This is a genomic window from Pseudomonas sp. 10C3 (assembly GCF_036346185.1).
GTDB lineage: Bacteria > Pseudomonadota > Gammaproteobacteria > Pseudomonadales > Pseudomonadaceae > Aquipseudomonas.
On the sequence record NZ_JASJVE010000004.1, the window covers coordinates 170,499 to 227,600 of the forward strand.

Annotated in this window: 51 protein-coding genes (1 of these 51 cut by a window edge); 31 read left to right on the top strand and 20 right to left on the bottom strand. The window is 59.1% G+C overall.

All coding sequences use genetic code 11. The features are described 5' to 3' along the window. Together QN399_RS05615 and QN399_RS05620 are read left to right on the top strand one after the other, a co-directional pair. Nucleotides 1–2,057, top strand: the 3' portion of a protein-coding gene (locus QN399_RS05615) for a transporter substrate-binding domain-containing protein (protein WP_330200686.1). 1,492 nt of this gene lie to the left of the window's left edge; 2,057 of the gene's 3,549 nt are visible here — the last part of the coding sequence; its start codon lies beyond the left edge, outside the window; it ends in the stop codon at nt 2,055–2,057. 86 nt (nt 2,058–2,143) lie between these two features. Then, nucleotides 2,144–3,403: an EAL domain-containing response regulator gene (locus QN399_RS05620; RefSeq protein WP_322183059.1), complete on the top strand. Its 1,260-nt coding sequence runs from the start codon at nt 2,144–2,146 to the stop codon at nt 3,401–3,403. Here the strand turns inward: QN399_RS05620 and QN399_RS05625 are convergent. Continuing rightward, nucleotides 3,368–4,030: a response regulator transcription factor gene (locus QN399_RS05625; RefSeq protein ID WP_322178162.1), complete on the bottom strand. Its 663-nt coding sequence runs from the start codon at nt 4,028–4,030 to the stop codon at nt 3,368–3,370. The two genes, QN399_RS05620 and QN399_RS05625, sit on opposite strands and share 36 nt — an antisense overlap. A 265-nt stretch (nt 4,031–4,295) precedes the next feature. Here QN399_RS05625 and QN399_RS05630 point away from each other — a divergent pair, with 265 nt between their 5' ends. Further along, nucleotides 4,296–4,589 carry a DUF3509 domain-containing protein gene (locus QN399_RS05630; RefSeq protein ID WP_322178163.1) on the top strand — a complete coding sequence of 98 codons (294 nt, stop codon included), beginning with the start codon at nt 4,296–4,298 and terminating at the stop codon, nt 4,587–4,589. Nucleotides 4,590–4,774: 185 nt separating this feature from the next. On the opposite strand, the gene QN399_RS05635 is transcribed toward QN399_RS05630, so the two are convergent. Next, nucleotides 4,775–5,614, bottom strand: a complete 840-nt coding sequence (locus tag QN399_RS05635) for a TIGR02285 family protein (RefSeq protein ID WP_322178164.1) — start codon at nt 5,612–5,614, stop codon at nt 4,775–4,777. 87 nt (nt 5,615–5,701) lie between these two features. Further along, entirely contained in the window at nt 5,702–6,901 is a 1,200-nt protein-coding gene (locus QN399_RS05640; protein WP_322215229.1) for a CaiB/BaiF CoA-transferase family protein, read from the bottom strand. 190 nt (nt 6,902–7,091) lie between these two features. Here QN399_RS05640 and QN399_RS05645 point away from each other — a divergent pair, with 190 nt between their 5' ends. From QN399_RS05645 to QN399_RS05655, 3 genes are all read left to right on the top strand, one after another. After that, nucleotides 7,092–7,634 (top strand): YaeQ family protein, encoded by a 543-nt coding sequence (locus QN399_RS05645; protein WP_322178166.1) that lies wholly within the window; start codon nt 7,092–7,094, stop codon nt 7,632–7,634. Nucleotides 7,635–7,694: 60 nt separating this feature from the next. Continuing rightward, nucleotides 7,695–9,410 carry a single-stranded-DNA-specific exonuclease RecJ gene (recJ, locus tag QN399_RS05650; protein WP_322178167.1) on the top strand — a complete coding sequence of 572 codons (1,716 nt, stop codon included), beginning with the start codon at nt 7,695–7,697 and terminating at the stop codon, nt 9,408–9,410. 112 nt (nt 9,411–9,522) lie between these two features. Then, nucleotides 9,523–10,629, top strand: a complete 1,107-nt coding sequence (locus tag QN399_RS05655) for an NADH:flavin oxidoreductase/NADH oxidase (protein ID WP_322215232.1) — start codon at nt 9,523–9,525, stop codon at nt 10,627–10,629. Nucleotides 10,630–10,724: 95 nt separating this feature from the next. Here the strand turns inward: QN399_RS05655 and QN399_RS05660 are convergent, their stop codons facing one another. The 8 genes from QN399_RS05660 to QN399_RS05695 all read right to left on the bottom strand — a co-directional run bounded on the left by QN399_RS05660 (nt 10,725) and on the right by QN399_RS05695 (nt 20,631). Then, the gene (locus QN399_RS05660) at nt 10,725–12,203 is read right to left on the bottom strand and encodes an amino acid permease (RefSeq protein ID WP_330200672.1); all 1,479 of its coding nucleotides are present in this window, start codon (nt 12,201–12,203) and stop codon (nt 10,725–10,727) included. A gap of 147 nt (nt 12,204–12,350) precedes the next feature. Then, a complete protein-coding gene (locus QN399_RS05665; RefSeq protein ID WP_323566377.1) occupies nt 12,351–13,775 on the bottom strand; it encodes a gamma-aminobutyraldehyde dehydrogenase in 1,425 nt (474 codons plus the stop codon). Nucleotides 13,776–13,893: 118 nt separating this feature from the next. Beyond that, nucleotides 13,894–14,721, bottom strand: a complete 828-nt coding sequence (locus tag QN399_RS05670; RefSeq protein WP_219061174.1) for an ABC transporter permease — start codon at nt 14,719–14,721, stop codon at nt 13,894–13,896. Then, nucleotides 14,711–15,661: an ABC transporter permease gene (locus QN399_RS05675; protein WP_330200673.1), complete on the bottom strand. Its 951-nt coding sequence runs from the start codon at nt 15,659–15,661 to the stop codon at nt 14,711–14,713. The genes QN399_RS05670 and QN399_RS05675 overlap by 11 nt, the downstream gene beginning before the upstream one ends. A gap of 2 nt (nt 15,662–15,663) precedes the next feature. Then, nucleotides 15,664–16,704, bottom strand: a complete 1,041-nt coding sequence (locus QN399_RS05680; protein ID WP_322178172.1) for an ABC transporter ATP-binding protein — start codon at nt 16,702–16,704, stop codon at nt 15,664–15,666. Nucleotides 16,705–16,847: 143 nt separating this feature from the next. Further along, on the bottom strand, nt 16,848–17,999 hold the full coding sequence (ydcS, locus tag QN399_RS05685) for a putative ABC transporter substrate-binding protein YdcS (protein ID WP_322178173.1): 1,152 nt from the start codon (nt 17,997–17,999) through the stop codon (nt 16,848–16,850). A gap of 118 nt (nt 18,000–18,117) precedes the next feature. Next, complete coding sequence (locus tag QN399_RS05690; protein ID WP_322217724.1) at nt 18,118–19,581, bottom strand: gamma-aminobutyraldehyde dehydrogenase; 1,464 nt, start codon at nt 19,579–19,581, stop codon at nt 18,118–18,120. A gap of 135 nt (nt 19,582–19,716) precedes the next feature. Next, entirely contained in the window at nt 19,717–20,631 is a 915-nt protein-coding gene (locus tag QN399_RS05695; RefSeq protein WP_322178175.1) for a LysR family transcriptional regulator, read from the bottom strand. A 196-nt stretch (nt 20,632–20,827) separates the two neighbouring features. Here QN399_RS05695 and QN399_RS05700 point away from each other — a divergent pair, with 196 nt between their 5' ends. The 15 genes from QN399_RS05700 to QN399_RS05770 all read left to right on the top strand — a co-directional run bounded on the left by QN399_RS05700 (nt 20,828) and on the right by QN399_RS05770 (nt 37,197). After that, nucleotides 20,828–21,577 carry a tellurite resistance TerB family protein gene (locus QN399_RS05700; RefSeq protein WP_322178176.1) on the top strand — a complete coding sequence of 250 codons (750 nt, stop codon included), beginning with the start codon at nt 20,828–20,830 and terminating at the stop codon, nt 21,575–21,577. 140 nt (nt 21,578–21,717) lie between these two features. Beyond that, the gene (locus QN399_RS05705) at nt 21,718–23,340 is read left to right on the top strand and encodes a methyl-accepting chemotaxis protein (RefSeq protein WP_322178177.1); all 1,623 of its coding nucleotides are present in this window, start codon (nt 21,718–21,720) and stop codon (nt 23,338–23,340) included. Between the two features lie 9 nt (nt 23,341–23,349). Beyond that, on the top strand, nt 23,350–23,886 hold the full coding sequence (locus tag QN399_RS05710; RefSeq protein ID WP_330200674.1) for a chemotaxis protein CheW: 537 nt from the start codon (nt 23,350–23,352) through the stop codon (nt 23,884–23,886). Next, nucleotides 23,883–25,184, top strand: a complete 1,302-nt coding sequence (locus QN399_RS05715; protein WP_330200675.1) for a protein-glutamate O-methyltransferase CheR — start codon at nt 23,883–23,885, stop codon at nt 25,182–25,184. Before QN399_RS05710 ends, QN399_RS05715 begins: the two co-directional genes overlap by 4 nt. Next, a complete protein-coding gene (locus QN399_RS05720; RefSeq protein ID WP_323566022.1) occupies nt 25,181–25,870 on the top strand; it encodes a chemotaxis protein CheW in 690 nt (229 codons plus the stop codon). The genes QN399_RS05715 and QN399_RS05720 overlap by 4 nt, the downstream gene beginning before the upstream one ends. Next, nucleotides 25,867–28,215, top strand: a complete 2,349-nt coding sequence (locus QN399_RS05725) for a hybrid sensor histidine kinase/response regulator (protein WP_330200676.1) — start codon at nt 25,867–25,869, stop codon at nt 28,213–28,215. Before QN399_RS05720 ends, QN399_RS05725 begins: the two co-directional genes overlap by 4 nt. After that, nucleotides 28,212–29,219 (top strand): chemotaxis response regulator protein-glutamate methylesterase, encoded by a 1,008-nt coding sequence (locus QN399_RS05730; RefSeq protein WP_330200677.1) that lies wholly within the window; start codon nt 28,212–28,214, stop codon nt 29,217–29,219. The genes QN399_RS05725 and QN399_RS05730 overlap by 4 nt, the downstream gene beginning before the upstream one ends. 48 nt (nt 29,220–29,267) lie before the next feature. Then, complete coding sequence (locus QN399_RS05735; RefSeq protein ID WP_323566021.1) at nt 29,268–30,278, top strand: PleD family two-component system response regulator; 1,011 nt, start codon at nt 29,268–29,270, stop codon at nt 30,276–30,278. A 133-nt stretch (nt 30,279–30,411) separates the two neighbouring features. Beyond that, nucleotides 30,412–31,507 (top strand): peptide chain release factor 2 gene (gene prfB, locus QN399_RS05740; RefSeq protein ID WP_322178184.1). Its coding sequence is split into 2 segments (ribosomal slippage): nt 30,412–30,483 and nt 30,485–31,507, totalling 1,095 coding nucleotides; the frame shifts between segments, so codons are not numbered across the junction. Between the two features lie 84 nt (nt 31,508–31,591). Continuing rightward, nucleotides 31,592–33,094 carry a lysine--tRNA ligase gene (gene lysS, locus QN399_RS05745; protein WP_219061188.1) on the top strand — a complete coding sequence of 501 codons (1,503 nt, stop codon included), beginning with the start codon at nt 31,592–31,594 and terminating at the stop codon, nt 33,092–33,094. A gap of 184 nt (nt 33,095–33,278) precedes the next feature. Then, the gene (locus tag QN399_RS05750; RefSeq protein ID WP_322178185.1) at nt 33,279–34,010 is read left to right on the top strand and encodes a TetR family transcriptional regulator; all 732 of its coding nucleotides are present in this window, start codon (nt 33,279–33,281) and stop codon (nt 34,008–34,010) included. A gap of 25 nt (nt 34,011–34,035) precedes the next feature. Beyond that, nucleotides 34,036–34,581 carry a hypothetical protein gene (locus QN399_RS05755; protein ID WP_322178186.1) on the top strand — a complete coding sequence of 182 codons (546 nt, stop codon included), beginning with the start codon at nt 34,036–34,038 and terminating at the stop codon, nt 34,579–34,581. Between the two features lie 32 nt (nt 34,582–34,613). Continuing rightward, nucleotides 34,614–35,891, top strand: a complete 1,278-nt coding sequence (locus tag QN399_RS05760; RefSeq protein ID WP_322178187.1) for a flavohemoglobin expression-modulating QEGLA motif protein — start codon at nt 34,614–34,616, stop codon at nt 35,889–35,891. 44 nt (nt 35,892–35,935) lie between these two features. Next, the gene (locus QN399_RS05765) at nt 35,936–36,871 is read left to right on the top strand and encodes an alpha/beta hydrolase (protein ID WP_322178188.1); all 936 of its coding nucleotides are present in this window, start codon (nt 35,936–35,938) and stop codon (nt 36,869–36,871) included. Beyond that, nucleotides 36,868–37,197: a hypothetical protein gene (locus QN399_RS05770; protein ID WP_322178189.1), complete on the top strand. Its 330-nt coding sequence runs from the start codon at nt 36,868–36,870 to the stop codon at nt 37,195–37,197. The genes QN399_RS05765 and QN399_RS05770 overlap by 4 nt, the downstream gene beginning before the upstream one ends. A 116-nt stretch (nt 37,198–37,313) precedes the next feature. Here QN399_RS05770 and QN399_RS05775 read toward each other — a convergent pair whose 3' ends face one another. From QN399_RS05775 to QN399_RS05785, 3 genes are all read right to left on the bottom strand, one after another. After that, a complete protein-coding gene (locus QN399_RS05775) occupies nt 37,314–38,099 on the bottom strand; it encodes an OmpA family protein (protein ID WP_322178190.1) in 786 nt (261 codons plus the stop codon). A gap of 70 nt (nt 38,100–38,169) precedes the next feature. Further along, nucleotides 38,170–38,583, bottom strand: coding sequence for a DUF4398 domain-containing protein (locus QN399_RS05780; protein WP_322215252.1), 414 nt, complete (start codon nt 38,581–38,583; stop codon nt 38,170–38,172). Nucleotides 38,584–38,867: 284 nt separating this feature from the next. Further along, nucleotides 38,868–39,212 carry a pilin assembly protein gene (locus QN399_RS05785; RefSeq protein WP_322178192.1) on the bottom strand — a complete coding sequence of 115 codons (345 nt, stop codon included), beginning with the start codon at nt 39,210–39,212 and terminating at the stop codon, nt 38,868–38,870. A gap of 249 nt (nt 39,213–39,461) precedes the next feature. Here QN399_RS05785 and ppc point away from each other — a divergent pair, with 249 nt between their 5' ends. From ppc to QN399_RS05815, 6 genes are all read left to right on the top strand, one after another. After that, a complete protein-coding gene (gene ppc, locus QN399_RS05790; RefSeq protein ID WP_322215255.1) occupies nt 39,462–42,098 on the top strand; it encodes a phosphoenolpyruvate carboxylase in 2,637 nt (878 codons plus the stop codon). Between the two features lie 285 nt (nt 42,099–42,383). Then, the gene (gene adk, locus QN399_RS05795; protein ID WP_322178194.1) at nt 42,384–43,031 is read left to right on the top strand and encodes an adenylate kinase; all 648 of its coding nucleotides are present in this window, start codon (nt 42,384–42,386) and stop codon (nt 43,029–43,031) included. A gap of 86 nt (nt 43,032–43,117) precedes the next feature. Then, nucleotides 43,118–43,798: a tRNA (adenosine(37)-N6)-threonylcarbamoyltransferase complex dimerization subunit type 1 TsaB gene (tsaB, locus tag QN399_RS05800; RefSeq protein ID WP_322215257.1), complete on the top strand. Its 681-nt coding sequence runs from the start codon at nt 43,118–43,120 to the stop codon at nt 43,796–43,798. 151 nt (nt 43,799–43,949) lie between these two features. Next, nucleotides 43,950–44,252, top strand: coding sequence for a hypothetical protein (locus tag QN399_RS05805; RefSeq protein WP_219061199.1), 303 nt, complete (start codon nt 43,950–43,952; stop codon nt 44,250–44,252). Further along, nucleotides 44,249–45,118 (top strand): DUF72 domain-containing protein, encoded by an 870-nt coding sequence (locus tag QN399_RS05810; RefSeq protein WP_322178196.1) that lies wholly within the window; start codon nt 44,249–44,251, stop codon nt 45,116–45,118. Before QN399_RS05805 ends, QN399_RS05810 begins: the two co-directional genes overlap by 4 nt. 47 nt (nt 45,119–45,165) lie before the next feature. Next, the gene (locus tag QN399_RS05815) at nt 45,166–45,996 is read left to right on the top strand and encodes an isocitrate lyase/phosphoenolpyruvate mutase family protein (protein WP_322178197.1); all 831 of its coding nucleotides are present in this window, start codon (nt 45,166–45,168) and stop codon (nt 45,994–45,996) included. Between the two features lie 15 nt (nt 45,997–46,011). On the opposite strand, the gene QN399_RS05820 is transcribed toward QN399_RS05815, so the two are convergent. After that, nucleotides 46,012–46,632, bottom strand: a complete 621-nt coding sequence (locus QN399_RS05820) for an energy transducer TonB (RefSeq protein ID WP_322178198.1) — start codon at nt 46,630–46,632, stop codon at nt 46,012–46,014. A gap of 98 nt (nt 46,633–46,730) precedes the next feature. Between QN399_RS05820 and QN399_RS05825 the strand changes: the two genes are divergently transcribed. After that, nucleotides 46,731–47,513 (top strand): class I SAM-dependent methyltransferase, encoded by a 783-nt coding sequence (locus QN399_RS05825; RefSeq protein ID WP_322178199.1) that lies wholly within the window; start codon nt 46,731–46,733, stop codon nt 47,511–47,513. Nucleotides 47,514–47,570: 57 nt separating this feature from the next. On the opposite strand, the gene QN399_RS05830 is transcribed toward QN399_RS05825, so the two are convergent. After that, nucleotides 47,571–48,221, bottom strand: coding sequence for a TetR/AcrR family transcriptional regulator (locus tag QN399_RS05830; RefSeq protein ID WP_322178200.1), 651 nt, complete (start codon nt 48,219–48,221; stop codon nt 47,571–47,573). 92 nt (nt 48,222–48,313) lie between these two features. Here QN399_RS05830 and QN399_RS05835 point away from each other — a divergent pair, with 92 nt between their 5' ends. After that, nucleotides 48,314–49,414, top strand: coding sequence for an efflux RND transporter periplasmic adaptor subunit (locus QN399_RS05835; protein WP_322215262.1), 1,101 nt, complete (start codon nt 48,314–48,316; stop codon nt 49,412–49,414). Nucleotides 49,415–49,420: 6 nt separating this feature from the next. Then, nucleotides 49,421–52,495 carry an efflux RND transporter permease subunit gene (locus tag QN399_RS05840; RefSeq protein ID WP_330200678.1) on the top strand — a complete coding sequence of 1,025 codons (3,075 nt, stop codon included), beginning with the start codon at nt 49,421–49,423 and terminating at the stop codon, nt 52,493–52,495. Here QN399_RS05840 and QN399_RS05845 read toward each other — a convergent pair whose 3' ends face one another. From QN399_RS05845 to plsB, 3 genes are all read right to left on the bottom strand, one after another. Then, nucleotides 52,496–53,185, bottom strand: coding sequence for a DUF4197 domain-containing protein (locus QN399_RS05845; protein ID WP_330200679.1), 690 nt, complete (start codon nt 53,183–53,185; stop codon nt 52,496–52,498). A gap of 70 nt (nt 53,186–53,255) precedes the next feature. Next, nucleotides 53,256–53,654: a YbaY family lipoprotein gene (locus QN399_RS05850; RefSeq protein WP_322178204.1), complete on the bottom strand. Its 399-nt coding sequence runs from the start codon at nt 53,652–53,654 to the stop codon at nt 53,256–53,258. Nucleotides 53,655–53,716: 62 nt separating this feature from the next. Beyond that, nucleotides 53,717–56,209, bottom strand: coding sequence for a glycerol-3-phosphate 1-O-acyltransferase PlsB (gene plsB / locus QN399_RS05855; protein WP_322178205.1), 2,493 nt, complete (start codon nt 56,207–56,209; stop codon nt 53,717–53,719). A gap of 165 nt (nt 56,210–56,374) precedes the next feature. Here plsB and QN399_RS05860 point away from each other — a divergent pair, with 165 nt between their 5' ends. Further along, a complete protein-coding gene (locus QN399_RS05860; protein ID WP_322215268.1) occupies nt 56,375–56,584 on the top strand; it encodes a cold shock domain-containing protein in 210 nt (69 codons plus the stop codon). 140 nt (nt 56,585–56,724) lie between these two features. On the opposite strand, the gene QN399_RS05865 is transcribed toward QN399_RS05860, so the two are convergent. Next, nucleotides 56,725–57,102, bottom strand: a complete 378-nt coding sequence (locus QN399_RS05865) for a hypothetical protein (RefSeq protein WP_322178207.1) — start codon at nt 57,100–57,102, stop codon at nt 56,725–56,727.

The window sequence follows — 57,102 nt, forward strand, 5'->3', positions numbered from 1 at the left end:
CTATCCGCCTGAAGTGGCTGGGTGCGGTCATCCCTCAACCCACGCTCTGGCAACGCATCCCGCCGTGGGTTTATTGGACACTTGCAGTCGCACTGATGCTGGGCCTGGTCTCGCTGGTCTGGAGCAGTCGCCTGAAGGTGCAGATTCGCCAGCGGCTCAGGGCAGAGGAACAGCTCAGTGATCAGTTGGCGTTCAAGCATGCCTTGCTCGACGGTATCCCCAACCCGATTTATGTGCGGGACCTCAATGGCCGGTTGATTTCGTGCAACCGCAGTTATGAGGAAAGCTTCGGGATCAGTTTTGAACAGATGAGTGGCCGGCGCTTGATCGATGTGGATTTGATCCCTCGTCCGAGCGCCGAACAGATGCATGCCGATTACCTGAAACTCCTGGAAACCCGGCAGCCGGTGTTCGCTGACCGGCAGATGGAGCTCTTTGGCCGGTTGATTGAGGCCTATCAGTGGACCGTGCCCTTTTACCGGGCCGATGGCCAGTTGCAGGGCTTGCTGGGTGGCTGGATAGACATCACCGAACGCAAGCAACTGGAAGCCCAGCTCGACCAGGCGCGGCAGGAGGCCGAGCTGGCCAATGTCGCCAAAAGCGCTTTCCTGGCAACCATGAGCCATGAAATCCGCACGCCGATGGGCGCCATCATCGGTCTGCTTGAACTTGAGCGCGAACAGGCTTTACGTCAGGGCACGCTGCCGTCCGAGGGGCTAAACGTTGCGTACCAGTCCGCACAGGAATTGATCGCCCTGATCGGCGACAGCCTGGACCTGGCCAAGATCGAATCCGGGAGTATGCAATTGACGCTGGTCACAACCCCGTTGCGACCGTTCTTTGAAGGTATTTGCAAACTGTTCGAGGCCAAGGCGTCGGAGAAGGGCCTAGACCTGCGGCTGGAGTTCGCCGAACAGGCCGAGGGTGACTACTGGCTTGATCCGTTGCGCCTGCGTCAGGTATTGCACAACCTGCTCGGCAACGCCTTGAAATTCACCCGCGAAGGCGCGGTGCTTATGCGCGTCAGCGTGACCGGGGCGGATCAGCACCGGCCCTGCTTGCAGATCAGCGTCAAGGACAGCGGCGTCGGCATCAGTGCGCAGCAGCAGAGCCTGTTGTTCCAGCCGTTTTCTCAGGCCAGCGGCGATACTGCAGCCGAATATGGCGGCACCGGCCTGGGGTTGAGTATTTGCAGGCAACTGGTGGAATTGATGGGCGGGCAGATCGGCCTTGAGAGCGAGCCGGGGGCCGGAACACTGGTCACCGTTGAGCTGGAGCTGGCCCGCGCCCAAGCGTCGAGCAAAGGCCCAGAGCCCCTTCAGCAGCGAGCTGTCAGCCGTTCGTTGCAGTTGCTGATCGTCGATGATCTGTCGGCCAACCGTCTAGTACTGACTCAACAGCTTGAGTTTCTCGGGCATGAAGTGGTGTCCACCCACAGCGCGGAGTCGGCCTTGGCGCTCTGGCGTGAGGGTGACTTCGACGGGGTTATCACTGACTGCAATATGCCAGGCATGAGCGGTTATACCCTGACCGAAAACATTCGACGGATCGAAGCTCTGGAGCAACTGCGGCCTTGTCCGGTCATCGGTTGCACCGCCAATGCCATGAGTGATGAACGCCAGCGCTGTGAGCAGGCAGGCATGGACCGGCTTCTGATCAAGCCAGTGCCTCTGGAGCAACTGGCACAATTGCTCGCCGATATTGCGCCCGCACAATCGTTTGATATCCAGTCCTTGCGGCAAATGACCCGGGCCAACGATGAGCAGATGCAGCTGTTGCTTTTGGAACTGTGGAAAAACCTGGAACAGGAATGGGGTGTTTTGCAGCCAGCGGTGAGCGCACAGGACTGGAAGGCCCTGAGCGCTTCACTGCACCGTTTGAAGGGCGCCGCGTGTCTGATCGACGCGGTGCCGCTGGCGAAGGCCTGTGCCAGCCTCGACGCTAGCGTGCGCGTGCAATCCAGCGTAACGCTGGTCGAGGAGTGGCAGAAGCTGGACGACGCTATCGGGCAGCTTCGCGTCGACATTCAGCAGCACTTGCCGGTACCGCCTGTTTAGGACTTGTCCTATGGGGTACAGATGCGGGGGCCTTTAAAGTACAGATCACTTTTGGCTAAAACCGCTCCGGCCCGCGAGGCATGACTGTGAACTCTCTTAACGTTCTGATCCTTGAAGACAATCCGTTTCAACTGATGGCGCTGCACCAGATGCTCAATGCCAATCAAGTCTTCAACGTCCTGGCGGCTGACGGCGTCGCAGCGGCGCAACAATCGTTGGCCAATCGGGGCAGCGTCGATATCGCCATCTGCGACTTGCAGATGGACGGCCCGGACGGGCTCGAAATGATCCGGTATCTGGCCGAAACCCGGCAGGCCCGAGCGGTGATCATTCTCAGCAGCACCGACACCAGCGTGCGTGACGGCGCAGCATATCTGGCACGACAGCAGGGGCTCTGGGTGCTGGGTAGCCTGCCAAAGCCCGCGTCGGCAACGGCGCTATGCAAATTGCTGGAGGTTTACAGCGAGGGCATCGAGCACGATACCGCGCCCTTACCGTTGTTGCAGGTGTCGGAGTCATTGTCACTGGAAGCGCTGTATCCGATAGCCCCGGGTCAACACATCGGCGATACCCGAGTATCCGAACAGTGGATCGCCCACTACCAGCCCAAGGTCAGCCTGGAGGGGAAGTTGCTGGGCGTTGAGGCGCTGGTCCGTTGGCAGCACCCGCAGTACGGCCTGTTGGTGCCCGGCCAGTTCATGGCCGCACTGGAACATGCGGGCCTGATTGCGCCGCTGACCTGGCGCATGCTGGAGCTGGCGTTGAAATTGTCCTCCGAGGTATTACAGGCGCGTGGGGAAGCCTTGCCCGTGGCCGTGAATATCGCGCCGGTGATGCTCGAACACGTCGATTTTGCCCAGGAAATCCTGGCGCTGCTGGCGCGTTTCGGCCTGCCACCAGAGGTGCTGACTCTGGAAGTCGTCGAGAGCTCGGTACTGAATACGCCGTCCTGGCAACTGGAAAGCTTGATGCGTTTGCGCCTGCAAGGGTGCAAATTATCCATCGACGACTTTGGTACGGGCGCTTCAAATATTGAGCGTTTGCTGCAATTGCCCTTCTCTGAACTGAAGATCCCTTCCGAATTCGTACGGGGCATGGCCGAAGACGCACGCAAGTCGGCGGTGGTCGCCGGTGCTTTGACTATGGCGAGACAGATGGCGATGAACGTGGTGGTCGAAGGTGTTGAAACCGCCGATGACTATCGAGCCCTGCAGGCGTTGGGCAAGCCCGCAGTGCAGGGTTATTTCATTGCACGTCCCATGAGCGAGGCCGCTCTACTGAGCTGGATGGCGGAGCGTACGGGTCCGACTTCAGGTCAGCCCATGCTCTTGCAGATAAATGAATAACGACGCGTCGTTGGCCAGGCCCAGCTTGCGCATGGCGCTGACTTTTTGAGTGCTGACCGTTTTTTTGCTTCGGTTAATTTGCGCAGCGATTTCCCCAACCGAGCGCCCGGCCGCCAGTAAACGCAGGACTTCCTGTTCCTTGGGTGAGAGCTGCCCGTGGGATACCAGGGCGTCAGAACCGTAATCACCGGCTTCGAGCAGAGCCTGTTTTACCGAGTCCGCAATGTAGTGTTTGTTCTGCCGGATACTCAGGATTGCGGCAGGCAACTCGCCCGCCAGGCTGGCTTTGCTCAACAGCGCATTGACCCCCAATGCAAGGATCGAGCTAAACAGTCCTGCATTATTGAGCATGGTGACCACCACAATGGGCAACTGTGGATGATCACGTCGAATCCGTTCCAGTAACCGCAGCCCATCGTTCTGTTGATCGACAGGCATCATGAAATCGGTCACCAGCACATCACACGCGTGGCTTTTCAGCGCTTCATTGAGTTCTACCGGGCTGCCAGCCTCGGCCACTACCTGAGCGTCGCCGCCCTGTTCGAGCACAACCCGCAGCCCTATCAGGAAAATAGGGTGATCGTCCGCCAGGATGATGCGCAGTGTTCGATCAGAGGGCTTACTCACGGTCAGGCTCCGTTTGCATGGGCAAGATGGGATTGACCTGCCTTGAAGGTTATCGGCAGCTCTTTGTGCGTATTGATAGGGTATTGCAGGTTGACCTCTCCGTCGCGAGGGGGGTAGCCGTTTGTTTTTTATCTGTCATGTTCAGCAGGCATGCTCAAGGTTCCTGATTGCAGGCAATCCCCAGCTCACGGCGCACGAACTTTTTCCTCAAGCCGGGGGTCATTGATAAGCACCTTTGCATTCAAACTGTTGAGTGGTGATCTAGATGGAAAATATCAGCTTACTGCTAAGTGAAGCCCTGACGCCGTACCAGGCAACGCTGGGCCCTGCAGGTGCTCGGGGTGAGCGTCTGGTGACCCTGAAAAATCCGGCGGGTGCGATTGTGATCGAGCGCACGCTGTGTGTAGCGCAGTTTTGCGACAAGCGCCAACTGACAGATGTGGTCGACGGTTTTCACCGGGACCTGTTGGTGGCCGAGGGGCGCATCGAGCCCTGCGTGATTGCGGCCATGCGCCACGTTCAAACGCAGGCATTTAGACCGGTTCTGGATTTTATTTGACTGATCGGGGAACCTTAGTCGTATTCAGGCCTCATATTAAGTACGGCAGGTTCAGGCATTGTGCTCCGGTGATTGTTGCCTGTCGTACTGGTCCCGAGGGACCACGGTTTGACCCCGAGTTAGTTACCCCGCTGCTCGGGGTTTCTTTTGTCTATAGTTTGGCACGCGTCAGTATTTCCGTGGGCTCAGGGCTTATCGAAAAACGCCTTGGCATCCTTCAGATATTCCACGCGGGACGACGGGTCGAGCCACTCGGCGTAGAGATCGACAAGTGTGCTCTCGCGCAACACGCGCATTTCGCGGTTGATGATCTCCATGGCCTCCCGGCCTCGCTCGGTATTCGAACAACCGACATGGGCGAACTGATATTTGGCGGTGCCTTTGACCGGGTAAAACGCCAGTTCTTCAGGGTCGATGCTTTGGTGCTGTGCCTGGTAACGGGCTTCTGGCCAGTAACTGATAAAGGCTTGCAAGCGGCCCAGGCGCTCCATCTGTAACAGGCTGCCGACCGCATCGTTGCCGTAATGCTCGCTGACGTCAGCGCCTGACGCGCTATGAACAATTTGATCGATCACCGGGCCGTAACTGCGTTCGGCCACTACCCCGAGCTTTATCGTCTGGCTCGCCAGTAACGCCACCAGGTCGATCTGGCCGTTTTCGATGAAGGGGCTGAAGCGACTCGCGTCTTCACGACGAATGACGATGCCGTTGCTGGCCACTGCATACGTAGGGATCGAGAAAATGATGGTTTTCGCTCGCTCTGGAGTCCAGAGCAGCGTCGGGTCGCAAGTGAGGGAAGGCTCATGAAGCATTTGCATGCCTCGGGCGCGATTGACCCGCAACAGCTGGTGTTCGAACTCGGGCATGCGGGCGATCAATAGGGGCATCAGCCGATCAATCGAACCTTGGCCCTGCTGCGGGCCTGAGGCAATCGTCAAGGGCGGTAGATCGCGCAGTAACCAGATCAATGTGTCTTTTGCCATGCTGGTGCGCGGCACGCCAATGAGCGATACCAAGACTAGCATGAGCTTTAAACAGGGCTTGGCGGCCCGCAAGGAGCGATAGAACATTCGCTGATGAATCCTCGGGAAGTGCCTGAATTATAGCGTCATTTAGATGACGCCTTGTTCGCGCAAACGAACAATCTGTTCAGCGTCATAACCCAGAGCTTTCAGTAGCTCGGCATTATGGGCCCCCAGCTCGGGTCCGACCCAGTCTGCAGACCCCGGTGTTTCCGAGAGTTTGGGGACGATGCCGGGCATTTTGAACAATTTTCCATCGGGTAATTTGGCCTGGAGAAACATTTCCCGGGCGAGAAATTGCGGGTCACTGAACATGTCTTCAGCTGAGTAAATACGACTGGCAGGCACCTGAGCTTCGGTCAGTGCACTCAACAGTGTTTCCAGCGGCAGCGAACCGACCCAGCGATCAATCACGCCGTACAGTTCATCACGGCGGCTGTCCCGCCCGTCATTGCTGGCCAGCGCGGGATCATTGGCCAGGTCCTCACGCCCGATGACCTGCATGAACCGTTTGAAGATCGCATCGCCATTGGCGCCAATCTGTATGTGCTTGCCGTCGGCGCTGGTGTGAATCGAAGAGGGCGTAATGCCGGGCATGATGTTGCCGGTGCGCTCACGGATGAACCCGAACACATCGAACTCCGGGACCATGCTTTCCATCATCGCGAAAATTGCTTCGTACAGCGCCACATCCACTACTTGGCCCTGGCCGCCGTTGACTTCGCGGTGACGCAACGCCATCAGCGCTCCGATCACACCCCACAGCGCGGCAATCGAGTCACCGATTGAAATCCCGGTGCGTACCGGTGGCCGATCCTCGAAACCGGTGATATAGCGCAACCCGCCCATGGATTCCCCGACTGCGCCGAACCCTGGCTGATCTTTCATCGGTCCGGTCTGGCCGAAACCGGACAGGCGCACCATCACCAGTTTCGGGTTCAGTGCGTGCAAGGTTTCCCACCCCAGACCCAGCTTTTCCAGGACGCCGGGTCGAAAGTTTTCGATGAGGATGTCGGCCTCGCCCAGCAACTGCTTGAGGATGGCCAAACCCTCGGGATGCTTGAGGTTGAGCGTCAGCGACTTTTTATTGCGCGACTGAACAAACCACCACAGCGAAGTCCCCTCGTACAGCTTGCGCCACTTGCGCAGGGGATCGCCGCCGTCCGGCGATTCGATTTTGATCACCTCGGCACCGAACTCGGCGCAGATGCGCGAGGCGAAAGGGCCAGCAATCAACGTTCCCAGTTCAATGACTTTTAGACCGGCAAGGGGTTTGGCAGTGAGTGGCATGGGGCATCCTGTGGGCAGCGAATGGCCTTAGCCTATTCGATTCTGGCGACAGATTCTGCCCCGGCGGCACCTTGGTCTGGCATCAGGCGCTTATTTGTCCCGACCGCCGGGCAGATCAGGCCGGTTCGGTCGTTCAATGGGTCAGCATCGGTTAGACTTGGCGCCTTTCTCCGCATCTAGAAGCCCGTTCATGGCCCAGCCGTCCACGACCTACAAATTCGAACTCAATCTCACCGACCTCGACCGTAGCGTCTATGAAAGTGTCAAACAGACGATCGCCCGCCACCCCTCTGAAACTGAAGAGCGCATGACCGTGCGTTTGCTGGCTTATGCCTTCTGGTATAGCGAGCACCTGGCGTTTGGCCGTGGCTTGTCGGACGTGGACGAGCCCGCGCTCTGGGAAAAGAGCCTGGATGGTCGCGTGTTGCACTGGATCGAAGTGGGCCAGCCCGACGCTGATCGCATCACATGGTGCTCGCGTCGTACCGAGCGCACCAGTCTGTTGGCCTACGGCAGCTTGCGTGTCTGGGAAACCAAGGTCATCCCGGTCGCGAAAAACCTGAAAAACGTTAACATCGCCGCCGTGCCGCAAGACATTCTGGAAGTCCTGGCCAAGGACATGCCACGCGTTATCAAGTGGGACGTGATGATCAGCGAAGGAACGATTTTCGTAACCGACGACCGTGGTCAGCACGAAGTTCAGCTGCAATGGCTCACCGGCGAGCGCGGCTGATACGCCTCGCCACTGATTGCTCTGCCAGCTCGCCAATCAAAGAAATCCAGCGGAAACCGAATGCGCATCGAACCTCGCCTGTTGCCTGACACTTTGCCGTTTCTCGGCGACCTGCCGCCTTTGCTGACGCGTCTGTATGCCGCGCGCGGCGTGCTGTCCGAGGTCGAGCTGGACAAAAGTCTGACCCGCCTGATTCCTTATCAGCAGCTCAAAGGGATCGATGCGGCGGTGGACCTGTTGGTCACGGCGTTGAACGAGCGTCAGCGCATCCTGATCGTCGGCGACTTCGATGCGGACGGTGCGACCGCCAGCACTGTGGGCGTGCTGGGGTTGCGACTGCTCGGTGCCGCGCATGTCGATTATCTGGTGCCGAACCGTTTCGAATATGGTTATGGCCTGACCCCGGAAATTGTCGCCGTCGCCTTGCAGCGAGAGCCGCAATTGCTGATCACTGTGGATAACGGTATTTCCAGCGTCGACGGTGTGGCGGCGGCCAAGGCTGCGGGCTTGCAGGTACTGGTCACTGACCACCACTTGCCCGGCCATGAACTGCCGGCAGCCGATGCCATCGTCAACCCGAATCAGCCCGGTTGCGAATTCCCCAGCAAGGCCCTGGCCGGCGTCGGGGTGATTTTCTACGTGTTGATGGCATTGCGCGCACGGTTGCGTGATACCGGTTGGTTCGAGGCCAACCAGCGGGTGCAACCGAACCTCGGTGAGCTGCTCGATCTGGTTGCACTGGGCAGCGTCGCCGATGTGGTGCCGCTGGACGCCAACAATCGCATCCTGGTCCATCAAGGCCTGCTGCGCATCCGTGCAGGTCGGGCGCGACCGGGGCTCAAGGCGATTCTCGATGTCGCGCGCCGTGAACCTGCGCGCATTACCTCGACCGACCTCGGGTTTATCATTGGGCCACGTTTGAATGCTGCCGGTCGTCTGGATGACATGAGCCTTGGCATCGAATGCCTGCTGTGTGAAGACGAAACCCTGGCCCGTGAAATGGCGGTGCAACTCGACGAGTTGAACCAGGACCGCAAATCCATCGAGCAGGGCATGCAGCGTGAAGCACTGGCCCAGCTCAAGGACTTGCCACTGGAATCGATGCCGTTCGGCTTGTGCCTGTTCGAGGCGGATTGGCACCAAGGGGTGATCGGGATTCTCGCTTCACGCCTGAAAGAGCGTTATCACCGTCCGACCATCGCCTTCGCCAGCGCCGGGGAGGGCGTACTCAAAGGTTCGGCGCGTTCAGTGCCGGGGTTTCATATCCGCGATGCGCTGGATGCCGTGGCGGCCAAACATCCGGAACTGATCAGCAAGTTTGGTGGGCATGCGATGGCCGCTGGCCTGTCGTTGCCTGAAGCGAACTTCCCGGCGTTTGCCGAAGCCTTTGACGCGGAAGTGCGTCGCCAACTGTGTGAAGACGACCTGACCGGGCGCCTGCTGTCGGATGGCACGCTGGCCGTGGAAGAGTTTCATCTGGAACTGGCCCGGGCGCTGCGCAACGCGGGTCCCTGGGGGCAACATTTCCCTGAACCGTTGTTCCATGGCGTGTTTCAGTTGGTAGAACAACGCATCGTTGGCGAGCGTCATCTGAAGATGGTACTGAAAAGCGAATGCGGCTCGCTGAAACTCGATGGCATCGCCTTCAGCGTCGACCGCGAGATCTGGCCGAACCCGACCATTCGCTGGGTCGAACTGGCGTACAAACTGGACCTCAACGAATTTCGTGGCAACGAAACCGTACAGTTGATGGTGGCGCATATCGCTGCGCGTTGATTTGCTGCAGGAACCCTGATCTCTCTTGAGTTGTCGACTAGGCTCTAGGCATTGTTGTACAGAAACATGCCACACAGAATCTGGAACCCGATTGTCAATTTGAGAGGTCCCCATGAGCCTGCTGCTTGAACCCTTTACCCTGCGTCAACTGACCCTGCTCAATCGCATCGCGGTGTCGCCGATGTGTCAGTACTCCTGTGTCGATGGCCTGGCCAACGACTGGCATCTGGTTCATCTCGGTAGCCGCGCCGTCGGCGGTGCCGGGCTGGTATTCACCGAGGCCACCGCCGTCACCAAAGACGGGCGCATCACTCCCGAAGATTTGGGGTTGTGGAACGACGAACAGATCGAGCCTTTGCAACGCATCACCCGTTTCATCACGGCTCAAGGTGCGGTTGCCGGTATCCAGCTGGCGCATGCCGGTCGGAAGGCCAGCACTTGGCGACCCTGGTTGGGCAAGCAGGGCAGCGTGCCATTAAGTGAGGGTGGCTGGACACCAGTCGGGCCTTCGCCTATCGCATTCGACCCCAAACACACGGCGCCAGTACAACTGGATGAGCACCAGATCCAGGAGGTGATTCAGGCGTTCGTCGACGCGGCGCAGCGCGCGCTGACGGCGGGTTTCAAAGTGGTCGAGATTCACGCCGCTCACGGCTATCTGTTGCATCAGTTCCTGTCGCCGTTGAGCAATCAGCGTCGCGATCAATATGGCGGCACGTTTGAAAATCGCATTCGCCTGACCCTGCAAGTCACCGAGGCGGTACGCGCCATTTGGCCCGAAGAACTGCCATTGTTCGTACGTGTCTCTGCCACTGACTGGGTCGAAGACGGCTGGAATCCGGACGAAACCGTTGAGCTGGCGCGACGCTTGAAAAACATAGGCGTGGACTTGATCGACGTGTCGTCGGGCGGCACGTCTGCCAATGCAGAAATTCCAGTCGGCCCCGGTTACCAGACTCGGTTCGCCGAGCGGGTGCGCAAGGAGTCGGGGATTGCTACCGGCACCGTCGGCATGATCACAGAACCGGCCCAGGCCGAGCACATCCTGCGTACCGGGCAAGCTGACTTGATCCTGCTCGCCCGCGAACTGCTGCGTGATCCGTACTGGCCCCTGCACGCTGACGATGACTTGGGCGGACGCAAAGCCACCTGGCCCGCGCAATATCAACGCGCGACTCATCGTGATCAACCGATCCATGAGTCCGATTTGCGCGAGTGAGGTCGAGCACTCCGCCCACCGGGGGCGAACCTATTCGCGAAGACGCCCAGACGAAATGCCCACGCAGAGCGTGGGCATTCTCAGATCAAAGGCTTTTACTTGCTGACTTTCCAGGCATCCCCAGCGGGCGCCGTACCGTGGTCGTACGGTTTACCCAGCCACATGTAGATCAAGCCCAGGCCAATGACAATGGCGGTGGTCAGGACCATGGCGTAGTTGATGTACCAGGCGGCATCCGGGGTACGAGGCCAGGCCATGTTGATGATGGCCAACACCCCGTAGATCAACGCGCCAAGGTTAATGGGCAGGCCCCATTTACCGAGGCTGAATTGACCGCTTGGCTTCCAGCCGCGTGCGCGGGCGAAGAGGGCGGCCATGACAATCATCTGGAACGCCAGGTAGATACCGATGGCGGCGAAGCTGACGATGGTGGCGACCGCATCCTGCAACACAAAGCCCAGGCAGATGATCAAAGCGGGCAGTACGCCAGCAACGAACAACGCTGCAACTGGCACCTGAGTGTTGGGTGACAAGCGTTTCAGCACAGTGCTGCCGATGATCATTTCATCCCGTGCGTAGGCATAAAGCAGGCGGCTGGCGGCGGCTTGCAAGCTGATGACGCAGGAGACGAAGGACACCATCACCACGGCCATCACCACTTTCGAGCCATTGACGCCAAAGGCGTTGCTGAGGATGGTGGTCACCGGATCCTTGTCGGTGCCGTTGATCACTGCGGCCATGTCCGGTACGGAGAGGATCAGCGCCAGGCAGGCGAACATCGCTGCTGCGCCACCGATATAGATGGTCATGCGCATGGCGCGCGGGATCATCTTGCTCGGGTTAGGCGTTTCTTCGGCAACATCACCGCAGGCCTCGAAGCCGTAGTACAGGAACATCCCCGCCAGCGACGCGGTCAGGAACGCCGGCATGTAAGAGCCATCAATGCGGATGTCGAAGGTATTGAACAGCACACTCAACGGTTGGTGACGCTCGAAGATCAGCAGATACAGACCGACGATTACCGCACCGATCAGTTCGCAGAGAAAACCAAACATGGCGATGCGCGCGAGCACTTTGGTGCCGCTGAGATTGACCAGCGTGGCAAACAGGGTCAGCACCAGCGCGATGACAATGTTGGTGTTGGCGCTAGGCTCGAAACCGAGCATGGCGGCCAGATACGGTCCGGCACCCACAGCAACGGCGGCGATGGTCACGCACAGGGCGATTGCATAGATCCAGCCAACCATCCATGCCCAGCGCTTGCCCACCAAGCGACGAGCCCATGGGTACACACCGCCGGAAATCGGGAACTGCGAAACCACTTCACCGAAAATCAGGCACACCAACAACTGACCCATGCCCACTAACAGGTAAGCCCAGAACATCGGTGGACCGCCTGCTGCCAGGCACAGGCCAAACAAGGTGTAGACGCCCACCACGGGCGACAGGTAAGTGAAGCCGAGGGCGAAGTTCTCCCACAGGCTCATGGTGCGGTTGAAGTTGGAGGTGTACCCCAACTTGAGGAGTTGTTCTGCATCGCTGTCCAGCGCGGCGGCTAGCGGGGTTGCGCTCATATGTTTCTCCAGAAAATCGGCAGATTTGGTGTGTCCGAAACTGTGGTTGTGCACTCACTGCACAACCCGATTCGGTCGTTATTGTTTTGATCTGGATTGCGGGTGAAACGGAAATCGTCGAAGGCTGCGATAGCGCGTGAAACGCCCTCAGTGTTTGAACATCACATGGCGCACGGTGGTGTAATCCTCCAGTCCGTACATGGACATGTCTTTGCCATACCCGGAGAGCTTCTGCCCGCCATGGGGCATTTCGCTGACCAGCATGAAGTGGGTGTTGACCCAGGTGCAGCCATACTGCAAGCGCGCCGCCATCCTGTGGGCGCGTCCGACGTCTTGGGTCCAGACCGATGAGGCTAAACCGTAGTCCGAGTCGTTGGCCCAACCCAATACTTGCGCCTCATCGTCGAACTGGGTGACCGAGACCACCGGGCCGAACACTTCGCGGCGGACGATTTCATCATCCTGTTTCGCACCGGCAATCACGGTGGGTTCGAAGAAGAAGCCGTTGCCCTCAACCACTTTGCCGCCAGTGATCAGGCGCATGTGCGATTTAGCGAGTGCGCGTTCGACGAAGCCCACCACGCGGTCGCGATGCTGTGCAGTGATCAGTGGACCGAGCTCGGTTTCCGGGTCGTCTTGCAAACCGTACTTGATGGTGCTGACAGCTTCGCCCAGCCGGGTAACGAATTTTTCGTAGATGCCTTTTTGTGCATAGATCCGGCACGCGGCGGTGCAATCCTGGCCGGCGTTGTAGAAGCCGAACGTGCGAATGCCCTCGACCGCAGCGTCGATATCAGCATCATCGAAAATGATTACCGGTGCCTTGCCGCCCAGCTCCATGTGCATGCGTTTGACGCTGTCGGCGGTGCTGGAAATGATGTGCGAGCCCGTGGCGATAGAGCCGGTCAACGAGACCATGCGCACTTTTGGATGGGTCACCAGCGGATTGCCGACGGTTTGCCCTCGACCGAACACCAGATTGAGTACACCGGCCGGGAAGATATCGGCCGCCAGCTCCACCAGACGCAACGCGGTCAGTGGTGTTTGCTCGGACGGTTTGAGCACCACGGTATTGCCAGCGGCCAGCGCCGGGGCGATTTTCCAGGCGACCATCATCAGCGGGTAGTTCCAGGGCGCAATCGACGCCACGACACCGATAGGATCACGACGGATCATCGAGGTGTGGCCCGGCAGGTATTCACCGGCCGCTGAACCACTCATGCAGCGACTGGCGCCCGCGAAGAAGCGAAATACGTCAGCAATCGCCGGGATTTCATCGTTCAGTGCGGCGCTGTAAGGCTTGCCGCAGTTGTCCGACTCCAGTTTGGCCAGCTCTTCGCCATGGGCTTCAATGGCGTCGGCCAGTTTGAGCAACAGCAGCGAGCGATCTTTGGGCGAGGTCTGTGACCAGCTTTCAAAGGCCGCATCGGCAGCCCGCACGGCGGCGTCAACCTGGGCTTCACTGGCTTCGTTGATTTCGACCAACACCCGACCCAAGGCTGGGTTGAAGACAGACTGGCTGGGACCTTCGCCAGCGACGAGATGGCCATTGATCAACAGTTTTGTTTGCATGGTTGATTCCTCTTCAGGCAATTATTGTCGTCGAGCAAAAAAACGGTAGAAGCCGCCGAAGGCCGTTCCGGCCTTATCGCAGCCTTCGGCAGCTCCTACAGGGGATTGTTGGTGTTCTTTATTTACCGCCACTGCCGGCCACGCTCTCGCCGCCGCGTGTCAGGTAATAGGCGCCGAGGATCGGCAGCATGGTCACCAGCATCACCAGCATGGCGACCACGTTGGTCACCGGTACGTCGCGTGGGCGACTGAGTTGGTTGAGCAGCCAGATCGGCAACGTGCGTTCATGGCCGGCGGTAAAGGTGGTCACGATGATTTCGTCGAACGACAGGGCGAACGCCAGCATCCCTCCGGCCAGCAATGCCGAACCGAGGTTGGGCATGATGATGTAGCGGAAGGTCTGCCAGCCGTCTGCACCCAGGTCCATCGACGCTTCGATCAGGCTGTGGGACGTGCGGCGCAAGCGGGCGATGACGTTGTTGTAGACAATCACCACGCAGAAGGTTGCGTGGCCGACGATGATGGTGAACATCCCCGGTTCGATTCCCAGGGTCTTGAAGGCCGAGAGCAGGGCGATACCGGTGATGATCCCCGGCAGGGCGATGGGCAGAATCAGCATCAGCGAAATGCCGTCCTTGCCGAAAAAATCCCGTCGGTACAGCGCAGCGGATGCCAGCGTGCCGAGGACCATGGCGATCAACGTGGCGATGCAGGCGATCTCCAGCGAGAGCTTGATGGACTCCAGCACATCGGGGCGCGAGAACGCCACGCTGAACCACTTCAGGGTGAAACCCTGGGGTGGGAAGCTGAAGGCGGCATCTTCGGTGTTGAAGGCGTACATGAAGATGATGAAAATCGGGAAGTGCAGGAACACCAGCCCACCCCATGCGGCCAGCTTCAGGCCAAGGGAGGCTTTTTCCCCCTGCAACGAAGGTTTAGAGCGCATCGAAGGCCCCCAGTCGTTTGACAATGGACAGATAAACAGCGATCAGCACGATGGGCACCAGAGTGAAGGCTGCGGCCATGGGCATGTTGCCGATAGCGCCTTGTTGGGCGTAGACCATGCTGCCGATGAAGTAGCCGGGTGGACCGATCAGCTGCGGCACGATGAAGTCGCCCAAGGTCAGGGAAAAGGTGAAAATTGAACCGGCAGCGATTCCTGGCACCGACAGCGGCAACGTCACGTTCATGAAGGTCTGGCGTGGCGTGGCGCCAAGGTCGGCGGAGGCATGCAACAACGACGGGGGCAAGCGCTCCAGTGACGCCTGGATTGGCAGGATCATGAACGGCAGCCAGATGTAGACGAAGACCATGAAGCGCCCCAGGTGCGAGGTCGACAAGGTGCTACCGCCCACGCCGGGAATACCCAGGATGAACTGCAACACCGGTTCCAGCCCCATGTGCTGAACGAACCACTGCGCCACGCCGCCTTTGGCCAACAGCAGGGTCCAGGCATAGGCCTTGACGATGTAGCTGGCCCACATTGGCATCATCACGGCGATGTAGAAAAATGCCTTGGTCTTGCCCGTGGTGTAGCGCGCCATGTAATAGGCGATAGGGAACGCGACGATGCCGCTGGCAATAGACACCGCCACCGCCATGCCCAAGGTGCGCTTGATGATGTCGAAATTCGCCGGACTGAACAGGGCCGCGAAGTTGGCCAGGGTCAGTTCAGGAGTGACTGCCATGGTGAAGTCGTCGAAGGTATAGAAGCCCTGCCACAATAGGGTCAGCAGCGAACCGAGATAGACCGCGCCGAACCAGAGCAGTGGAGGGATCAGTAGCAGCGTAAGGTAGAGATTGGGGCGGCGATAGAGCAGGTTGGAGAAGCGCCGCAAGGGCGATTGTCCGGGCTGCGTCGCCGGGTGGGAGATGGCCTGGCTCATGGTCACAGACCCTCGCCCGCGGCCGGTTCGTGCAGCGTGATCATCGCCTCACGGGCCCAGCGTGCGGTGATTCGCTGACCGGTCTGGTAGTGCGTGCTGGTGTCCAGCCACTGGTTGTTGGCCTGGCTGATATTCAGGGTCTGGCCGTTGTCGAGGGTGAGTTCGTAGCGGGTGGCGCTGCCTTGATATTGAATATCGTGCAGCAGGCCGCTGACCTGGATCTCGTGACTGCCAACCTGGCCTTCGGCAAAGCGGATGTGTTCCGGGCGAATCGAAAACGGTTGAGCGATGCCGCTCAATTGCAGGGCCAGCTCGCCGTGCAATACGTTGGAGGTGCCAACGAACTCGGCGACAAAGGTGGTGGCCGGCTTCATGTACAGATTGCGTGGGGTATCGACCTGCTCGATGCGCCCTTTGTTGAACACCGCCACGCGGTCGGACATGGACAGGGCTTCGGTCTGATCGTGAGTGACGAAAATAAAGGTGATGCCGAGTTGGCGCTGGAGCTTCTTCAGCTCGCCTTGCATCTGTTCGCGCAGCTTCAAATCGAGGGCGCCCAGCGGCTCATCGAGCAGCAGCACGCGGGGCCGATTGACCAAGGCGCGTGCCAGTGCAACACGTTGACGCTGGCCGCCGGAGAGTTGCACCGGTTTGCGGTCGCCGTAGCCATTGAGCGCGACCATGGCCAAGGCTTCCTCGGCACGCTTGAGACGTTCGGCTTTACCGACGCCCTTGACCTTCAAGCCATAGGCAACGTTGTCCCGCACGTTCATGTGCGGGAACAACGCATAGTCCTGGAACACGGTGTTCACATCACGCTGATAGGGCGGCAGGCCTGCCGCCTCTTCGCCATGAATGCGGATTGAGCCTGCGCTCGGCTGCTCGAAACCGGCAATCAAGCGCAGACAGGTAGTTTTGCCCGAGCCCGACGGGCCCAGCATGGAAAAGAACTCACCGTCCTGAATATCAATGGAAACCCGGTCAACGGCTTTCACTTCGCCGAACTGACGGGAAACGTGGGTGAACTGGACTGCAAGCGTCATGGTGTGTAGCTCCGAAAATGCGGGTGAATCATTTGCGACTGCTTTGCAGTCGCTCGCGGGCAAGCCCGCTCCTACAGGGACAGCGCAGATTTTGTAGGAGCATGGTTTGCCTGCGGTAAGGTCCGCAGGACCTTCAGACGGACTCAGCGACCGCCCATGATCGCGATGTAATCCTGGGTCCAGCGGCTGTACGGCACGAACTTGCCGCCTTCAGCTTGCGGGGTTTTCCAGAAAGCGATCTTGTCGAACTGGTCGAAACCATTGGTCGCGCACCCTTCGGCACCCAGCAGTTCGCTGGCCTTGCACGCTGCGGGTACTGCTGGCAATGAACCGAACCAGGCGGCAACGTCGCCCTGGACTTTAGGTTGCAGCGACCAGTCCATCCACTTGTAGGCACAGTTCGGGTGCTTAGCGTCGGCGTGGAGCATGGTGGTGTCAGCCCAGCCGGTAGCGCCTTCTTTTGGAATGGTCGAGGCCACAGGCTGTTTGTCAGCCTTGAGGCCGTTGACCATGTAGCCCCATGAGCTGGAGGCCGCGACGCCTTCGTTCTTGACGTCACTCATCTGGACGGTGGCGTCGTGCCAATAACGGTGGATCAACGGCTGTTGTTTGCGCAGTAGGTCGAGGACCGCCTTGTACTGGGTTTCGTTGAGTTCATACGGGTTTTTAATCCCCAGTTCAGGCTGGGTCGACTTCAGGTACAGCGCGGCATCTGCGATATAGATCGGGCCGTCATAAGCCTGCACACGGCCTTTGTTGGGTTTGCCGTCTGGCAGGTTTTGCGCTTCGAATACCACGCTCCAGCTGACGGGCGCGACCTTGAACACAGTGGTGTTGTACATCAGCACGTTCGGGCCCCACTGATAAGGCGTGCCGTAGGTTTGTTTGTTGACCACGTACCAAGGACCGTTCGCCAGGCGCGGGTCGATGTTCTTCCAGTTCGGAATCAGCGCGGTGTTGATGGGCTGGACCCGCTTGCCGACGATCAGTCGCAGCGACGCATCGCCTGATGCCGTCACCAGGTCATAACCGCCCTTGGCCATCAAGCTGACCATCTCATCGGAGGTGGCGGCAGTTTTGACGCTGACCTTGCAGCCGGTCTCTTGCTCGAAGCCGGTTACCCAATCGTATGCCTTGTCGCTTTCACCCCGTTCGATGTAGCCCGGCCACGCGACAATATCGAGCTGGCCCTCGCCGTCGCCTACGGTTTTGAGCATCTCTGCCGCGGAGACACCGCAGCTGGTGAACATACCGGTGACTACAGCGCTGAGTACTGCGGTCTTGAGCACTGACATGGGATTCCCTCTTCTTTAATTATGGTCGGGGCAGTTTTGAACGGGTACGACATGCCCTTTTCGGGCTGATTATTAGAGTGCTGTAAAGCGTAGTGCAGTCATTCGTCTTGAGCGTTGTTCAGCTCAAGTCTTGCCCGTGACGCGCCATGATGTGGCGCACCACGCTGTAATCCTGCAACGAGTCGCTGGATAAATCCTTGCCATAACCCGAGCGCTTGAGGCCGCCGTGGGGCATTTCGCTGACCAGCATGAAATGGCTATTGATCCAGGTGCATCCGTACTGCAAGCGCGCGGCCACTTGCATGGCCTTGTCCAGATTCTGGGTCCAGATCGACGACGCCAGGCCGTATTCCGAGTCGTTGGCCCAGTCCACCGCTTGCTCAAGCTGATCGAAGCGGGTCACGGTGACGACCGGACCGAACACCTCGCGCTGGACGATCTCGTCGGTTTGTTTGCAGCCGGCGAGCAGGGTCGGCTGATAGTAGAAGCCTGCCCCGGAATGCACCGCTGCGCCCGTAATGCGCTCGATGTGTGGCTGGCCCAATGCACGCTCGACGAAGCTGGCGACCCGATCACGCTGGCGGGTGCTGATCAGCGGACCGATTTCATTGTCGGCGTCACGTTTGCCGGCAAAGCGCAGGCTGCTGACCGCCGCGCCGAGTTCGGCCACCAAGCGATCATGAATGCCTGTCTGTGCGTAGATTCGGCACGCGGCCGTGCAATCCTGCCCCGCGTTGTAGTAGCCGTAGGTGCGCACGCCCTCAACCACCGCCTGAATGTCAGCGTCGTTGCAGACGATGACCGGGGCTTTGCCGCCCAGTTCCAGGTGCGTGCGTTTGAGGGTTTTGGCGGCTGCCTGAAGGATTTTTTGTCCGGTAACGATGTCACCGGTCAGCGATACCATGCGTACTTTCGGGTGGCTGACTAAATGGCTACCGACACCTTCACCGCCGCCGCAGATGATATTGATGACCCCGCGCGGCAACAGCTCAGCCAGCGCCGGGGCCAGCGCCAGGATCGACAGTGGTGTGTGTTCGGACGGTTTGAACACCAACGTGTTGCCCGCCGCCAGTGCCGGGGCGATTTTCCAGGCGGCCATCATGATCGGGTAATTCCACGGCGCGATGGACGCCACCACGCCAATCGGGTCACGCCGAACCATGCTGGTGTAGCCTGGCAGGTATTCGCCGGAGAGTTGTCCTGTCTGGCAGCGCACGGCGCCAGCGAAAAAACGGAACACGTCAACCGTGGCGCTCAAGTCATCCTGGCGCGCCAGGTGCAGGGGCTTGCCGCAGTTCAGCGATTCCAGGCGGGCGAGCTGATCGGCTTGTTTTTCAATGACGTTGGCAATGGACAGCAGGATGTTCGAGCGTTGTTGCGGTGTGGTTCGAGACCAGCTGGCAAAGGCGCGGTGGGCGGCGAGGATTGCGGATTCGACTTGTTCAATGCTGGCTTCGGCAATATGAGTCAGTACTTCGCCGGTGGCTGGATTGAGGATCGGTTCGACGAAACCTTGGCCTGCGACCAGTTCACCGTCGATTAACAGTGCCGTGAACAATGGGGTCGGGTGCGCGCCGGGCATGTTGGGTGCTCTCTTTTTTTTTGTGGCCGTGGGGTCCATGGGCTTGCTCCTTGGCGCGCCCGGCCATCTATAGCCACAGAGACTAGTGCGCGGGCGAGAGGTCGACAAATGCTAAATACTGAAAGCTGCGTTCGATTAAATAGATAGCCTGCGCCCGGTATGAGGTTGCTCGCGGGCGACGCTCAAAAAGGGGTCGACCAACGCGGGTCGTGCCGTGCCTCGGCGCCATGCCAGGCCTACGTCCAGGGTCTGGCTGAGGTCCGCCAAGGGGCGCGCTTCGATGATGTCGCCCTCCAGCGACCAGGGCCGATAGGTCATGTCTGGCTGGATGGAAACCCCGAGTCCGGCTGCCACCAGGCTCCGGACGGCTTCGGTCGAAGCTGTGCGCAGTGTGATGTGCGGTTGCAGGCCGGCTCGCGACCACATGCGCTGGGCATTCATGTCCATTTCATCGACATTGAGCTGAATTAACGGCTCGCGAGCGACGTCTGCCAGGTTAATGCTGTCGTGTTCCAGCAGGGGGTGCTGCGCAGGCAGCCAGACCCGGTGCGGTGAGTGGGTGAGTACTTCGGTTTGCAGGGCGTAGCGGTCTTCGAGGTTGGACAGGATCAACACCCCGACATCAATCTCGCCGCTGACCAGCAAATGCTCGATATACGGGCGCTCGTCTTCCATTACGCGGATGTCGACGTTGGGGTAAGCACGCTGAAAACGAGTCAACAAGTCCGCCAGGTAATAGCCCGCCACCAGGCTGGTCACGCCGACAATCAACTGGCCTGCTACCTGGTCGGTGCTTTGTTGCAGGCTGCGCTTGGCGTTGTCCACCGTGGCCAGGATCAAGTGCGCCTGGCGCAGGAACTGGTGGCCCTGATGGGTCAGGCTCATGCCCTTGGCATGGCGGTTGAACAGCGTGACGCCGATTTCCTGTTCCAGTTGCTGGATCGCCAACGTCAGCGTGGACTGGGAAATGTACACCGCCTGTGCGGCGGCCGAGATCGAACCGGTTTCCGCGACCGCGATGAAGTGACGGATCTGGCGCAACGTCATCATGAGAGGGCAGCTCTGGCGAGGTTGTTGATTGGTTTTTTAGATGTTTCAGAGTGTATATCTTTTTAAACGATAGTTGAGCGAGTGACGCTGCCTGGAGGGCCATGCAACATTTCGAAGCACTCCTCAAACCTGCCCGGACACACTTCGTTCTACTCTGCTTGCCACGAAACGACTGACAAGTTCTGGAGGCTTTCCCATGAATACGCGTGGCTTACTCGATCAACTGCTTAAGTCCGGGCAGGACCTGCTACAGAACAAAACTGGCGTGCGAACGGGCAATCATTCCGATAACAGCGCCCCCGCTGCGGGCGGTTCAGGGGGGTTAGGCGGTTTGCTCGGTGGGGCGGGCGGAGGGTTGGGTGGGTTCCTGTCCGGTGCGGGCGGCGGAGCATTGGCGGCTGGTGCGATGGGTTTGCTGATGGGTAATAAAACCGCACGCAAGGTGGGCGGCAAGGCGCTGACCTACGGTGGTCTCGCGGCGCTGGGGGTTTTGGCCTACAAAGCCTATGGCAATTGGCAAGCCAATCAAGGCACAGCCCCACACTCCGAGCCACAAACTATTGACCGGCTGCCAGCGCCGCAGGTCGAAGAGCACAGTCAGGCGATTCTCAGGGCACTGGTGGCTGCGGCCAAGGCGGACGGCCATGTTGATGACCGTGAGCGTCAGTTGATAGAGGGTGAATTCACCAAGCTGACCAACGATCAGGAGCTGCGGCATTGGTTGCAGGCCGAACTCAACAAACCTCTCGATCCGGCAGAAGTCGCTCGAGCGGCGAACACGCCGGAAATGGCCGCCGAAATGTACATTGCCAGCGTGATGTTGGTGGATGAGGAGCACTTTATGGAGCGCGCCTATCTTGACGAACTTGCTCGCCAACTCAGGTTGGACCCTGCACTCAAGGTAGAGCTTGAGGCGCAGGTGCGGCAGGCTTCTGATAAAGGGTGAGCAACCAGCTGAAAGTATGTCGGAAACACCCGTATTAGCCTTAAGGGGGCTGGGCTATACTCAGCCTGCTTTGGGCCGTCTGTTGGTCCACTTCTTGAACTCGGCGGATGCTGCCGGTGTTGAACTCTTGAGGGCTGACTGTGAAGAACTGGACGTTGCGCCAACGGATTCTGGCGAGTTTCGCTGTGATCATCGCCATCATGTTGTTGATGGTTGTCGTGTCGTACTCCCGACTGCTTTCTATTCAGTCCAGCGAGGAGCAGGTCCGCACTGATGCTCTGCCGGGCCTTTATTACAGCACCACCATCCGCAATGCATGGGGCACTAGTTACGTTGTCACCTTGAAGCTGCTCGGCGAAGACGAAGGTCGGCCGCTTACGACGGCTGAACTTGAGCAGTTCAAGGCTAACGAAGCCATCCTCGAAAACGAAGTGAGCAACTATAAGAAAACCATTTTCAGCTCAGATGACCAGGTCCGCTTCGATGCATTTGAGAGGCAACATGAGGTTTATCGGAAAGCCCTCGATGACGTTCTCGCGCTTTATCAAGCCAATGATTTTATCAAGGCCCGCAGTGCGCTCAACACGCAGCTGTCCCCTGTCTGGAATCTGGGTCGCGATCTTATCAATACGTTGATCACCGAAAACAAGAAACTGGCTGACCATGCGGCCGAATCAATTAGCGTCTCGGTGACTGACGCGAAAATCAGCATGGGTATTTCCCTGCTGATCGCCCTGGCTGCTGCCGCGAGCTGTGGCTTGCTGTTAATGCGCGCAATCATGGCGCCGATGCAGCGCATCGTGCAGATTCTCGAGGTCATGCGCACCGGTGACTTGAGCAAGCGCCTGGACCTGGACCGCAAAGATGAGTTCGGTGCAGTCGAAACTGGCTTCAACGACATGATGACCGAGTTGACGGGCCTGGTTTCACAGGCCCAGCGTTCGTCGGTACAGGTCACCACCTCGGTGACCGAGATCGCCGCGACCTCCAGACAGCAACAGGCCACGGCCACCGAAACGGCTGCCACCACCACGGAAATCGGTGCGACCTCCAGAGAAATCGCCGCCACGTCCCGTGATCTGGTGCGCACCATGACCGAGGTCACCTCCGCCGCGGATCAGGCTTCGATCCTTGCAGGCTCCGGCCAGCAAGGCCTGGCGCGTATGGAAGAGACCATGCATCAGGTCATGGGGGCTGCCGATCTGGTCAACGCCAAGTTGGCGATCCTCAATGAGAAGGCCGGCAACATCAATCAGGTGGTAGTGACCATCGTCAAAGTGGCCGACCAGACCAACCTCTTGTCGCTCAACGCGGCCATCGAAGCGGAAAAAGCGGGTGAGTATGGGCGCGGTTTTGCCGTGGTTGCGACTGAAGTACGTCGCTTGGCCGATCAGACCGCCGTGGCGACGTACGACATCGAGCAGATGGTTCGTGAGATTCAGTCGGCCGTGTCCGCAGGCGTGATGGGCATGGACAAGTTCTCCGAAGAAGTCCGTCGTGGCATGTTCGAAGTGACGCAGGTCGGCGAGCAGCTTTCGCAGATCATCTATCAGGTGCAGGCCTTGGCGCCGCGAGTCCTGATGGTTAACGAAGGCATGCAGGCGCAAGCCACCGGTGCCGAACAGATCAATCAGGCGCTGGTGCAACTGGGTGATGCCAGCAGCCAGACAGTTGAGTCGTTGCGTCAGGCCAGTTTCGCCATTGATGAGCTGAGCCAGGTGGCGGTGGGGCTGCGCAGCGGCGTCTCGCGTTTCAAAGTCTGAGACCGGACGATGATCGAGCACTCAGCCAAGCGTGGCGCCCCGGCGTTACCGCAGAACAAGCTGTTTTTGTTGTTTCACATAGGTGACGAGCGTTACGCCCTGGAGGCGGTCGAAATCGCCGAAGTACTCCCACGTTTGCATCTCAGACCCATCCCCCAGGCGCCACATTGGGTGGCCGGGGTGTTTGCGTACCGGGGCATGGTGGTGCCGGTGATTGATCTCAGTGCGCTCACCTTTGGCCGCCCGGCACAGACTCGAACCAGTACCCGTCTGGTCCTGGTTCACTATCGCCCGGACGCTGACCGATCCGGCCAGTTGCTCGGCCTGATTCTGGAACAGGCCACCGATACCCTGCGTTGCCCGCCTCGCGAGTTCAAGGAATACGGTCTGGATAATCGACTGTCACCCTACCTCGGCCCGGTACGCGAGGACAAACAAGGGTTGCTGCAATGGATTCGGGTCCAGGACCTGCTCAGTGATTCGGTGCGCGAGCTGCTTTATCCTGCCCAACCCTTGAGTATCGAGCTGTTCGAGGAGGCGCCATGAGCAATGACGCGCGTTTCTTTTCCTTCCTCAAGGACCGCATCGGTCTGGACGTTGCCTCGGTCGGTGAAGCGATCATCGAGCGCGCCGTGCGCCAGCGTTGCGCCGCATCGAGCGCGCAGGACAGTAACGGCTATTGGCAGTTGTTGCAGACGTCGGCCAGCGAGCAGCAAGCGCTGATCGAAGCGGTGATTGTCCCCGAGACCTGGTTCTTTCGTTACCCGGAATCGTTTTCGACCCTGGGCAAGCTGGCGCAGACACGACTGGCGGAGCTGATGGGCTCGCGACCGCTGCGTATCCTCAGCCTGCCCTGTTCCACGGGCGAAGAACCCTATTCGATTGCCATGGCCCTGTTCGATGCCGGGATTTTCCCGCAACAGTTTCAGGTCGATGCCATCGATATCAGCCCCTTGTCCATTGAGCGGGCAACGCGGGCGATTTATGGCAAAAACTCGTTTCGCGGTGAGCAAATAACCTTTCGTGACCGGTACTTCAGTGCCGAGGTCGATGGTTTTTTACTCAATGAACGGGTGTGTAACCAGGTCAACTTTCAGACGGGTAACGTGCTTGATCCGACGTTGTTGGCGGCGAGACCCACTTATGACTTCGTGTTCTGCCGCAATCTGTTGATCTATTTCGATCTGGCGACCCAACAACGCGTTTTCGAGGTGCTCAAGCGCATGACCCGCGAAGAAGGCGTGCTGTTTATCGGTCCGGCCGAGGGCAGTCTGCTGGCGCGTTTGGGCATGCGTTCAATCGGCATTGCGCAGTCGTTTGCTTTTAGCCGCTGCGCGGAAAAAGCCGAAGTGCCGCCTGCCGCTGTTGTGCCCCTGCCGCTTCCAATCCTGGTGCCAGCGACCTTTACTCGTTCGCGGGCCAGTTTGCCGTTGCGGGCGAGCCCCCGATCGTTTGCGTCAAGCCCGCTGGTCCGTGCAAGCGCCAGAGCTGTACCCACTCCGGCAGGGGACCTCGACACTGAAGCCGCCAGCTTGCTGGCAAACATCGCGAGCCTGGCCAACGAGGGTAAAAGTGCCGAAGCGCGCGCGGCCTGCGAGCGCTACCTGAAACTATATGAGCCGGTAGCCCAAGTGTTTTATTGGCTGGGACTGCTCAGCGATCTCGGCGGCCAGACGGCGGAGGCGCAGGGTTTGTATCGCAAAGCGTTGTATCTGCAGCCACAACATCCCGAGGCATTGGCGCAGTTGGCGACTCTGCTGGCCTCTCAAGGCGATACCGAAGGTGCCCGCCGTTTGCAGGACCGGGCTGCCCGTGGCCTGAGCAAGGAAGGACGTAATCGATGAGCGGCCAGCTGAGCGAACCAAGCCTGACCCAGCAAGACCTCCAGGCAATCGACGATTGCTGGAACCGTATTGGTATACACGGCGAACGTTCTTGCCCATTGCTGGCCGAGCATATTCATTGCCGTAACTGTTCGGTGTATTCCGCTGCCGCCACGCGCCTGCTGGATCGCTATTCCCTGGCCCAGGAACATCGGGTGCAGGGCCATACCCTTGAGGCGCACAGCGAGATCAAGACCCGCTCGATCCTGGTGTTTCGTCTGGGCGAAGAATGGCTCGGGTTGCCCACCCGCTGTCTGGTCGAGGTGGCGCCGTTGCAGGCCATTCATTCTCTGCCGCATCAACGCTCGCGGGCGTTGCTTGGCGTCGTCAATGTACGGGGCGCGCTGGTGGCCTGCCTGTCGCTGGTTGAGTTGCTGGGCCTGGACAGCTCGCCCGCGGTGACACACTCGGCGCGGATCGTGCCGCGCATGCTGATCGTCGCTGCACAGGGTGGCCCGGTCGTGGTGCCCGTGGACGAGGTCGATGGCATCCATGCCATGGATGAGCGTGCTCTGGACTCGGCGTCCGGCGCGGGTCATCAGACCCATGCCAGATTTACCCGGGGCGTTCTGCAGTGGAAAGCGCGCAGTTTGCGCCTGCTCGATGAAGATCAACTGCTGTCGGCCGTGAACCGGAGCCTCACATGACCCCAGAACAAATGCGCGATGCGTCGCTGTTTGAGTTGTTTGCGCTGGAAGCCGAAGCACAAACCCAGGTCCTCAGCGCTGGCTTGTTGGCGCTGGAGCGTAACCCCACGCAGGCAGAGCACCTGGAAGCCTGCATGCGCGCCGCCCATTCGCTCAAGGGCGCGGCGCGGATTGTCGGGGTCGATGCCGGGGTCAGCGTGGCCCATGTGATGGAAGATTGTCTGGTCAGCGCCCAAGAATTCAGGTTGCACCTGCGGCCCGAGCATATCGATGCCTTGCTGCTGGGTACCGACTTACTGATGCGCATCGCCACGCCAGGCAGTACGGGCGTTAGCCCTGCGGATATCGACGCGTATGTGCTGCAAATGAACGCGTTGCTGGCGCCAGGTGCGGCCACCGGCGATTCAGCGTCGGCAACGTCTGCACAGCCGTCGCTTGAATCACTTCTGTCCATGCCAGAGATGACCACTGTCGATTTATTGGCCGCTGCACTGCGCCTTGATACTCCTGCGCCGTACACCGAGCCTGACCCGGTCTCTGTCCTTGCTTCTGTCGTGGCTGAGGCGCCCCGTCAAAACCAACGGATCGCTGAAGGCGGTGAGCGCGTCTTGCGGGTGACGGCCGATCGCCTGAACAGCTTGCTCTACTTGTCGAGTAAATCGCTGGTCGAAACTCAGCGGATCAAGCCGTATCTGGCGACAATGCAGCGGGTCAAGCGTCTGCAGAATAAAAGCGCGAGGACCCTCGACAGTCTGGACGTGAGCCTCAAAGAGTCCGGCGCAAGCGTCGACTCCCTGGAGACACTCGAAGAAGTCCGGCGTTTGCTGTCCGAAGCCCAGGCGATGCTGACCCAGCAGACCTCTCAGTTGGACGAGTTCGGTTGGCAGGCCAGCCAGCGTGCGCAGTTGCTGTACGACACCGCACTGGCCTGCCGAATGCGCCCCTTTGCCGATGTGCTGGTCGGCCAAGCGCGCATGGTCCGCGACCTGGGCCGCGAGTTGGGTAAGCCTGTGCGCCTGGAAATCGAAGGCGAAAAGACTCAGGTCGACCGTGACGTGCTGGAAAAGCTCGAAGCGCCCTTGACCCATTTGCTGCGCAACGCGGTGGATCATGGCATCGAGTTGCCCGAGCAGCGGCTGCTGGCAGGTAAACCTGCAGAAGGCGTCATCCGGCTCAGTGCGTCCCATCAGGCCGGCCTGTTGGTGGTGGAAGTCAGTGACGACGGCGCGGGTGTCGATCTCGATCAACTGCGTCGCAGCATCATCAAGCGCCAGTTGTCGCCCGCTGAAACCGCTGAGCAACTGAGTGAAGATGAGCTGCTGAGCTTTTTGTTCCTGCCCGGCTTCAGTCTGCGCGACAAGGTCACCGAAGTGTCCGGGCGTGGCGTTGGCCTGGACGCGGTGCAGCATATGGTTCGCCAACTTCGTGGGGCGATCGAAGTCGAACAGGGTGCAGGGCAGGGCTGCCGCTTCCAACTGACAGTGCCACTGACCCTGTCGGTGGTCCGCAGTCTGGTGGTCGACGTCGGTGGGGAGGCGTATGCATTCCCCTTGGCGCACATCGAACGCATGCGTGATGTGCAGGCCAGTGAAGTCGTGCAGTTGGAGGGTCGTCAGCATTTCTGGTACGACGAGCGCCCCGTAGGACTGGTGGCCGCCAGCCAGTTGCTTCAGCGCCCGCAAAGCCAGCCTGTCGGTGACGTGCTCAAGGTCGTGATCATTCGTGAGCGGGATGCCGTATATGGCGTGGCGGTCGAGCGTTTTATCGGTGAGCGCACGCTGGTGGTGCTGCCCCTCGATCCGCGACTGGGCAAGGTCCAGGATATTTCAGCCGGGGCCTTGCTCGACGATGGCTCGGCGGTATTGATCATTGATGTGGACGATATGCTGCGTTCGGTGGAGAAACTGCTCAACACCGGACGTCTGGAGCGCATCGGCCGGGGCGGCCAGCAAGCCGATGCCGTAGCGCGCAAGCGGGTGTTGGTGGTCGATGACTCGCTGACGGTGCGTGAGCTGGAGCGCAAGTTGCTGCTCAATCGTGGGTATGAAGTGGTGGTGGCGGTGGATGGCATGGACGGCTGGAATGCCTTGCGTGCCGAAGACTTTGACTTGCTGATCACCGATATAGACATGCCGCGCATGGACGGTATCGAGCTGGTTACCCTGTTGCGTCGGGACAGTCGTTTGCAGTCCCTGCCGGTGATGGTGGTGTCATACAAGGACCGAGAAGAAGATCGCCGTCGAGGTCTGGATGCCGGTGCGGATTATTACTTGGCTAAAGCCAGCTTTCATGACGACGCTTTGCTCGATGCCGTGATGGAGTTGATCGGAGGTGCACAGGGATGAAGATCGCTATCGTCAACGATATGCCCATGGCCGTGGAGGCCCTGCGCCGGGCCATCGCTTTCGAGCCCGCGCATCAGGTGGTCTGGGTCGCGGCCAATGGCGCCGAAGCCGTCGAGCGCTGTGCGCAGCTGACGCCGGACCTTATTCTGATGGACCTGATCATGCCGGTCATGGATGGCGTCGAAGCGACCCGACAGATCATGGCCGCTACACCGTGTGCCATCGTCATTGTCACCGTGGACCGACAGCAGAATGTCCATCGGGTGTTCGAAGCCATGGGGTACGGCGCGCTGGATGTGGTCGATACGCCCGCCCTGGGCGCAGGGAATCCCAAGGACGCAGCGGCCCCGCTATTGCGCAAGATCCTCAATATTGACTGGTTGATCGGTCAGCGCGACAGTCGCGTGCGCACGGTCGCCACGCCTTTGCGTGCGAGCGTACAGCGCCAGGGTCTGGTGGCCATTGGCTCTTCCGCGGGCGGCCCGGCAGCGCTGGAAGTTCTCCTGAAGGGCCTGCCCGCGTCATTTCCTGCGGCTGTTGTGCTGGTTCAGCATGTGGATCAGGTTTTTGCCGCCGGGATGGCTGAGTGGCTGGCCAGTGCGTCTGGTTTGCCCGTGCGTCTGGCCCGTGACGGCGAGCGGCCAGAGCGGGGAACAGTCTTGCTGGCGGGCACCAATCACCATATTCGCTTATTGAAAAACGGTAGTCTGGCGTACACCGCCGAGCCCGTAAACGAAATTTATCGGCCCTCGATCGACGTTTTTTTCGAGAGTGTGGCCAGCTATTGGAGTGGAGATGCGGTGGGTGTGTTGCTAACGGGGATGGGGCGCGATGGTGCTCAAGGGCTTAAGTTGATGCGACAGCAGGGGTTTTTGACCATCGCTCAGGATCAACACAGCTGTGCTGTGTATGGCATGCCCAAGGCTGCTGCCGCGATCGATGCAGCTGTCGAAATTCGGCCACTGGAAAAAATTGCGCCCAGATTGATCGAGGTGTTCGGCTAATGACTTTTCAGGCGTGTTCACGACCAGTCAGAGAGCAGGAGCCCCGGCATGCATGATTTGCAAATAGATGGTTTCAAGAAGACCGACGAGAACTCGGCGATGGTGCTGTTGGTCGACGATCAGGCAATGATTGGTGAAGCGGTGCGCCGTGGGCTGGCCAACGAAGATAACATCGATTTCCACTTCTGTGCCGACCCGCATCAGGCGATTGCCCAGGCTATTTTGATCAGGCCGACGGTGATTTTGCAGGATCTGGTCATGCCGGGCCTCGATGGTCTGACCCTGGTGCGTGAGTACCGCAACAACCCGCTGACCCGCGATATTCCGATCATCGTACTCTCGACCAAGGAAGACCCGCTGATCAAAAGCGCGGCCTTCGCGGCCGGTGCCAACGATTATCTGGTCAAGCTGCCGGACACCATCGAGTTGGTGGCGCGCATTCGTTACCACTCTCGCTCGTACATGACTCTGTTGCAGCGTGATGAAGCCTATAGAGCCTTGCGCGTCAGTCAGCAGCAGTTGCTCGATACCAATCTGGTGTTACAGCGCTTGATGAACTCGGACGGCTTGACTGGCCTGTCCAATCGTCGGCACTTCGACGAGTACCTGGAGCTGGAGTGGCGCCGGGCACTGCGTGAGCAAAGCCAGATCTCGTTGTTGATGATTGATGTGGACTACTTCAAGGCCTTCAATGACAACTTTGGCCATCTCGAAGGTGACGAAGCACTGCGTCAGGTCTCCAGTGCGATTCGCGAGAGTTGCGGTCGATCTTCCGATCTGCCAGCGCGTTACGGTGGGGAAGAGTTTGCCCTGGTGCTGCCAACCACCTCACCAGGCGGTGCGCGGCTGCTGGCCGAAAAGCTGCGCCAGACCGTGGAGGGCCTCAATATCCCGCACATTTTCCCTTTGCCGGGCTCGATCCTGACTATCAGCATCGGCTTAGCCACCATGATCCCGCAACCGGGCTCCAACAGTCGCCAACTGATCATGGACGCCGACAAGGGTTTATATTCCGCGAAGAACAATGGACGCAATCAGGTGGTGGTGGGGGTTAGCTGATCCGTTGCGGCATCGGCGGTGGAATCGTGCAGCGCAGAAACTCCCGTAAGGCCTGCCCAATGGACTGCCTTAGCGGTCGGTGGTGAGTTATACTCGTCGGCTTTCAAAAGTTCGCCTACGAGTGCTGCCCACCATGGAAATCAACCCGATCCTAAACAGCATCAAGGACCTGTCCGAGCGTTCTGAAACCATTCGGGGGTATCTTTGACTACGATCAAAAGCATGAGCGTCTGACTGAAGTCAATCGCGAGCTTGAAGATCCTGCTGTCTGGAACAACCCCGAGTACGCACAGAACCTGGGCCGCGAGCGTTCCTTGCTGGCGCAGATCGTCGACACCCTGGACGAAATGTCCTCTGGCCTGGTCGACGCCAAAGACCTGCTGTTGATGTCCGCCGAAGAAGAAGATCAGGCTGCCGTGGACGACGTGGCTGCTGAAGTCGAGCGCTTGCGCGAGTCGCTGGAGAAGCTGGAATTCCGTCGGATGTTCAGCGGCGAGATGGACGCCAACAACGCTTATCTGGATATTCAGGCCGGCTCTGGCGGTACCGAGGCTCAGGACTGGGCCAACATCCTGCTGCGCATGTACCTGCGCTGGGCGGATAAACGCGGTTTCGACGCCACCATCATGGAATTGTCCGCGGGTGAAGTCGCCGGGATCAAAGGCGCGACTCTGCACATCAAGGGTGAATACGCCTTTGGTTGGTTGCGCACCGAGATCGGTGTGCACCGCCTGGTGCGCAAGAGCCCGTTCGACTCGGGCAACCGTCGCCACACCTCGTTCTCGGCCGTGTTCGTGTCGCCGGAAATCGATGACAACATCGAAATCGACATCAACCCGTCGGACTTGCGAATCGACACCTACCGCTCCTCCGGTGCCGGTGGTCAGCACGTTAACACCACCGACTCGGCGGTACGGATTACGCACATACCGTCCAACACGGTGGTTTGCTGCCAGAACGAACGTTCCCAGCACGCGAACAAAGACACCGCGATGAAAATGTTGCGGGCACGCTTGTACGAGCAGGAAGTGCAGAAGCGCAATGCCGCTTCGCAGGCCCTGGAAGACACCAAGTCGGATATCGGCTGGGGTCATCAGATTCGCTCGTATGTGCTCGACCAGTCGCGGATCAAGGATCTGCGTACCGGTATCGAAAGAAGCGACTGCGTCAACGTGCTCGACGGCGATATCGATGAGTACCTTGTGGCCAGCCTCAAGCAAGGGCTGTAATCCCAAGCCCTGATACAGCAGCCCCGATTCAAGTCCCTCGTCCTGATGGCGAGGGCAACGAACCTGCGATGGAAAATTTAAGACATGAGCGACCAACAACTCGACCCGCAAGACCTGCAACAGGAAGAAAACAGCCTGATCGCCCTGCGCAAGGAAAAGCTTGCTGCCGAGCGCGCCAAGGGCCAGGCCTTCCCCAACGACTTCCGCCGCGACAGCTACTGCAATGATTTGCAGAAGCAGTATGTCGACAAGACCAAGGAAGAGCTGTTGGCTGCAGCGATTCCGGTCAAGGTTGCGGGTCGCCTCATGCTCAACCGTGGCTCGTTCATGGTGATTCAGGACATGACAGGTCGCATCCAGGTCTATGTCAACCGTAAAACGCTGCCCGAAGAAACCCTGGCAGCGGTCAAAACCTGGGACCTCGGTGACATCATCGCCGCCGAAGGCACCTTGGCGCGCTCTGGTAAGGGCGACCTCTACGTCGAAATGACCAACGTGCGCCTGCTGACCAAGTCCCTGCGCCCGCTGCCGGACAAGCACCATGGCCTGACCGATACCGAAACCCGCTATCGTCAGCGCTACGTTGACTTGATCGTCAACGAAGAAGTACGCCACACCTTCCGCGTTCGTTCGCAAGTCATTGCGCACATTCGCAGCTTCTTTATGCAGCGCGATTTCCTTGAAGTGGAAACGCCGATGTTGCAGACCATCCCGGGTGGTGCTGCGGCCAAGCCTTTCGAAACGCATCACAATGCACTCGACTTGGACATGTTCCTGCGTATCGCGCCAGAGCTGTTCCTCAAACGTCTGGTGGTGGGCGGGTTCGAGCGTGTATTCGAGATCAACCGCAACTTCCGTAACGAAGGCGTTTCGACTCGGCACAACCCCGAATTCACCATGCTTGAGTTCTATCAGGCATACGCTGATTACGAAGACAACATGGACCTCACCGAGGAGTTGTTCCGCGAGCTGGCACAGCTGGTTCTGAACAGTACCGACGTGCCTTATCAGGGCAAAGTGTTCCATTTCGGCGAACCGTTCCAGCGCATTTCGGTGTTCGCGTCGATCCTCAAGTACAACCCGGACATCACTGCGGCCGACCTTGAAGACATCGACAAGGCGCGTGCTATCGCCAAGAAAGCCGGTGCTGCCGTTAAAGGCTTCGAAGGTCTGGGCAAGTTGCAGACCATGATTTTCGAAGAGCTGGTCGAGCACCAACTGGAACAACCGACCTTCATCACCGAATACCCGTTCGAAGTGTCGCCGCTGGCACGTCGCAACAATAACAACCCGAACGTCACCGACCGCTTTGAGCTGTTCATCGGTGGCCGCGAAATCGCCAACGCCTACTCCGAGTTGAATGACGCGGAAGACCAGGCCGAGCGCTTCCAGGCTCAGGTTCGCGACAAGGATTCAGGGGACGATGAGGCCATGCATTACGATGCTGACTTCGTGCGTGCGCTGGAGTACGGCATGCCGCCAACGGCCGGTGAAGGTATCGGCATCGACCGGCTGGTGATGCTACTCACCGATGCACCGTCGATTCGTGACGTGATTCTGTTCCCGCACATGCGCCCACAAGCGTAAAAATGTGAAGAAGCCGCCTCGCAAGGGCGGCTTTTTTGTATTCGTCAGACAACCCGCGTGAAGCCATTCGCAGCGGGACGCGTAATGGCAAGCTTGCTCCCACAGTAGACCGCAGTATCTCTGTAGGAGCGGACGTGTCCGCGAAGGCGTCCGTCCAGGCTACAACCAAAAAGGAAAACCTGTTGTGAACCGTGCGATCGCTCAAAAGGGGGCTGCTGGCGTTGCCACAGCCGTAGCGCAGAGTGTTCAGTATCAAGGTCGCAAGGCCATTCGACAGGGCAGTGAGCAGCGCCGACAGGAGATCCTCGACGCGGTCATGCGCATTGTCGTTCGCGATGGCGTGCGAGCCGTGCGTCATCGTGCGGTGGCCGCCGAAGCCAGCGTGCCCCTGTCAGCCACGACCTATTACTTCAAAGACATCGATGACCTGCTCACCGATGCTTTTGCCCAATACGTCGAGCGCAGCGCGGCCTACATGGCCAAGCTGTGGGAAAACACCGAAGTGATCCTGCGTGAAATGGTTGCCCGAAGCGATGGCAGCCCTGGCGCTCGAGCCCGCCTGGCCGATGAAATCGCCCTGATGACCATGGAGTACGTGCGTCGCCAATTGATGACGCGCCGCGAGCATCTGATCGCCGAGCACGCCTTCCACCATGAGGCCTTGCTCAACCCGAGACTGGCCCTGCTGGTCAGTGCACATCAGGAGATTTTGCTGCAAGGTACAGGTCAATTCTTCCAGGTGATGGGGTCTTCGCAACCGCATCAGGATGCACAAGTGTTGACGGGGATAATCAGCCGGATGGAATATCAGGGCCTGCTCCACGGCCCGCAGCCTCACGCAGACGAAGAAATGCTCGGCATCCTCACCCGCCACCTGCATCTGGTGTTGGGGACCACGACACCTGTTTGCGAGTGAATATGCGTATGTTCAGGAAAACCCGATGAAAGCTTGGCGCGTGGCCATTGCCTTGTCGTTCGTGTTATTGAGCGGCTGCCTGGTGACCTTCAAGGACCCGATACCCGCCAACGATGCGGCACCCAAAGCCATGCTTGGCAAATGGGCCAGCAAAAACGCCTGGGGTGAAGCGCTCGAACTTGAAGTCACGCGCACGGGCGTCCATCAGTACCAGGCCGTCAGCTACCGCACGGGTGATCGCAAACACCGCGATGAATACGCATTCACCGTGTCTCGGCATGGCAGTCGCTGGTACCTGTCGGCGGGTTTGCCGCAGAAATACGGTGCTAATTTCGTCATTGCAGGTTTCGAGTTGACCGAAAACCATGAACTGGTGGTCTACAACCTCGATGTCGATCGGGTCAATCAGCTGATCGAACAGAAAACCCTGGCTGGCGAAACGCTGGAAACCGAGAAGGGCGATGGCGTGCTGATCACCAGCCCTCTCGATCAGGTATTTGCCTATCTCGACGATCCGGCCAACTCCGATGTTTTTCTCGAAGTGGCGCGGTATCAGCGCTTGCCCAAGTAGGGCGACACGCCTAACCAAACAAGGAGTTCAGGGTGGACGATTACCAGCAGATTATTCGTGCCTTGTCAGACCGCATTGTCGTGGCTCAGACACCGATTCGTGTCCTTGACGCGGTGAAGTGGGACGACAGTATTCGCAAAGGTTTTCTCGAGGCCAAGGGCAAGAAAATGCCCGCCGTGGATCGCGCTTATTATGACAACCGGCCACTGGCGTTCGACTCCAACGCGGTGAAGCTGGAATTCCAGAACATCGAGCGTGACATCACCCGCCAGTTGGGTCAGTTCAACCCGGTCGGGCAGATCATGCGGCGCATGTGCAAGGAGTACCGGATGGTCATCCGTATGCTTGAAGCGCGTGGCACAGCGGATTTCGGCCTGATTTCCCAAGAGCTTTATGGCGCTGCGTCGGATGCCTTCCATGCGGGCGACCCGACGCTCGCGGATCTGGGCCTGATGCTCTCCGATTACCTGAATAATATCGCCGGGCGCGGGGACCTTAAGGACGAGCCGAAAACGCTCACCGCCAAAGATGCGGTGAGTATGCTGCAAACCCGTTTGAACAAGGTGTTTGGTGAAGCGGAGGAGACCATTCGTGTGTTCGAATCCGATGGCATCGTCGCCGACGCGGCGGCCGGTGCCGATTACATCAAGATCCGCTCCGATGCGATGTTTAACGAGCGAGACGTGCGGGCGCTGGAAGTGCACGAAGGGCTGGTGCATGTCGGCACGACCCTCAATGGCCAGAATCAGCCGATCTGCACGTTCCTGTCCAAGGGGCCGCCGTCGTCCACGGTGACCCAGGAAGGCCTGGCGATTCTGATGGAAGTGATTGCTTTCGCCTCATACCCAAGCCGCTTGCGTAAGCTGACTAACCGCACTCGCGCCATCCACATGGCCGAGGAGGGCGCTGATTTCTTGCAGGTTTTCGAGTTCTATCGTGAGCAAGGCTTTGGCATGTCCGAAAGCTACGGCAACGCTAGTCGCGTATTCCGTGGTTCGGTGCCCGATGGTCTGCCATTTACGAAAGACTTGTCCTACCTCAAGGGCTTCATCATGGTTTACAACTACATTCAGTTGGCCGTGCGCAAAGGCAAGCTTGAGCAGATACCGTTGTTATTCTGTGGCAAAACCACCCTGGAAGACATGCGCGCCTTGCGCCAGTTGGTCGATGAAGGGTTGGTGACGCCGCCGAAATACCTGCCTGAACAGTTCCGGGACATGAACGCCTTGTCCGCATGGATGTGCTTCTCCAACTTCCTCAACCATTTGAGCCTGGACCGGATTGAGGCTGACTACTCGAACATCCTGTAGGCCTCATGGCGAGCAAGTCAACCACATCAAAAGGGAATTGAAGCGTGAAGTTATTGGGCATCCTCACATTGCTCCTGACCCTCACCGGCTGCAGTTCCTTACTGTTCTACCCTGAGCCGGGCCAGCCGTTTACTCCTGATAGAGCCCACCTGGCCTATCGCGACGTGACCCTGACGGCGGCTGACGGTACCCGGTTGCATGGCTGGTGGCTGCCGGCCAAGGCCGGGGTTCCGGTCAAGGGCACGGTGCTGCACTTGCATGGCAATGGCGGCAATCTGGCCTGGCACCTGGGTGGCAGTTGGTGGCTGCCGGAGGAGGGCTATCAGGTGCTGCTGCTGGACTACCGCGGTTACGGCATGTCGCAAGGCGAGCCGAGCCTGCAGGGGATCTATCAGGATGTCGACGCCGCGTTTTCCTGGTTGAACCGCGCGCCCGAGGTGCAAGGCAAGCCTCTGGTGGTGCTCGGGCAAAGTCTCGGTGGTGCGATAGCGGTGCACTATCTGGCTGAACATCCGCAACAGCGCGCTCGGGTCAAGGCGCTGATACTTGACGGAACACCGGCCAGCTACCGCGATGTTGCCCGGTATACCCTCAGCACCTCATGGTTGACCTGGCCGTTGCAAACACCGCTGTCGTGGCTGATTCCTGACGCGGACAGCGCGATCAGGGGCCTGCCACTGCTGAGCGGAACGCCGCTGCTGATTTTCCAGAGCCTGGATGATTCGATGGTGCCCCTTTCCAACGGCATCAGTCTGTATCAAGCTGCGCCCCCTCCACGAGTCCTGCAGTTGACGCGTGGCGGGCATGTGCAGACATTCTCTGACCCTACGTGGCGTCAGGTGATGGTGCGCTACCTGGAGGATCCGCAGCACTTCAATGGCCTGCGGCGTTTAGCCGAAGTTCCGAATTACCCCAGCCACTCGGGTGCGCTGCGTGCACAACAGAATTCAGAAATTGAACATTCAGAGAGTCCGCAATGAGCGAAGAACGTAACGCAATTCCCATGGTCATCACCGGTATCTGCACCATTCTGGGCACTGTCGGTGTCCTCTGGTACTACGGCTACCTGCATTTCGCCAAGCCTGAGGACGCGCTGTTGCTCAGCGAGTTCACCATGCTCAAGACCATCCCCGGGGAGGATTACAAAATTGCTCTGGAGCCTGCTGCCGAAGTGGCGCAGTGCATTGACGGCGTTCTGGTGCTGTTCAACACCGAGCAGAAAGGCCTCAGCGGCGTGCTGATCAACAGTAAGAAACAAGCTGTGCGCTGCGCTGGCGAAGAAACACCGCAGCAGTTGCAGCCGTAACGCCGTCGCCCGACCGACACGTACAGATCGAGCTTTACCGCTGAATCGGGTAAGGCACTAAAAAGCCCCGCCTGCGGAATGAACGCAGGCAGGGATTTTTAGGTTACGTCAGTCGATTAATGCATCGAAGAACGCGGAGCTACAGGCTGGTTATCGTTGGAAATGGTGACTTCCACACGCCGGTTCTGTGCGCGACCCGAGTTGCTGGTGTTATCGGCAACCGGGTATTCCTTGCCATAACCCTGGGCCACGATGCGCTCAGGGCTGACACCCATTTTCACCAGAGCCATTCTTACCGAATTGGCACGGCGCTCGGACAAAGACTGGTTATACGCCGCCGAACCGCTGCTGTCGGTGTAGCCTTCGACAATCACTTTGCGGTCCGGATTTTCCTGAAGGAATTGGACAAGCTTGTTGATGTCGACCAGACCGCTGGATTTCAAATCAGCCTTGTTGAAGTCGAACAGCACATCGCCGAATGTCACCACGGTCCCGCGCTCGGTTTGCTTCGCGTTCAGGCTGGCTTGCAGTTGCTTGATCTGGGCATCGCGCGCATCCAGACGCGCTTGGGCACGTTGTCCGGCAGCGTTTTTCAGATCGCCTTCGGCGGTGCGCAGGTTAATGGTTTGCTTGGCGACTTCGACCCGCTGATTGGTCAGGTAAGCCAGTTGATCGACCCTCTTCTGGTCTTCTTTGCTCTGGTAGGCCTTGTCAGCCTTATCCAGCCAATCGCTGGCGTCCTTGGTTTCCAGCGCAGCCACTTTGCTGGCTTGCGGGTTGGCTTGCAGGGCCGAGAAGTTGGTCCGTGCTTGCTCAAGATTCACGTTTGGCTGTGAAGAGCAGGCTGCCAGGCCAACGCTGAGCGCCAGAAGGGCAGGGATCATCAGTTGTTTATGCGTCATTTTTTTCGTCCTTTAAATCAATTGCGAAGCACGTGATTACGAATGCACGAGGGAGTGGGCGAGGCCGCGCTTATTGCGAGGTACGCATGCCTTCCTCACGTAATTCATCAACGCCTTGATGGGCATCCTTGACCGCTCTCTCGGCTTTAGCCGCTTGAGCCTTGCGTTCAGCTACGCGGGCGTCCCATTCAGCCTGTTCGGCCAAACGTTTGGCTTCGTCGTATTTTTTGTCGTGCATGGCCATTTCTGCTTGCTTGAGCTTGTCCTGCGCCGATTTCATTTCCACGGCGGCAAACTCGGGTCCGCCAGCACTTACGGCGCTGTTCACGGCCGATTGAGTCACGGCGTACTGCTCGGTCGGTGGATTGCCAGCACAACCGGCCAGTACCAAGCTGCTGCCGAGGGCCAGCGCAGCAAGTTTCAACCCGCGCAGGTTGCTAAACGAGGTGTAGGCAGTGCTGATCTTCATGGTGTTCAACTCCATTGGGTAACTCCTGAGAACGCTTGATTTTCCATGACAGTCATGTGCCTGACGCGTGTGCAATAACAGTGTCCATGCCAACTGCTACCAGGGCTTTTCCTGTGATGGCTATTGGCTGTGACCTATTCGTTTTTTGAATAGTTCAGTCAGGTTTTTAAATGGATGATGTTTTTGGATCCATTCTGCGGAGGCTCTAGCGTGAGACTCATGGGGGCGCGCGCAGGCACGCCGGCCGCAAAAGGCAGCCGGTATGTGAGGGTCAGGAAGGGATGGGAGCTATGTTTCGATCAGTGGTTTTGCGTGTCGGCCTGTTCGGTCAGATCATGCAGATAACGTCGCGACAGCGCGAGAAAGCGCGGGGTAGGACCAATGTCTTCGTAGAGTGGATCACCCTCTTCATCGGTGGCCACGACATGGTTGCCTTTCACGTAGGGGAAGCTGGTTTCGAGCTCTTCGAGTGCAGCACCAATCAGTTCGCCGAGCAACTCTTCGGGAAGGCGTTTGGGGTACATCTCGGAAATAGCAGCCAGGCGAGCGGCTGATTCGACGTCCAAATGAATCGCATAGCCGGTATTGGTCAGGCGTCCCTTTGCATTCTGTTCCCAGTGTTGTGCGAGTTCACGGATTTTCATATGGACCTCAGGGTTATTAACCCACTTGTGGCGGGTGCAATCGGGGCAGTAAGCCGTTGTGTGGCTCATTCTTGAGATTAGCTCTATCTGCGTAGAATGTTAGCCACAGAACAACAGCATACGGTTGCGCGCTTGTCAGAGCTTGCTGCTCTGTGCACTCTTGCTAGATCAGATTTTTGCGCGCTTGTTCAGTCTGATTTCTGTCACGACTGAGCAGTACCGGTCCAGAAACGCTGGAGAGAAGGGCTTATGGCTGATATCGATGTACGTTTGCGTGAGGACGTTCACCTGTTGGGTGAGCTGTTGGGCAACACCATTCGTGAGCAACACGGGGCTGAATTTCTCGACAAGATCGAGCGTATCCGCAAGGCGGCCAAAGCCGGGCGCCGTGATTCGGCGGCGGGCACCGAGCAGCTGAGTTCAAGCCTGGACGAGCTGAGTGAGGATGAACTTTTGCCGGTGGCAAGGGCGTTCAACCAGTTTTTGAACCTGGCCAATATTGCCGAGCAATATCAACTTATCCACAGGCGCGATGATTCCCAGCCTCAGCCCTTTGAATCCCGCGTACTGCCTGAATTGCTTGAGCGTCTGAAAAAAGCCGGGCATAGCCCCGAGGCCTTGGCTCGACAGTTGGGCAAGCTGGAAATCGAGCTGGTGTTGACCGCTCACCCGACCGAAGTCGCACGACGGACGCTGATTCAAAAGTACGACGCCATCGCCGAGCAGCTGGCGGCGCTTGATCATCGCGACCTGAATGCCGCCGAGCGCGAACAAATCACAGTGCGCTTGCAGCGATTGATCGCCGAAGGCTGGTACACCGAAGAAATTCGCCGCACACGCCCGACCCCCATCGATGAGGCGAAGTGGGGCTTTGCGGTGATTGAGCGCTCGCTGTGGCATGCCATCCCCCATTACTTGCGCAAGGCAGATCGTGCTTTGCATGCCGCGACCGGGCTGCACTTGCCGCTGGAGGCCGCACCGATCCGTTTTGCCTCGTGGATGGGCGGTGATCGCGACGGCAACCCGAATGTCACCGCAGCGGTCACCCGCGAAGTCTTGCTGCTGGCGCGCTGGATGGCTGCGGACCTTTACCTGCGTGACATCGAACAACTGGCCTCTGAACTCTCTATGCAGCAGGCCAGCGCCGAGTTACGCGCGGCGGCGGGTGATAGCGCCGAACCCTACCGAACCGTGCTCAAGCAACTGCGTGATCGCCTGCGAGCGACCCGTAACTGGGCGCAATCTTCCCTGGCCGTCACGCAGCCGGCGCCCGATAACATTCTGCAGAACAACCGTGATCTGCTAGAGCCGCTGCAACTGTGTTTTCAGTCGCTGCACGCGTGCGGCATGGGGGTGATTGCCGACGGTCCATTACTGGACTGCCTGCGGCGCGCCGTCACGTTCGGTCTGTTTCTGGTGCGTCTGGATGTGCGCCAGGACGCCAGTCGCCACAGCGCGGCAATGACTGAAATCACCGACTATCTGGGCCTCGGTCGTTACGAGGAATGGGATGAAGAAACCCGCATCGCCTTCCTCCTGCGCGAACTGAACAACCGGCGGCCGCTGTTGCCGAGTCACTTCAAACCGGCTGCCGATACCGCCGAGGTCCTAGCCACGTGCCGGGAAGTGGCGGCGGCACCGGCAGCCTCATTGGGCTCCTACGTGATCTCGATGGCGGGCTCGGCCTCCGATGTGTTGGCGGTCCAACTGCTGCTCAAAGAGGCCGGGCTGCAACGGCCGATGCGTGTGGCGCCGTTGTTCGAAACCCTGGCCGACCTGGATAACGCGGGTCCGGCGATCCAGCACCTGCTCAGCCTGCCGGGCTATCGCTCGCGCCTGCATGGCCCGCAGGAAGTGATGATCGGGTATTCCGACTCGGCCAAGGATGCCGGCACTACGGCGGCTGCCTGGGCGCAATACCGGGCGCAGGAAAACCTGGTGGAGATCTGCCGCGAGCAACAGGTCGAATTGCTCTTGTTCCATGGTCGCGGCGGTACCGTCGGGCGTGGGGGTGGTCCTGCGCATGCGGCGATTCTGTCGCAACCGCCGGGGTCGGTGGCCGGGCGTTTCCGCACCACTGAGCAGGGCGAGATGATTCGCTTCAAGTTCGGCTTGCCGGACATTGCCGAGCAAAACCTCAACCTGTACCTGGCGGCGGTGCTCGAAGCGACCTTGCAGCCACCGCCCATGCCAGAGCCTGCGTGGCGGCAGATGATGGATCACTTGTCGGCTGACGGCGTCAGCGCATACCGCGCGGTGGTGCGCGAGAACCCTGAGTTCGTTGAGTATTTCCGCCAGGCAACCCCTGAGCAGGAATTAGGCCGCTTACCGTTGGGCAGTCGCCCGGCCAAGCGCCGCGAAGGTGGGGTGGAGAGTCTGCGTGCGATCCCATGGATCTTCGCCTGGACCCAGACCCGCCTGATGCTGCCCGCCTGGCTCGGCTGGGAAGCGGCGCTGAGTAAGGCGCTGGAGCGTGGCGAGAGCGACCTGTTGGCTCAGATGCGTGAGCAGTGGCCTTTTTTTCGTACCCGAATCGATATGTTGGAGATGGTCCTGGCCAAAGCCGACAGCGATATTGCCCGAATGTATGACGAACGGTTGGTGGAGCCCCGTCTGCAACATTTAGGCGCGCACTTGCGCGACCTATTGTCGCAGGCGTGCACCACGGTCCTGGGACTCACGGGCCAATCTCGCCTACTTGCACATAGCCCTGAAACGCTGGAGTTCATTAGTCTGCGCAACACGTATCTGGACCCGCTGCATTTGCTTCAGGCCGAGCTTCTGGCCCGTTCGCGCAAGCGAGAGGCGACTTTGGACAGTCCTTTGGAACAGGCGTTACTGGTGTCTGTGGCGGGCATCGCTGCCGGATTGCGCAACACAGGTTGAGGGTGTCGGGCGCTACCCGGGGTGGGCGGCGCCTGTCATAAAGTGGCAAGATAGTGACCTTTGGCGACGCATCCTTATAAGGTTGCACCCCGTCGCAACTTTTGGCGGGGGTACTTTTGGGTGCCGGTACGCCACAAGTTGCTGCGACTTTTGGTAGCTTGTGTGGGGATAGTCTGCTGTGTATCTTGATCAGCCTTTAGCCAATCTTCGGCTGAATCCCTTTTTTGAGATTGGCCCCATGAGGCGAGTCTGACAATATCCATATAAAAATTGAGGAGCACATCGATGCGCGTGATTCTGCTGGGAGCTCCCGGGGCCGGTAAAGGTACTCAGGCACAATTCATCACCGAAAAATTTGGTATCCCGCAAATTTCCACTGGCGACATGCTGCGCGCGGCAGTCAAGGCCGGTACCGAATTAGGCTTGAAAGCCAAGAGCGTCATGGACAGCGGCGGTCTGGTCTCCGATGACCTGATCATCGGCCTGATCAAGGACCGTATTGCTCAGCCTGACTGCGTCAATGGCGTCCTGTTTGATGGCTTTCCACGCACCATTCCCCAGGCAGAAGCCTTGGTAGAAGCTGGCGTGGAGATCGACAACGTGGTCGAAATCGCAGTCGATGACGAAGAAATCGTCAAGCGTATTTCCGGTCGTCGTGTTCACGAAGGCTCCGGGCGCGTTTATCACCTGATCTACAACCCGCCAAAGGTTGAAGGCATGGACGACGTTACCGGCGAACCTCTGATTCAGCGCAAGGACGACGTCGAAGCGACCGTGCGTCATCGTCTGGAGGTCTACCACGCTCAAACCAAACCGCTGGTGGCCTTCTACCAGAAGCTCAGCGCTGCGAATGGCAAGCCCAAGTGCAGCCATATCGAGGGCGTTGGTTCAGTTGAAGGCATTACCGCCAAGGTGCTGGCTGCTTTGAGCTGATAGCGCTTTTGGGAATGAACTACGGCCCGCTTGCGGGCCGTAGTTGTTTATACTGTTGCACTTTTTTGATCATGACGGAAACACCGATGACCACCTTGCTGGCCCTGGATACCGCCACTGAAGCCTGCTCTGTCGCCTTGCTGCACGATGGCAAGGTGTGGAGTCACTACGAGGTGATTCCGCGCCTGCACGCCCAGCGCCTGTTGCCGATGATCAAGGATCTGCTGGCCGAGGCGGGAATTGCCCTGTCCGCCATCGACGCCATTGCCTTCGGCCGTGGTCCCGGCGCGTTTACCGGTGTGCGGATCGCGATTGGTGTCGTTCAGGGGTTGGCTTTCGCCCTGGAGCGCCCAGTGTTACCGGTGTCGAACCTGGCGGTACTGGCGCAACGCGCTTTCCGTGAACACGGTGCCCGACAGGTCGCTGCCGCCATCGATGCGCGCATGGATGAAGTGTATTGGGGCTGCTACCGTGAAACAGCGGGTGAAATGCGTCTGGTCGGTGCCGAAGCAGTGTTGCCGCCGGAACACGCCGGTTTACCTGTCGATTCGACGGGCGACTGGTTTGGCGCAGGGACTGGCTGGGGCTACGCTGATCGGATCGCGGTCAAGCAGGCAGGGCAGGATGCTGGAATGCTGCCCCATGCGCAGGATTTGCTGACGCTGGCCACCTTCGCCTGGCAGCGCGGTGAAGCTATTGTGGCCGATGACGCGCAACCGATTTACCTGCGTGACAAAGTGGCGACACCCAAAGCTCGACCACTCTGAGTTCCTATGTCACCTGTAACTGATGCAAATGCGACACTTTATCGGCGTTTTAGAACCTTTTGAGCAATATGTGGTCTAGTAATCGTTCGGATATTTGCCAAGTATCGTCCGTGCAGCTAGATTGCCATTATCAAAAGCCGAGTACGCATCAATGCGCATAGACGGACCCTCATCACGCTCCTACCCCATAAAGCGCAAGCCTCGCAAAGGCACTGCGACGGTTGAGGGTTCCTTCGAAGAAGTGGACAGCGAGATCGAAGTTCCGTCCAAAGTGCCTGCCAAGTCGTCCCGCGCACAAGCTTCAGCCACGAGCAACGTCCCGGCTCGCCAGCAAGACATGATATTCCCCCGTTCCGTCAGCAATCGCGTCGCCTATGCGCTGGCCAGTTATCTCACCACGGCCAGCTTTGTCGATTGGGATCTGGAAGTGTTGGGCCTCGATCTTCACGTTTGAATTCTCACCCACTTCCGTATTACCTCGGTTGCCCGTCCTGGAGTGAAAACGCCTGGCGTGAGTCGCTGTACCCCGAAAGTGCCCGGCCCAACGATTTTCTGGCTCTGTACGCGCAGGTGTTCAACGCCGTTGAAGGCAATACCACGTTTTATGCGCGGCCCTCGCCGGTCATTGTTCAACGCTGGGCGCAAAGCCTGCCTGAAACCTTTCGCTTCACCGCCAAATTTCATCGCGACATCAGCCACGGCGGCGACCTGCGTCAACAGCTGCATGCCGCTGAGGACTTCATCCAGCTGCTCGCACCGCTGGGCCAAAGGGTCGCGCCCCTGTGGCTGCAGTTGCCCGCCAGCTTCGGGCCAGCGCGTCTGGCTGAGTTGGTCAGCTTTATCGATGCTATTGAGCGACCGCTCGCGGTCGAGGTCCGTCACTTGGCATTTTTTGCCAAAGGCGATGAAGAGCGGATGCTCAATCGATTACTGCTGGACCGGGGTGTGGAGCGTATTTGCCTCGATCCCCGTGCGCTATTCAGCTGTGTATCGACCGATCCCGCCGTGCTGCATGCGCAATCGAAAAAGCCCAAAGTCCCTCCACGCCCTGCTGCCCTGACACAATTCCCTCAGGTGCGCTTTATCGGCCATCCATTGCTCCAGGCCAACGACCCGTTTCTTGTGCCGTGGGTGGAGAAAGTAGCGGGCTGGATTGAAGAAGGGCGCACGCCATATGTGTTCCTGCACACCCCCGACAACCTCCAGGCGCCAGACCTTGCTCGGCGTTTTCACCAGCAATTGATGGCTCGTCTGCCGGGATTACCGCCACTGGCGACGTTGCAAAGAGAGCCCGTCGCGCAGCAACTTGGCTTGCTGTAAGGTCGACAGTTTCGACTATAAACCGTCAGTCTCCAAGGAGTGTGCAAATGGATTCGCAGTTACTTCGCGCCCAACGTTTCAAGTCCTTGCATGAACGAGAGGGGGCTTTTGTCATCCCCAATCCCTGGGATGCTGGCTCGGCCAAGTTGCTCGCTTCGCTGGGTTTCGAGGCGTTAGCCACGACCAGTGCGGGTCTTGCATTCACACTGGGGCGTGCCGACGCAGAAGGTGCGGTCAGCCGGCAGGAGACCATGGATAATGTCGCCGCAATCGTCAACGCCACGGCATTGCCAGTGGCCGCGGACTTGGAAAACTGCTTCTCTGACAGCCCCGAAGGCTGCGCTGATACGATTCTGAAAGCCGCTGCATTAGGTATCGTTGGCGGCTCGATTGAAGATGCCAGTGGTCATGCCGACAACCCGATCTACGCCTTCGAATTGTCAGTGGAACGGGTCAAAGCTGCCGTTGCCGCAGCGCGCAGCTTACCTTTCCCCTTCATGCTAACCGCCCGTGCCGAGAACCTGCTGCACGGCCGTCTGAACTTCGCGGATACCTTACGCCGTATTGAAGCCTACGCCGAGGCGGGTGCGGACGTACTATTCGCGCCGGGGCTGCGTACGCGCGACGAAGTCATCGCTGTAGTACGCGCCGTAGCGCCAAGGCCGGTTAACGTAATAATGGGGCTGAGCGGTGTGACGCTCTCGGTTGCTGATTTGAGCGCTTGCGGGGTCAAGCGGATCAGCGTGGGCTCATCTTTGGCAAGGGCTGCCTTGGGCGGCTTTTATCGCGCGGCTCAAGAAATCAGTCAGCAAGGCACCTTCACTTATGGCCAACAGGCGTTGCCGTTCGCTCAATTGAATACACTGTTCAGCGCGTAGTGTTCGACGCGGTGGTTACGCAGCCATGCGCAGGTTTTGCAGAATAATAGGCCGAGCCCAGCCGTTCTCGTAATCCAGATGACGTTGCTGAGCAGTGATGGTCTCTGGCTCGAGGGGCAGGGCGGGCTTGTCTGCCAGGTCCCATTCGAGTTCGGCGATGGGCAAGTGCAACGGACGCGGTTGGGGGCCGAGGCCAGGGTGTGTATCCGCCTGAGGAGGGTTGAGCACCAGTGGGCGGACCCAGCCACTTTCGAAATTCAGCTGCCGCTGCTGCGCGATCATGTCTGCGACAGTGAACGGTTCGGCCGGCTTGTCCAACAGGTCGAGTTCAAACTCGGCAATGGGCAGGTGCAGATGTTCTGGGGGGGTACGCTGTACGTCGGCAACCGCGCAGTCGCGCTGATCGACGATCTGCCCAAGGGTGTCAGTGCCACTCAGCGGTTCGCCGCTGGCGTTTGCTGCAAGGGTGCTGAACTCAGTCGAAACCTCGGTGTTATCGCCGATTTGCTCGGCCATCGCACGGGCAAACGCATCCTGCCAGAGCTGGGTAACGCCGCCCAAGGCTCGGGAATTGCGGAGGCTGTAGTCGCCTGCGTGCGACAAATAGCCTATCGGTGAGGGTTGAATATCAGACATAGCGCTCAGTTGACCGTCCGGCTCTGGCAAAATGCCGGATACTCCTGTTATCGGCCAATGTTGCCGATCATTAACAAATTAGTTGAGCGTATGGGCACATGAGTGAGCAACACACGGGCAGCCGCATCCGGGTTGAAACCCTGACAAGCAACGGACACGCGCAGGCGCTGGACTGGGCACAACGTCTCGGCCTGCCGTTAGAGGACGTTGAAGCAGAATTCGCCCTGCAAGTGACGGACGATGGTTTGCAGCTACAGCAACTAGGCGCCGACTCTTCGGGCCCGGTGCGAGTGGACTTTGTCGAAGGGGCTGTGGCTCATCGACGCTTGTTCGGTGGTGGCAGTGGGCAAATGATCGCCAAAGCGGTCGGCATCCAGCCCGGCGTTCGCCCTCGAGTGCTGGATGCGACAGCGGGGTTAGGCAAGGACGCGTTCGTGCTGGCAAGCCTAGGGTGCAACGTGAGCCTGATCGAGCGTCAGCCGATCATCGCCGCCTTGCTTGAAGATGGCCTGGCCCGTGGCCTGCGGGATCGTGAAGTGGGGCAGATCATCGCCCAGATGCGTCTGTTGACCGGCAACTCCATCGACTTGATCCGCGCCTGGGAGGGCGAACCACCGCAAGTGATCTACCTTGACCCGATGTTTCCTCATCGGGAAAAAACCGCGTTGGTGAAAAAGGAAATGCGCCTGTTCCGGCCGTTGGTGGGCGATGACATGGATGCGCCAGCGCTGCTGGAAGCTGCACTGGCGCTCGCCACTCACCGGGTCGTGGTCAAACGCCCACGCAAGGCGCCGTGCATCGACGGGCCAAAGCCGAGTTATGCGCTGGATGGAAAGTCCAGCCGCTACGACATCTACCCGAAGAAGGCGCTAAAAGGCTGATATCGCCTTAGCTGCCTTCGGTAGTCCGCAGGAGCTGCTGAAGGCTACAAATGATCGTCAGGGCCGATAAGCCCGCATAAACAAGCTCACGACTTCCTGAACATGCGCTTCAGCGTCGTGCTCGTCCGGCAGGTCGCCGCAGCCGATCAGCAGGCGAAAATTGCATGCGCCCTTGAGCAGGCACAGAAAGTGCTCGGCAGCGAGGTTTGGTTTGTCGATGCTCAGGCTCCCGGCTTTGTCGATCTGGGTCAGAAAGCGCTCCATCTCCAGCAGAATTCGCTGGGGGCCGGCCTCGAAAAAAATCTGCGACAGCTTCGGGTCCTGGCTGCCCGGTGCGACCATCAATCGATGCAGCGCCAACGAGTCAGGACTGTTGATCAACGCGTAAAAGCCCCGACCAATCTTCAACAGCAGTGCCTCTACAGGCATGCCATGGGGTATTTCGAAAAACAGCTCGGGCAGTTGCTCCTCGCAGCGCGCCACCACCGCAGCGGAAAATAACGTCTCTTTATCGGTGAAATGGTTGTAAACCGTCAGCTTGGAAACCCCGGCTTCTGCGGCCACGGCATCCATACTGGTACTGGCGTAACCGTTGCGCACGAACAGGTTTTTCGCGGCGTTAAGAATGGCTTGGCGCTTTGCCAAGTCCTTTGGGCGGCCGGGGCCCGAAGCGCTTAATGGGGGACGGAGTAATGAATTGTCAGGCATCGTCGTTTTAATAGTGGACTGGTGAGTTTGGTATTTCTTACTATACGCTTCAGTACAATAATTAAAGCATCCTTTGCCAAAGGTCCATCACCATGTTTCGCGATGCCTTGTCCTTTACCCTGCCGATCAGCCTGGTGTTTTTACTGGCTGCCTGTGGTCATGAAGAACCTGTTCTGCCCACCGTGCGCCCGGCCATGGTCGTTCAGCCGCAGCCTTCATCGCAGTCGATGGACAGCTATCCCGGTGAAGTCCGCGCCCGGTTCGAGCCGGAATTGGCGTTTCGTATCGCCGGCAAGGTGACCAGGCGTCTGGTAGAAGAGGGCGCGAGGGTCAAGGCCAATCAGCCGCTGGCCGAGCTGGACCCGCAGGATGTGCGCCTGCAGCTGGAAGCGACCCGCGCTCAGGTGACTGCCGCTGAAGCCAATTTGCAATTGGTCCGCTCTGAGCGTGATCGCTACAAAACGTTGATGGATCGGCAACTGGTCAGTCGGTCTCAGTTCGACAATGCCGAGAACCTGTTTCGCGCCGGTGAGGCTCGGCTCAAGCAGATCAAGGCCGAATTCAATGTCGCTGATAATCAGGCCGGCTACGCGGTGCTGCGCGCGCCACAAGACGGTGTGATCGCTCGGCGTCTGGTCGAAGTCGGGCAAGTCGTGGCGGCGGGGCAGACCATGTTTACCCTGGCGGCCGACGGCGAACGCGAAGTCCTGATCAGTCTGCCAGAGCAAAATTTCGGGCGTTTCAAAACCGGTCAGGCAGTCACTGTCGAGTTGTGGACGCAACCCGGTCAACGTTTTCCTGGCCGCATCCGTGAGTTGTCGCCTTCTGCCGATCCGCGTTCCCGTACCTTCGCCACCCGCATCGCTTTTGCCGAGGGCAAAGTGCCCGCCGAGTTGGGACAGAGCGCCCGCGTATTTATCCAGACCGAACACACTGTCGCCCTGTCGGTACCGTTGTCAGCGCTGACTGCCGAGAACGGCGTCAACTACGTGTGGCGGGTCGATGCCGATAACACACTCAAGCGCGTTCCGGTGCGAATCGCTGCCTACGGTCAGGACAGCGTGCCCGTTCTCGAAGGCCTCAAAGCTACGGATTGGGTGGTGGCAGCCGGTGTCCATGTGCTGCACGAGGGCGAGCAGGTACGGCCGGTGGATCGCGGTAATCGAGAAGTGAAACTGGCGGCGAAGGAGTAGGCACGGATGCGTTTCAATCTTTCCGAGTGGGCACTGCGCAACCGCCAGATTGTCCTGTTTCTGATGTTACTGCTGGCGATTGTTGGCGCGGTTTCCTACACCAAGCTTGGTCAGAGTGAAGATCCGCCATTTACCTTCAAAGCGATGGTCATCCGCACCAACTGGCCCGGCGCGAGTGCCGAGGAAGTTGCGCTGCAGGTGACCGACCGCATTGAGAAGAAGCTGATGGAGACCGGCGAGTACGAGCGCATTGTCTCGTTCTCACGGTCCGGTGAGTCCCAAGTGACGTTCATGGCGCGTGACTCCATGCACTCGGCGCAGATTCCCGATCTCTGGTATCAGGTCCGCAAAAAAATCAGCGACATCCGTCATACCTTGCCACAGGGCATACAGGGGCCATTTTTCAACGATGAGTTCGGCACTACGTTCGGCAATATCTATGCGCTGACGGGCAAAGGTTTTGACTACGCGGTGCTCAAGGACTACGCCGACCGCGTGCAGATACAGCTGCAGCGGGTCAAAGACGTGGGCAATATCGAACTGTTGGGGTTGCAGGACGAAAAAATCTGGATCGAGCTGTCGAACGTGAAGCTGGCGACCCTTGGGCTGCGCTTGCAGACGGTGCAGCAAGTTCTTGAAGAGCAGAACGCGGTGTCGGCAGCGGGTTTTTTCGAGACCCCCAGTGAGCGCATTCAGTTACGGGTAACCGGTCGCTTCCAGTCGGTGGACGAGATCAAGAATTTCCCGATTCGAGTGGGCGATCGTACGTTCCGCATCAGCGACGTGGCCGAGGTTTTTCGCGGCTTCAACGACCCGCCTGCGCCGCGCATGCGTTATATGGGTGAAGACGCCATCGGCCTGGCCGTGGCGATGAAAGACGGTGGCGACATTCTGGTACTGGGGCGTGCCCTTGAGACCGAATTTGCCCGGGTGCAGAAAAACCTCCCTGCGGGCATGCAGCTGAGCAAAGTGTCGGACCAGCCAGCAGCGGTGAAAACCGGGGTCGGCGAGTTTGTGCAGGTGCTGGCTGAGGCGTTGGGCATCGTGCTGCTGGTGAGCTTTTTCTCCCTGGGCATGCGCACCGGGATGGTTGTCGCCCTGGCGATTCCGTTGGTGCTGGCGATGACCTTCGCCTGCATGTACTACCTGGGGATTGGCTTGCACAAGATTTCCCTCGGCGCGCTGGTGCTGGCGTTGGGCTTGTTGGTGGACGACGCGATCATCGCGGTGGAGATGATGGCGATCAAGATGGAGCAGGGTTACGACCGGCTCAAGGCTGCCAGTTTCGCTTGGACCAGCACCGCTTTTCCGATGCTCACCGGCACGCTGATTACGGCGGCGGGCTTCTTGCCGATTGCCACGGCGCAATCAGGCACCGGGGAATACACCCGTTCGATCTTCCAGGTGGTGACCATCGCCTTGTTGGCGTCCTGGGTTGCAGCAGTGGTATTTGTGCCCTATCTGGGCGAGCGGCTGTTGCCGGACCTGGCGAAGATCCACGCTGCCAAACATGGCGCGGGGGCACCCGACCCTTACGGTACGCCCTTCTATCAACGCGTGCGGCGCATGGTGGGTTGGTGTGTACGGCGGCGTAAAACGGTGCTGGTACTCACCATTGGCCTGTTCGTGCTCTCGGTGGTGATGTTCCGTTTCGTGCCGCAGCAGTTTTTTCCGGCGTCGGGGCGACTGGAGCTGATGGTCGATTTGAAGCTGGCCGAAGGCGCGTCGTTGAGCAACACGGCTGAGCAGGTCAACCGGCTGGAGCAGATGCTCAAGGATCATCCGGGCATTGATAACTACGTGGCCTACGTCGGCACTGGTTCGCCACGGTTCTACCTGCCGCTGGACCAACAGTTGCCCGCCGCCAGTTTCGCGCAGTTTGTGGTGCTGGCAAAAACCATCGAAGACCGGGAAGTTCTGCGCACCTGGCTGATCAAAAACCTCAACGAGCAATTTCCGACCCTGCGCTCTCGGGTGACTCGCCTGGAGAACGGGCCGCCGGTGGGATACCCGGTGCAGTTCCGCGTGACCGGTGAACACATCGAGGAAGTCCGCGCTCTGGCGCGTAAAGTCGCGGTCAAGGTTGGCGAGAATCCACACGTGGCGAACGTCCATCTGGACTGGGAGGAGCCGAGCAAGGTTGTGAACCTCAACGTGGATCAGGATCGGGCGCGGGCGCTAGGGGTGAGCACTGCCGATCTGTCGAGATTTCTGCAAAGTTCGTTGACCGGTTCCAGCGTCAGCCAATACCGCGAAGAGGACGAGCTCATCGAGATTCTGTTGCGGGGCACCCCTCATGAGCGCAAGGATCTCGCCTCGCTGCCGAGCCTGGCGATCCCCACCAGCAACGGCACCAGCGTCGCCTTGTCGCAGATCGCGACCCTGGAGTACGGCTTCGAAGAGGGCATCATTTGGCACCGCAACCGCCTGCCGAACGTGACCATCCGCGCCGATATCTATGGCAAGGAACAACCTGCGACCCTAGTCCAGCAGATCCTGCCGACACTGGACGGCGTGCGTGCCGAGTTACCGGACGGCTATTTGCTGGAAGTCGGGGGCACAGTCGAAGACTCGGCGCGGGGACAGAACTCGGTCAAGGCCGGTGTGCCGTTGTTTATCGTGGTGGTCCTGACCTTGTTGATGCTGCAATTGCGCAGTTTCTCACGCACCGCCATGGTCTTTCTCACCGCACCGCTGGGTTTGATTGGCGTGACTTTGTTTCTGATTGTCTTTCACCAGCCGTTCGGTTTCGTCGCAATGCTCGGCACCATCGCCTTGTCGGGGATGATCATGCGTAACTCGGTGATTCTGGTGGACCAGATCGAACAGGACATCGCCGCCGGGCTGGATCAATGGCAAGCGATCATCGAAGCCACCGTACGGCGTTTCCGGCCCATCGTCCTCACGGCACTGGCGGCCGTGCTGGCGATGATCCCGCTGTCACGTAGCGTGTTTTTCGGCCCGATGGCCGTGGCGATCATGGGCGGTCTGATCGTTGCGACCGCACTGACCCTGTTATTCCTGCCTGCGCTGTATGCAGCGTGGTTCAGGGTGAAGAAAGTGGAGCTGCAGGCGCGTTGATTACAGCGCGCCAAACACCTTTTTCGCCAGACTGGTCGCGGCGCCTGCCGGGTTTTGGCGGAGGGCGGCTTCTTGTTTGCCGATCATTTCGAACAGGCCATTGAGGGCCTTTTCGGTCACGTAACCTTCGATGTTGGCGTCTTTGGTGTCGACGACGCCCAGGCTGGCGGCCTGGGCGGCGAACGCGTTGTATTTTTGTGCGACACCCACTTTATCGGTGGCGTGTTTGACGATGGGCAGGAATTTGACGCGGATCTGTTCGCGGCTGGTCTTGCTCAGGTATTGGGTGGCTGAATCGTTGCCGCCACTGAGGATGCTCTTGGCATCCTCCACGCTCATCTTCTTCACGGCATCGACCAGCAGCGCCTGGGCTTGCGGTACAGCGGCTTCGGCGGCCTGGTTCATGGCGGTCTCCAATTCATCGACCTGCGCGCCCATGCCGAACTGCTTCATCTTCTTCGCAACCTTGCCGAGACTGCCCGGCAACTCAATGCGCACATCCTTGTTATTGCTGAAACCGCCTGGCGTGCCCAGCTGCTTGACGGCAATCTGCGCGCCTTGGGTCAACGCATCCTTGAGACCGCCAGTGGCGTCCGACTGGGACAGGTCGCTCAGGGACAGGGCAAACACGCTGGTCGACAGCAGCAGGCCTGCGCACAGGCCAGCGAAGGTGATGGAAGGGCGGAGCATGGCAGCATCCTTTTCAAAGGGATCGGATTGATAAAAGGGTGGCGCGGGTTTACAGGCCCGCGCCAAGGGATCACTGAACAGAATCCAGGCGAATGCGCAGCGGCTTCTGATCCTGGCCATCCAACTGTACGACATACTGCGCGGTAGTGATAAACAAGAGTTTACCCTCCAGTTCAATGCGCGCGCTGACCGAATAACGGTGGCCCTGCTGTACGTGTTTCGGATCGTATTCCAGGCTGAAAGGCAAAGGCACCTGGCCTTTGATCGGGCCACTTTGTCTGGCCAGCACGACCACCGGAGCATCGGCCTTGGACACGTCGTGTAGGCTGACATTCAAGATCGCCGTGGGTGGCAGGGCGATGCGTTGCAGGTAAAAAACTTCCCCGTCGAGGCTGGCTTGAGAGGATGGCTGCGAGATACTGCACGCGCCGAGCAGGCTGGTCAGAAGGATAAGTGCCAGGTTTTTCATTGGAATCTCCTTATCGATGGCGTCAGAAGAAGCCCCACGCCATCGACAGGAATTTAAAGGATTTAGCTGGCAGGGTCAGCCTCTGTTACATCTTCGCTGCGATGCAGGGCCACTTGGCGGATCGACAAACGGATCTCGGCGGGCAAAACCCGCTTGGCCGCGCCTTCCGCCAACTCGCCCAGAAGCTCGTGGTAGCTTAGCTTGCCCGCAGGGTCTTTGTGCAGGACGCCGAGGTCGAGCAAGGTCTGGATGAAGTGGCGGAACAGGCTTTTGTCGAAGAACTCCGGTGCGTTGAGGCCATGCAAAATCGACAGCCGCTGAGCCATGACCGTGCACAAGTCTTCCAGTTCTTCGGCGCTGATACTGTTCTGGCCACTGTTGAGCAGCAATGAAATCGCCATATAGAAGCGTTGCAGCGTCTGGGCAATGACCCGTGACAGCAGGGTCAGCAGGACGAAGTGACGCGAACTCGGGGCTGGGCGCAGGTAGACGTTATTTTCAAAGCGCAACAGGCCTTGCTCGACGAAGGCTTCGAGCCACTGGTCGATCACCGCATCCAGCTCCTCCAGCGGCCAGCGAATGAACAGCTCTGATTGCAGGTACGGGTACAGTGCCCGGGCATAGCGCAGGATCTGTTCACGGCTCATCCGCGACGAACTCTGGAAGAAACTCGCCAGCAGCGAGGGCAGGGCCACGATGTGCAAGACGTTGTTGCGGTAGTAGGTCATCAAGACCGCGTTCTGCTCATCCAAGTAGAGGATTTTGCCTAACGCATCCTTTTGCTCGGACAACAGGTTCATGCCCTTTACGTACTCGATCAAGGCCTTGCCGTCACCTTCGGGCAGCGTGGTGTGTGGCGAGTAAGGCACCCGACGCAGCAGGGTCAGGTACAGGTCGAGAATCCGCGCCATGGCTTGATCGTCCAGCGCCAGCTTATTGGTGGACAGCAAGGCCAGCGCCACCAGATTGACCGGGTTGATCGCGGCCGCTTCGTTCAGCCCTTGAGCCACGCGCTCGCCGAGGCGCTGAGTAGTCTCGTTCAGCCAGCCGGGGCGGTACTGCGGCCCCAGCGCTTGCTCGCGCCAATTCGGTTGTTCGTGATCGAGGAACTCAGCCAGTTTGATTGGCTCGCCGAAGTTGACCGACACCTGGCCGAAGCGCTGCTTGAGTGCGCCAATCACTTTGAAAATATCGAAGATCGACTCTTTCTTTTTAGCCGCACCGCGCAGCTCGCCCAGGTAGGTGCGGCCTTCGAGCACGCGCTCGTAACCGATGTACACCGGAACGAAAACGATCGGCATCCGTGAGTTGCGCAAAAAGCTGCGCAAGGTGATCGCCAGCATGCCGGTTTTGGGTTGCAGCATGCGCCCGGTACGCGAGCGGCCACCTTCGACGAAGTACTCGACCGGGAAGCCCTTGGTGAACAGCGTATGCAGGTATTCATTGAAGACGGCGCTGTACAGCGGGTTGCCCTTGAACGTACGACGCATGAAAAAGGCGCCGCCGCGACGCAGCAGGCCGCCGATCACTGGCATGTTCAGGTTAATGCCCGCGGCGACGTGGGGCGGTGTCAGGCCATTTCGAAACAGCAGGTAGGACAGCAGCAGATAATCGATATGGCTGCGGTGGCACGGGACATAGATCACTTCGTGACCCTGGGCGACATCCTGCACGCCTTCGATGTGACTGACCTTGATGCCGTCGTAAATCTTGTTCCAGAACCAGCTCAGCACCACTTCGAGAAAGCGGATCGCCGAGTAGGTGTAGTCCGAAGCGATTTCGTTGCCATAGCGCAGGGCATTTGCCTGGGCTTTGCTCTCGGGGATGTTCTCGCGCTTGGCCTCTTCGAGGATGGCCTGCTTGACCAGCGGCTCGTCCAGCAGCCCCTTGACCAGATTGCGGCGGTGCGACAGGTCGGGGCCGATGACGGCGGTTTTCAGATTGCGAAAGTGCACCCGCAGAATGCGCTGGGTCATTCGCAGGGTGCGTTCGTGGCCCTTGTTCTCTTGGACCAGTTCGCGCAGATGGATCGGTGCGGAAAATTGCACACGGGTCTTGCGGCCCAGAATCAGAATGCTGACCAACCGGCGCAAGCGCCCAGTCACCGCCCAGCTGTCTGCGAACAATAGCTTCCAGGGGCTCGACTCACTGTCAGGCGACTGACCCCAGAACACACTGACCGGGATGATCTGTGCATCTTCGGAGGCGTTCTGGCTGATGGCACTGACCAGCCGCTCCAGGGTGGGCGGTGCGCCGCGTTTGTCCTGGCGGCCCAGCCAGTCGGGCTCGGGTGTCAGGTAGAAGAATGCCGCGGGCTCCAGCAGGTTTCCCACGGCTACCGGCAGAATCGGTCGCGGCAGCCCGGCTTTGCGGCACTCGGTATCGACCACCGCGAGGTCGCTTAATGAGGGTGATTGCAGGGCGTAGAACACCGGGCGGCTGCGGTCGAGGTTGAGGGTAAAGGACGACTGGTTGATGGTTTCCGAGCGAACCCAGAGGTACAACAGTCGGCGCAGGGTGCCAAACACAAGACGGCGGAACGGGGAGCGGGTCATACGGCTTCTGCTGAATAAGGGGGAAACGAGCAGCTGCTCGGGGGCGACAGTGTGCCGCATCTGCTGAAGATCGGCAAAAAACGACGCCGTTTATGTGGATTTCGCCGTTTTTAATGCTGGCTTATACTCGGCCGTCAAATAATAAAAAACAGGAGTAACGATCCAATGTCAGCACGTGAAACAGGCAGTGTGAAGTGGTTCAACGATGCCAAGGGTTATGGCTTCATCCAGCGCGGAGATGGCGTGGACGTATTCGTGCATTACCGCGCCATCCGCGGGGAAGGGCATCGTTCACTGGCTGAGGGCCAGCAGGTCGAATACGGATTGGTCGAAGGCCAGAAAGGCTGGCAGGCAGAGGATGTCGTGGGGCTATAAAGTGAGCAGTCTGCACACAGACTTGTAGGAGCTGACTTGTCTGCGAACCAGGCAACTCGGTCTGTCAGGCACACCGAGTTGCGACCTTCGCGGGCAAGAACCAGGCGTCCCCCCAGTTCCTGCACTGTGCGATGTCAGGCTCAGTTCGTGTGCCAGACGATTTCTTCTTCACCGTCGCTACTGATGCGAATCCAGCGGTCGGCGGCTTCGTCGCTCTCTTCCTCGATCCATGTGCCCGGTGCGCAGCGAACTTCAACGTTCAGTGCGGTGAAGGCAGCGCGGGCGCAGGCGATGTCGTCGTCCCATGGGGTCTTGTCGCTTTCCAGGAACAAGCTGTTCCATTTGCCGACAGCCTTGGGCAACCAGGTCACGGTCACGTCACCGGCTGTGCATTTGTACGTCTGACCTTTCTTGACCCAGGGGGTGCAGGGGCCCAGCGCGGCGCTGAGCCAGGCAGCGATGGCCATGTAGTCGACGTCAGCGTCTTTCAGGTAAATCTCGATATCGGGTTGGCGCAT

What these genes read in the sequence shown, in the direction of transcription:
- QN399_RS05720 (WP_323566022.1), top strand. Translation starts at nt 25,181, where the DNA reads ATGAGCGGCCAGCTGAGCGAACCAAGCCTGACCCAGCAAGACCTCCAG.
- QN399_RS05780 (WP_322215252.1), bottom strand. Translation starts at nt 38,583, where the DNA reads ATGGAGTTGAACACCATGAAGATCAGCACTGCCTACACCTCGTTTAGC.
- tsaB (WP_322215257.1), top strand. Translation starts at nt 43,118, where the DNA reads ATGACCACCTTGCTGGCCCTGGATACCGCCACTGAAGCCTGCTCTGTC.
- QN399_RS05655 (WP_322215232.1), top strand. Translation starts at nt 9,523, where the DNA reads ATGAGCCTGCTGCTTGAACCCTTTACCCTGCGTCAACTGACCCTGCTC.
- QN399_RS05690 (WP_322217724.1), bottom strand. Translation starts at nt 19,581, where the DNA reads ATGCCCGGCGCGCACCCGACCCCATTGTTCACGGCACTGTTAATCGAC.
- ydcS (WP_322178173.1), bottom strand. Translation starts at nt 17,999, where the DNA reads ATGTCAGTGCTCAAGACCGCAGTACTCAGCGCTGTAGTCACCGGTATG.
- ppc (WP_322215255.1), top strand. Translation starts at nt 39,462, where the DNA reads ATGGCTGATATCGATGTACGTTTGCGTGAGGACGTTCACCTGTTGGGT.
- QN399_RS05730 (WP_330200677.1), top strand. Translation starts at nt 28,212, where the DNA reads ATGAAGATCGCTATCGTCAACGATATGCCCATGGCCGTGGAGGCCCTG.
- QN399_RS05755 (WP_322178186.1), top strand. Translation starts at nt 34,036, where the DNA reads ATGAAAGCTTGGCGCGTGGCCATTGCCTTGTCGTTCGTGTTATTGAGC.
- lysS (WP_219061188.1), top strand. Translation starts at nt 31,592, where the DNA reads ATGAGCGACCAACAACTCGACCCGCAAGACCTGCAACAGGAAGAAAAC.
- QN399_RS05785 (WP_322178192.1), bottom strand. Translation starts at nt 39,212, where the DNA reads ATGAAAATCCGTGAACTCGCACAACACTGGGAACAGAATGCAAAGGGA.
- QN399_RS05865 (WP_322178207.1), bottom strand. Translation starts at nt 57,102, where the DNA reads ATGCGCCAACCCGATATCGAGATTTACCTGAAAGACGCTGACGTCGAC.
- QN399_RS05640 (WP_322215229.1), bottom strand. Translation starts at nt 6,901, where the DNA reads ATGCCACTCACTGCCAAACCCCTTGCCGGTCTAAAAGTCATTGAACTG.
- QN399_RS05635 (WP_322178164.1), bottom strand. Translation starts at nt 5,614, where the DNA reads ATGCTAGTCTTGGTATCGCTCATTGGCGTGCCGCGCACCAGCATGGCA.
- QN399_RS05695 (WP_322178175.1), bottom strand. Translation starts at nt 20,631, where the DNA reads ATGATGACGTTGCGCCAGATCCGTCACTTCATCGCGGTCGCGGAAACC.
- QN399_RS05840 (WP_330200678.1), top strand. Translation starts at nt 49,421, where the DNA reads ATGCGTTTCAATCTTTCCGAGTGGGCACTGCGCAACCGCCAGATTGTC.
- QN399_RS05665 (WP_323566377.1), bottom strand. Translation starts at nt 13,775, where the DNA reads ATGCAAACAAAACTGTTGATCAATGGCCATCTCGTCGCTGGCGAAGGT.
- QN399_RS05710 (WP_330200674.1), top strand. Translation starts at nt 23,350, where the DNA reads ATGATCGAGCACTCAGCCAAGCGTGGCGCCCCGGCGTTACCGCAGAAC.
- QN399_RS05630 (WP_322178163.1), top strand. Translation starts at nt 4,296, where the DNA reads ATGGAAAATATCAGCTTACTGCTAAGTGAAGCCCTGACGCCGTACCAG.
- plsB (WP_322178205.1), bottom strand. Translation starts at nt 56,209, where the DNA reads ATGACCCGCTCCCCGTTCCGCCGTCTTGTGTTTGGCACCCTGCGCCGA.
- adk (WP_322178194.1), top strand. Translation starts at nt 42,384, where the DNA reads ATGCGCGTGATTCTGCTGGGAGCTCCCGGGGCCGGTAAAGGTACTCAG.
- QN399_RS05675 (WP_330200673.1), bottom strand. Translation starts at nt 15,661, where the DNA reads ATGAGCCAGGCCATCTCCCACCCGGCGACGCAGCCCGGACAATCGCCC.
- QN399_RS05815 (WP_322178197.1), top strand. Translation starts at nt 45,166, where the DNA reads ATGGATTCGCAGTTACTTCGCGCCCAACGTTTCAAGTCCTTGCATGAA.
- QN399_RS05645 (WP_322178166.1), top strand. Translation starts at nt 7,092, where the DNA reads ATGGCCCAGCCGTCCACGACCTACAAATTCGAACTCAATCTCACCGAC.
- QN399_RS05825 (WP_322178199.1), top strand. Translation starts at nt 46,731, where the DNA reads ATGAGTGAGCAACACACGGGCAGCCGCATCCGGGTTGAAACCCTGACA.
- QN399_RS05680 (WP_322178172.1), bottom strand. Translation starts at nt 16,704, where the DNA reads ATGACGCTTGCAGTCCAGTTCACCCACGTTTCCCGTCAGTTCGGCGAA.
- QN399_RS05770 (WP_322178189.1), top strand. Translation starts at nt 36,868, where the DNA reads ATGAGCGAAGAACGTAACGCAATTCCCATGGTCATCACCGGTATCTGC.
- QN399_RS05670 (WP_219061174.1), bottom strand. Translation starts at nt 14,721, where the DNA reads ATGCGCTCTAAACCTTCGTTGCAGGGGGAAAAAGCCTCCCTTGGCCTG.
- QN399_RS05700 (WP_322178176.1), top strand. Translation starts at nt 20,828, where the DNA reads ATGAATACGCGTGGCTTACTCGATCAACTGCTTAAGTCCGGGCAGGAC.
- QN399_RS05660 (WP_330200672.1), bottom strand. Translation starts at nt 12,203, where the DNA reads ATGAGCGCAACCCCGCTAGCCGCCGCGCTGGACAGCGATGCAGAACAA.
- QN399_RS05715 (WP_330200675.1), top strand. Translation starts at nt 23,883, where the DNA reads ATGAGCAATGACGCGCGTTTCTTTTCCTTCCTCAAGGACCGCATCGGT.
- QN399_RS05725 (WP_330200676.1), top strand. Translation starts at nt 25,867, where the DNA reads ATGACCCCAGAACAAATGCGCGATGCGTCGCTGTTTGAGTTGTTTGCG.
- recJ (WP_322178167.1), top strand. Translation starts at nt 7,695, where the DNA reads ATGCGCATCGAACCTCGCCTGTTGCCTGACACTTTGCCGTTTCTCGGC.
- QN399_RS05830 (WP_322178200.1), bottom strand. Translation starts at nt 48,221, where the DNA reads ATGCCTGACAATTCATTACTCCGTCCCCCATTAAGCGCTTCGGGCCCC.
- QN399_RS05775 (WP_322178190.1), bottom strand. Translation starts at nt 38,099, where the DNA reads ATGACGCATAAACAACTGATGATCCCTGCCCTTCTGGCGCTCAGCGTT.
- QN399_RS05820 (WP_322178198.1), bottom strand. Translation starts at nt 46,632, where the DNA reads ATGTCTGATATTCAACCCTCACCGATAGGCTATTTGTCGCACGCAGGC.
- QN399_RS05835 (WP_322215262.1), top strand. Translation starts at nt 48,314, where the DNA reads ATGTTTCGCGATGCCTTGTCCTTTACCCTGCCGATCAGCCTGGTGTTT.
- QN399_RS05845 (WP_330200679.1), bottom strand. Translation starts at nt 53,185, where the DNA reads ATGCTCCGCCCTTCCATCACCTTCGCTGGCCTGTGCGCAGGCCTGCTG.
- QN399_RS05860 (WP_322215268.1), top strand. Translation starts at nt 56,375, where the DNA reads ATGTCAGCACGTGAAACAGGCAGTGTGAAGTGGTTCAACGATGCCAAG.
- QN399_RS05735 (WP_323566021.1), top strand. Translation starts at nt 29,268, where the DNA reads ATGCATGATTTGCAAATAGATGGTTTCAAGAAGACCGACGAGAACTCG.
- QN399_RS05805 (WP_219061199.1), top strand. Translation starts at nt 43,950, where the DNA reads ATGCGCATAGACGGACCCTCATCACGCTCCTACCCCATAAAGCGCAAG.
- QN399_RS05850 (WP_322178204.1), bottom strand. Translation starts at nt 53,654, where the DNA reads ATGAAAAACCTGGCACTTATCCTTCTGACCAGCCTGCTCGGCGCGTGC.